Consider the following 55,973-nt stretch of genomic DNA (forward strand, 5'->3'; position numbering starts at 1 on the left):
TCCATCGCCGCCGTCGATGGTGTCATCCCCGAGGCCTCCCGTCAGCCTGTCATTATTGGAATTTCCAATAAGGCTATCGGCTCCGTCGCCGCCGTCGATTGTGCTGGCGCCGACCGAACTGAAGATGACGTCGTCGCCAGCGCCGCCTCCGAGCGAGTCGGCTCCACCTGCACCGCCAAAGATAGTGTCAGCGCCAGGACCCGCTAGCGGTCCGCCGGCGGTGTTGCGCGCTTCCGTGATGGTGTCGTTGCCCGGCGTGCCGTTAATCGTAGCCATCTATCAGCCCCCGACGTAGCCGGAAGCGGGAAGCATTGCGGCCCCCGCCGGCGCGCCCTCCGGATCACTCGCGACCGGCCAGACGACCATCCGTTAAGGGATCATTCACAAATCGGTTACGGTTGGCAATCAACCAGGCCGAGTATTTGGGTGGTGCGGTTGCCCTCTGGGTTAATTCGACCGCCTGCCCTCGGCTTCATGCCGCATCGCCGTTGACCAGCTCATTATATTTTCTTTCTCGGCGCGTAGTCGATACGAAGGTCCCAAGACGGCGTGCTTTGACGGGCTATGCAAGGACGAAGTCCGTCGCTGCGAGCGTCGGCTTGTTCGACAACGTGGCGATGGTCACCGCCGCGATGCCGCCCGTGCCGTCCGCGTCCCACTCCAGCACGCCCGTGGCCTTGGTGTAGATGAACTGCGCTGCGGCATCGGCCGCGGCGTTCTGCGATAGCGTGACCACCGCCAGCCCGCCGAACCCGCCGGCCAGGAAGGCCAGCTTGTCGTCGCCGGGTCGGAAATCCTCCACCGCGTCGCCACCCTCGGTCGGCGACATCCACAAGAAGTGGTCGAAGCCGCCACTGCCGGTCAGCGTATCAGCGCCGAGCCCGCCCTCCAGCGTATCGCCGGCCTGGCCGCCAGACAGCCGATCATCCCCGCCAAGGCCGCGCAGGACATTCGCGCCGCCATTACCGGTCAGCACGTTGTCCAGTGCATTGCCCGTCCCTGCGATGTCGCCGCTGCCGAGCAGCGTCAGGTTCTCGACTGCGCCGGGCAGCGTGTAGCTGATGTTGCTCAGCACCGTGTCGATTCCGGCATTGGCCAGCTCGATCACCACATCCGCATCCGCGAGCACATAGGTGTCGTCGCCGTTGCCGCCGTCGAGCCGGTCCGCGCCTTCGCCGCCGACCAGGCTGTCCGCACCCTCGCCACCCTGCAGCGTATCGTTGCCGAGCCCCCCATTCAGCGTGTCGTTGCCGTCGTAGCCGACCAGGCGGTTGTTCCCGACATTGCCGAGGATGAAGTTGTCCCCGGCATTGCCGTCGCCGCGGACGTTGGCGATGCCGTTGAAGCGCAGCACCTCGATGTGGTCGGGCAGAGCAAAGGTCGCGTTGGCGACGACCGTGTCGTTGCCGCCGCCCGCCTGCTCGATCAGAACGTCCGTGGCGTCGATCAGGTAGAGGTCGTTGCCGCCGCCGCCGATCAAGGTGTCGGCGCGGCCGCCTCCCAGCAGCGTGTTCGCCGCGACGTTGCCGGTGATGACGTTGGCGAGGTTGTTGCCGGTGCCGTCGATCGCGTCGGTGCCGGTCAGCACCAGGTCCTCCTGGTGCGCGCCGAGCGTCCAGGTGAGCGAGGCATGCACCGTGTCGGCGCCGCCGGTGCGCGTCTCCAGGATCCTGTCCGCTAGGCCATCGATGAAATATGCGTCGTCGCCCGGGCCGCCGAGCATCGTGTCAGCACCCTCGCCGCCGTCGAGCGTGTCGGCGTCGGCGTGGCCGTAGAGTACGTCATTTCCACCGATGGCGTGGAACAGGTCGGGGCCGACGGTCCCGGTCAGCGTTTCGGCGCTGTCCGTGCCACCACCGAGGAAGGTGATCCGCTGGTCGGCGAATTGCTGGACTTCGACGCCGATAAGGGTGTCGGCTCCATCGGGTGCGCCGGATCGCAAGTCCTGAACCACGAGCCCGCCGCCTGGAAGCGCCGTGATGCTGTAGTCAGCGCGATGCCCAGAGAAGACGGCGGTGTCCACACCGCCGCCGCCGTCGACGCTGTCGTTCCCGCCACCGCCATCGAGGCTGTCGGCGCCATCGCCGCCCTCGACGGTGTCGTTCCCGGAGCTGCCAGCGAGTCTGTTCGCGGCGATGTTCCCCTTGACGTGGTTGTCGAGGCCGTTGCCCGTGCCGTTGATTGAAGCGCTGCCGAGCAGGGCGAGCGCCTCAAGATGGTTGCTGAGGGTCCAGGAGACGTGCGCCAGAACGGTGTCGAAGCCGGCGCCGACGTTCTCGACAATGACGTCGCCGGGGCTGTCCACGACGTAGACATCGTTGCCGGCGCCGCCATCCAGCCTGTCATCTTCCGCGCCGCCATCGAGACTGTCGTTGCCGACGCCGCCGGTCAGCGTGTCGTTGCCGTCCAGCCCGATCAGCGTGTTGCCGGCGTTGCCGCCGCGGATCTCGTCGTCGCCTGCCGTGCCGGTGATCGCGAACCGCTCGAAGTCGTTGATGGCGAACTGCACCGCGGTCGTGCTGCCGCTGAGGTAGACCAACTCGTTGTTGCTGTGGGCCAGCGCCTGGAACAGCACCTGCGTCGCCGTCCGCCCGTCCGCCAGCGTCCCCGAATAGTCCAGCACGATCAGGTCGGTGCCACCGTGGCCGAGGATCGTCGCCAGCTGCATCCCGGCCATGACCGTGTCGTCGCCCTGGCCCATCGTGCCGGTGATGAACTCAACGCCGGTCCAGGAAGTGCCCGCCCCGGCGCCCTGGCCGGTCAGCAGGTCGATGGTCATCGCCGCGGTCACGTCGCTCAGGTTGACGTTGGCGGTGTCCTGGCCGGTGCCGCCCACCAGCACGTCGCCAACGCCGACGTTGCCGAAGAAATCGTTCCCCGCCCCGCCATCGAGGCTGTCGTTGCCGGCGCCGCCGGTCAGCGTGTCGTTGCCGCCCAGGCCGATCAGCGTGTTGCCGCTGTCGCGGCCACGGATCTCATCGTCGCCTGCCGTGCCGGTGATCGCGAACCGCTCGAAGTCGTTGATGCTGAACTTCACTGCGGTCGTGCTGCCGCTGAGGAAGACATCCTCTTCGCCGGTTGTGCCAGACATACTGTCTAGCTTGACCCGCGTCGCTGTGCGCCCGTCCGCCAGCGTGCCGGAGTAGTCCAGCACGATCAGGTCAACGCCGGTGTGGCCATTAATCGTCGCCAACTGCATCCCGGCCGTGACCGTGTCGTCGCCCTGGCCGAGCGTGCCGGTGATGAACTCAACGCCGGTCCACCAGCCATCCGCCGCCTCCCCTGTGCGGAGGTCTATCGTGATGGCTTGTGTCTGACTGCTCAGGTCGAAATGGACGGTGTCTTCACCGGAACCGCCGTCCACGATCTCCGCGAAGCCCACGCCCTGGAAGACGTCGTTGCCGTTCCCCCCGATCAGGACGTCGCTCCCCCCGCCACCATCCAGCGTGTCGTTCCCAGAGCCGCCGACAAGGCCGTCAACACCGCTCCCGCCAGTGAGCGCGTCGTTGCCGCTTCCCGCGATGACGAAGAAGGTCTCGACATTGGTGAAGTGCAGGCTGTTGCCGCTGCTGGCGAAGCTGCGCGTGGTGCTGGTCGAGGAACTGGTGATCCCGCCCGACCAACTGCGCAGATCGAGGATGGCGAGATCTGTCCCGGCCAGGCCATCGTAGCTCCGCGCCCCGACTACCGGCTCAATCCAGACCTCATCGTTGCCCGTGGCGAAGGAGCCGCTGCCGCCGGAGGCGTCATCGTCGAGGATCGTGAAGGAGGACGAGGCGAGATACTTACTGGCTGGCTGATCGGGCCACGACTGGATGATCAGTCCGAAGGTCTCGGGCGCTTCGCGGCTGGAATCGTCGTTGATGACGATGGTGACCGTCTCGTCGTCGTCGCCGGCTGTGAAGGTGACGGGGATGTTGAGCCAGCCGACGTAGTCGTCGTCGTTCAGCGAGCCGCGATTGAAGGTGGTGCTGACGTAGACCGTCTCGGCGAGCCGCGCGTCAGGGCGGCGGATCGTGAAGCTGATTGAGCCAGTATCTTCGTTCACCACGCGGGATGCTGGCGAGATGGAGTAGCTGCCGGTAGGGCTCAGCACCGAGCGCGGTACAGGTGGACTGGCTCCGCCTGTTGGGTCAACAATAACCTTGATCCCAGCGTCCCCGAATGGCACGCCTTCAAGGATTGCGACCGTGCGTAGAAGCGAATCATTTCCGGTGCCGTCGGCATCCACAAGAAGACGAACCTTCTTGTCCAATGATGAATACTCGACCGCCCAAAGCGCAGTCTCGGACTGGCCGCCGAGGAAGGCTGCTCCTACAATTGGAGAGATATCGATGACATCGCCTTCCGACGAGTCGTACCTCCCGAGATTGCCCTGATTGTAGTCGCCGACCACATCGACGAAGTCGATTGGCCCCTTAAAGACGAAACGGTCTGCGTCAGGGCCGCCATAATAGGTGTTGGCTCCATCAAGGCCGTAGAGAATGTCGTCGCCATCCTCGCCGAGCAACTGATCACCGCCGCCGCCAGACCCGACGCCGCCGCCGTCTAGGGTATCGTTTTCCTCGCCGCCGTAGAGCACGTCGCGCCCTTGGCCGCCAAAAAGGGAGTCGGCGTTCTCCTGACCTCGCAAGTCGTCGTCGTTGTCGCCCCCGTGCACCGTGTCATTCCCGGTGCCGCCAAGAACAGTATCGTTGCCCCCGCCACCGGAAAGAAGATCGTTGCCGGCGAGGCCAGATAGGTGATCGTTTCCAGTAAGGCCGAGGATATAGTCGCCCTGTGCCGAGCCCTCCAATGCGCCTGGGCCACTGTCGTTGTCGATGCCAACTGTCCGGGCGCCGTCCCAGTATTGGAAGCGCGCCCGATGCTCGCCGTCGAAGTCTGGCACGCGCGAATAGTCGGCCAGCCCGACGACAATCTCGCGCGTGCCCCGGAGCGCATAGAGCGGGTCGTGCAAGGCAGCTTGCAGGTTGGCCCAATACAACTCGATGTTGTGCTCGGCGCCAAAGCCATGCACAAATTCAAAAGGATTGCTGGGATAGGTGACATCCACGTTGTCGATCCTGGGAACTTCAATCTCCAGATCGAATCCAAAGTAATGGATGTTGTGTTGAAGGACGTTGTTTGGAGAAAGGTTCGTGTCGAAGTAATCCGAGATTGACGTGACCTCGACCGAATGGGAAACGCGATCATTGGTGTGCGCCACGCCGACGTAGCCGTCCGCCGCCCTTGCGATCGCATCAGCAACAAGGGATGAGCCAGCAACCAGTTCGCCGCCGACCTCCAGATCGGGCGGCAACCCTGCCGAGGCGATGGAGACAACCTTGAGGTTGACACCAGAGAATGCCGGTGCGTCCACGATGAAAAACAGATCCGCAACCGTTCCACCCAGGCTATGGCCGGCGACAATGACGTTTGTGATCTGGCGCGATGTATCTGCAACGTAATCGGCTACTGCTGCGATGAACGGTCTTAGACCGAGATAATACTGGACCAGCCCTGGGCCAAAGAATGTTTGGGCCTGCCCTGCGCCATCAATGCCGTCAGTTCCGCGGAACGACAGGATGAGCGTATGCTCTCCATTGATGACTGTACGGGCGGCTATGGCCTCGTTGAAGTTCCCCTCGAACACGCTGGTGGCAGCTGAAAGATACAGTCCGCCGGGCGTAATGCTTCCAAGCCGCTCACCATTGTCATCAAGGAAGCGCGCACTGTTGAGATCCACTTCCGTCAGGACGGTCCACGGCGTGTCGCGCGAGCCTAGATAAGCCGAGTAGAGGTCGTCGTAGTTTCGCTCATCGTCATTATCCTGCAGCGCACCGCGGTACGTCGACGGGAGAACAGAACCGCCATAAACAACCATGGACAAGAAGGTGCCGGCGAGGATCGCATCGGCTTCCGAGAGGCTCCCAGCTTCGCCATCGAGAAGCGCGTTTTGGCTGACGAGCGCCTGCCCTACGGTTGGTATGCCAGCGACGGCTTCTGCGAACGAAACCGGAGATATGCCGTTGGCGCCTGGATGCCCGTTCGCGACCAGCACGCTGTGGCCGGTAGATGCTCCCCAGGAGACCGTCTCCGCGCCTGCCGTGATGTGGATGTGGGGGCCGGTCAGAAGGCCTGTGTTCCCCACGACGCCGAGAAGCTGACCCTGCAACACGCGGGCCTCGCCGCCAGCATCCACGGCGGCTCGGATCCATTCGGGGATGGAGCCCTGTTCAAGGTGGAAGGCAGAGCTGTAGCCGCCCTCATGCCTTACGGTGATGATGTTACCTGCGTTGCCAGCACCCGCCTGGCCGCTTGCTGCACCGTCGAAGTAGTCGACCACCCAGCCATCAGCGATCGCCAGGATTGGCGTGCCGAAGGGTACGGCGAAGTCCCACGAATGGTACAGGACGCCTGTATGGCTTGTGGAGCCGCCGACGCCTTGTGTGACGACAGTCGGCCCGAGCGAAGCACTGAAGGGAAGGTGGGCGGCAATCATGTCAGATCAACTCCGCCGTTCGGGCCGGCCAGCGTGCGTTCTGCATTCCGGGTCGGCGACGCGGTCCGGCAGAGCGGACGGACATGCCTCCAGCCAGGTCGAAATCGCCTGCGCCCACTGCAGCAATGCCCACCCGGCGTGCTCCACCCGAAGGCGATCGAGCCTCTCCACGCTGCGGAAGCGGCGGCTTCCGGGCACGGCCAGGCGACGACCCGTTAAGGGATTGTTCACAAGTCGGTTACATTTGGCAATCAACCATGCCGGGTATTTTCGAAGCGCGACCTCGCGTTAGTCTATTCAGACAGACTGTCATCTTCGTGCTGCACCGACCTGGTTCAGATCAGTTTATTTTCTTTCTCGACTACGTGCTGGCGAGCGGAGCGACCATCATTCGGCAATCTACGCGCTCCACTCAAGCCGCAGGAACGTCCGGCTCGGATCGTTGCTGTAGGACACCAGCCCAAAGGTCCCGCTCGGCCCGCACAGCACGCGGAACTGATGGCCGGGCGAGACGGTGATGGTCGCTTCCGGCACGTCGATTGTCTGATCCGGCGTGCCGCCTGGGTGCGAGGCCAGCCCCTCCGAGATCGTGTCCCAACTCGAGCCGCCGTTCGTGCTGCGCTGGATGCGCGCGAAGACTGTGCCTGCCGCAGAGCCGCCCTGTCCGTCATGCCGCACGCGCGCCCAGACGCGCGCCGAGCCGACGCCGGCCGGCGCGGTGACGATGCTGCTGGTCGGGCTGAACGCGTTCAGCGTGTCGACGGCTTCGGCGTTCCAGACCACGCGCGAGGAGGACAGCGCCTGCGAGGAGGTATAGCTGCCGTAGAGCCAGAGCTCGCCCAGCTGGAACTGCTGCATGGCCGCGACCGCGCCGGGGCTGATCATCACGCGAGCTCCAAATTGCCGAACAGCACCCAGGTGTTCGCTGTGAGCTTCGTGGCCTGGACCACGGCGTGCTGGACGGCGGTGCTGGCGAGATGCGTCGGTGCGACGTTGACGGTCGCACCCGACCCGGCCGCGAAGATGAGCGCGCCGGTCGAAGCCTGCGAGAAGGTCAGCGACGTGCCGAGCGGGAACGCGGCGGTGGCGTCGGACGGCAGCGTGATGGTGCAGGCATTGGTGCAGCGGAACCAGTGGCCGGCCTGCGCCAGCACCGGCGCGAGGGTGCTGTCGGTGTGCGTCACGATGGGCGTTGCCGGGATCCCGAAGCCGAGCCCGGTGGCGCCTGCGTTCACCACCACCGCGCGGCCAGCCTGGCCAGCGTAGGTGCCGGGCGTGTCGGTGAGATCGAGAAAGGTCTCGGCGCCGCCGCCGGCGAACTCGAAGAACTCGAGCCCGTCCTCATCACCGTTGACGCGCAGCAGGCGCAGGGCCTGGCCGGCGAAGGTGTCCGGCGTGTCGGTGAGCGTCAGGAAGTTTTCGGCGCCGGCCGCGCCGTCCGCGCCCTGCAGGATCGCCGCCAGGCCATCCGCGGTGCCATCGGTGCGGACCAGCGCGGCGCCGCCGGCGGGGACGACGACCGTCGCCGTGCCGCGCTGGACGGTGACGTCTTCGGTCGATGTCGCGCCGTCCACGCTGATCAGCGCGTAGCGCTCAACCGGCGGGAGCGTGACGGCGCGGCCGGGCACCGTGGCGTTGATGACGCGCACGCCGAGCGCCTCCCGATACTGCGCCGCCGTCAGCGTCACGTTGCCAGCCGCGACATCGGCGACGAAGGTGGCTGTGATGGCGCGATCGAGCGCGGTGAAGGCGGCGTTGGCGGTGACCTCCTTCTGCGATTGGCTCGCGACGATGAGCGGGATGGCAAGGTTCGGTGTGGTCATAGGGTGGCCCTTGCTGCGATGCCGCGGCCGACGATGGCGCTGAGCTGATGGACGCGGACGGTGATGCTGGCCTGCGGCGCGCCGAAATCGGCGGTCTGTTCGGCAGCGGTGTAGGTGGCGGTGCTGGCAGAGAGACCAGCGATGGTGCGCACGACGGTGCTGCCGTCGAGGATCTCGACTTCGTAGGCTTCGGCCGCCTCGCTGAGCGGCACGTCGCCCGTGCCGTCGGCCCAGCCGCCGCCGACCCGCGCGCGGCGGACCCAGGTGATGGTGAGGTTGCCGTCCTCGTCGCGGCTGCCGGCGAGATGCGCCGGCGCGTAGGGCCGCTCTGCCCGGCCGCGGACGGCCTTCGTCACGGTCGCTGCCGCGGTCTCGACCGTCTCGTAGATCGACGGCGCGCGGTGGTGGCGCGTCGCGGCTATCTCCGAGCTCGCAGCCTGGAAGCGCAGCGCCTCGTCCAGCAGCACGAAGGCGTCGCCGATGCCGCGGGCGGCGACCTGGTCCTCGGTGCCGCGCCGGCCGCGCAGCAGCGCGGTGAGCCGGTAGCGCCCGCCACCGAGATCGGCGGCGTCACGGAACTGGACCACCTCCGCGCTGGCATTCGGGCCGATCAGCGCGGCGGTGTTCTCGCCGTTCAGCACCTCCAGCGCCGTGGCGCTGTCCAGCGCGCCGCTTTCCAGCTGCACCTCCAGCGCGCCGCTATCATCCCAGGTCCAGGGGCTGCGCGGCGCCGGCGGCATGGCGGTGACGACGCCCCAAGTCGCCGAGCGCGTGACGGCGCCGATCTCCTCCCAGGCCAGCAGGTCGGCGCTGCGGAACAGGGTGGCGCCGCGAAAGGCCTGGCCCCGGTAGCCACCGATCAGCGCGTATTCCCGCAGACCTGCGCCGCCGAGATCGTCGGCGTCCAGGAGCAGCGGCAGGTCCGGCAGCAGCAGGCGCACGGCGTAGGGCAGCGGCAGCGTCGGCGGCACCCAACCGGAGCCGCCGTCGGCCGGGGCGGTGAGCGCGTAGGCCGCGGCGTCCTCCGTCACCGCCTCGATGCGTGTCGTCCAGTTCGCGCCCAGCTGCGTCGAGAGCACACGGCAGCGGAGCGTGGCGCCATCGGCCAGCCCGAGAGTGATCGGGTCGGTCGGCACCAGTCGGGCGTGGCGCGGGCCGACAGCGAAGCTCAGCCGGGTGCGCTCGCGCCAGGTGGCGGTGATCAGCCGACGTGCGATCGCCTTGGCCTCGGCGCCGGTGAGCGGGATGGGCAGGTCGAGCGTGCTGCTGGCCGTCGCTGCGACGGTCGGTGTCGGGCTGACCGGCCGGCGCCAGGACTGCGCGTTTGGTTCGCCCGCCCGATCGACGTCGAGGTAGCGGACCGTCAGCTCACGCGGCAGCTCGGCGTCCTGGGCCCGCTGCTCGCCCAGCGCGAATGCGTCTGCACGCTCCTGCACCAGCTCGGCGTACGGCACGCTGGCCACGACGCTGCCCGCGCGCTTGCGGAACACCAGCACGTCGTCCTGCTCGACGGCGTCGAACTGGAAGGCGCTGGCGAGGGGCGTGATGGCATCGCGGGCCGACATGGGCCGCGCTAGGACGTAGCCGCGCAGGCTGTCGGTCAGGCCCGCCACGTTGATGGCGCCCGGGTCGAGGCTGGCCCGGACGCAGAGCTGCTGGACGACATCGCCGAGCGTCAGGTCGGTGGCGGTGGCGCGGGTGAGAAAGCGCTTGGTCGGCAGGTCCGACGTCCCGGAAAAGCCGATCACCGCGCCCTGCTCGTCGATCCAGAAGCGGTTGGAGAAGTCCGCGCCGTCCTGGTTCCATGTGGCGAGGCCGGTGCCGGTCTGCAGCACCAGGTCGCCGCCGAGGCCCCAGAGGCTGCCGAGCACCCGCTCCATGCGGCCCGGCCCGCCGGCGAAGCGCCCGACTGGCGCGTGGTCCACCAGCTTCCAGACCACCCCGGTGCCCGGCGCATATTTGAAGGTGGAGTAGCGGCTGTAGGGCCCGGCGCTGCTGCCGGCGTTGCTGATGGTGATGACCAGCGTGCTGTCCGAAAAATCCCACCAGGCGTGGTGGATCAGCGGCCGGTCGCCGCCTGCGTCGATCTCGGCGGGGACATCAATCGGCGGGAAGTCGGTGCGGGTGATGACGAGGGCGGGGCTGTAGCGCAGCCGGATCATCTCGATCCGCGGCTCGGTGTTCCAGCCCGTGCCGCGCAGATACCACAGGTCCGCACCAGCGGTGCCGGTGGCGCCGGGCACGAGCTGGACGTCGAGGATGTCGGTCTGGATGATGCCGTGCCGGCCGGGGATGGCCAGCGGCGCGGTGGCGTCACGCCCGCCCCAGACGTAGCTCATCGTCGCGGCGTCGATCGTGACCGCGCCGGCCTGGCCGCCCTGGACGATGACCAGCGGCCGCGTGCTGCCGTCCGGCTGCGGCACGGCGACGCTGGCGATCTGCATCGGCACGAAGAGCGCGATGGTGTCGTCGCCGTCGAAGACCGGGTTCGACCCCTGCAGCGGCCCGAAATAGGCGACACCGCGCATCGTGTCCGGATCGATCTTCCAGAGCGGCACGCGCATGGACTGGCCGCCGGTCATGTACAGAAAACCGTCGACGCCGACGTGGAGGATGCCGGCGGTGGTGCTGCTGGCGTTCGGCGTGCTGCCTTCGGGGAAGAAGTGGCCGAGCACCTGGTCGATGCGGTGCTCGCCGATGGTCTGCATGGTGACGAGGTCGTAGACCCGGATCATCTCGTCGGCGCCGCCGCCCGCGGAGCCGGCGCGCTGGCGGCCCTCGTAGAGCCGGCCGCGGCGGTAATCGATGGCGACGCGGTTGCTCCAGCCCGCGCCCATGAAGAAGTCGCTCGGGCTGCTCTCGAACAGCGGCACCGCCGGCGGCTGCCCCGGCTGTTCGGGAAAGCTTCTGGTCGCGCTGCCGGCCAGCTCCACCGTGACGTTCGGCATGCGGTTGCCGAAGCGGTCCAGCGGCACCCGCTCGAAGACGATGGTGGCGAGGCCGCGATGCGCGGGGGCATTCTCGCCCTCGATGCTGGCGATCAGCGGATCAGGCAGCTGCGCCTCGTCACCGGGATAGAAGCGCCAGGTGAGGCCCGGCACCTGGACGACGCCGGTGGCGGCCTCGGCGTCGAAGACCAGCTTGTCGTCCAGCCAAATCTTGAGCAGCTGGGCGTTGGGCGAGGGCGAGAGCCATTCGCACAGGCCGACTGCCCAGGACAGGTAGTAGGCGTAGGTGGTCTGGGACGGGCCGCGGCCGCCGCCCTTGCCGCGCTGACGCTGGGTGGAGGAGACCTCCTCGATCGCGGTTTTCCAGATGACGTTGCCGGCGATCTTGGCGCGGCCGGTGGCGACCGGGATGGGCACGCCGTAGCTGGAGGTCTGGACGGTGAGGTCGGTGAGGCGCGGGCCCTGGGCGTCCTGGCCGCGTTGCGGAAAGAGCAGCGCACCGGCCACGCCACCGAGCGCCCAGCCGACCTGGGCGCCGAGCAGGGTGCCGACGCCGGGGACGACGGAGCCGAGGGCTGCGCCGAGCGCGGCGCCGCCTCCAGCCACGGCAAGCTGGGCCATGCGCTACTCCGTCAGGCGAAAGGCGCCGATCAGGGCGGCGGCGAGTTCACCCTCCACGGGCTGCTCGACGACGCGGCGGTGCGGCGCGTAGGCGTGGATGCAGGCGGGCACGCCCCAGGCGGGGTGCAGCGAGGCGATGCCGACATGGCCGCCATAGAGGCCCATGCGGAACAGCAGCACGTCGCCAGGCTCCGCGGACGACAGGCGAACCGCATGCTCCAGGATGCCGTCCAGGAGTCGCGTGCCCTGCGGCTCGCGGGCGTACGGCGCCGGGTCGGGCAGCGCGCGGCCGGCGTCGCGCGCCGCCAGCAGCACGAGGCCGATGCAGTCGAGGCCCGTCGTGCTGCGGCCGAGATGCCGCCAGGGCGTGCCCAGATAGGCCCGGGCCGCTTCGTCAAGATTCATGCCGGTGTCGCCACCGTGGCCAGCACGCCCGGCACGAAGGGCTCGCCGCGGAAATTGAGGTAGTTGTCGAACACGGCCTGGCAGGTCGCCTTGCGCTTGTCGCAGCCGGGCTGGAGGTGCAGCACGTCGCCCACAGTCGGCGCGACCGGCGGCGGCGCAAAGAGCGATAGCGTGCGGCTGCCCTGGTCCCAGGCGAGCACCTCGCGCGCGACGCCGGCGTTCGGGCCGGACTGCCAGATGGCGACGCCGCCTTCGAAGTAGGTGCTGGCGAAGCCGCCGATGCCGTCATCGGCGAGGACCAGCGTCGTGCTGTCCACTACCGCCTCCACGCTGGCCTGCTGCGTCCAGCCGGCGCCAAAGGCGAGGTTCAGCTTGCAACGTGCATCGCCGAGGTCGGCGCGGCATTCGGGCTGGTAGACCGCGCCGATCACCGCCTGCAGCGGCTGCGCGAGGCCGCGAAGCTCGGCCGAGAACGACCCGTCGTCGCGCGCGATGACCTCGCCCAGCCGGCCGCGCCGAAGCTTCATCCCACCATCCGCCAGGTTCGCGTAGTTCACCGCGAAGATTCGCACCTCGGCGTGATCCCACAGCCCGGCGCGGAGTTCGGCTGGATCCAGCGCGGCGCTGTCCAGCAGGCCGAGCAGTTCCGTCTCGTCGACGGCGAGGCTGGCACCGGTGGCGATGGCCGCGCGCTGGTAGCCGAGCGCGGCCAGGTACGTCTCTCCGCCATACGCGATGTCGCGGTCGTGGTCGGTGAAGGTGAAGACCGCACCGTCGCGGCGCTGCACGCGCCAGAGCGTGGCCAGCGTGGTGGCCTGTCCGGCGAGGTGCGCGGCGAGACCGGCGGAGATAGCTTTCATTTCCGAGAGCCTGCCCCTGAATGAGAGCGGAATGCCCGCAATCGGTCGGTCTTCCCCGTAGCCGTGCGGCCGGCTCGCTACCGTGGCGTTGGGCGGGAAGCGGTCATTCGCAAGCAAGCCTCGTGACCGCTCGGGCGAGCGGGCAAAGTCGTCAGGCCAGCCGGCGCAGAACCAACAGCCCGACCAGCACGACGGGCGCGAGGTGCCCAAAGGCGAGCGCCCAGCCCATGACGGTGTCCCGCCCCGCGACGTCGAGCGCGAGGCCGACTCCGAGCGGCCCGATGAAGCCGCCGGCGTAGCCACACATGCTGTGCAGTCCCATGGTCGCGCCGCGTCGTGCCTTGTCGGCCGCGGCAACGGTTCCCGCGGTCAGCGCGGCGCTGTCGAGGTAGATCGCCGCATTCCAGGCCAGCACGCAGCAGATGGCGATGGGAGGCCAGAGCCCGAAGGAGAGGCCGGTCGCAACGCTCAGCACCGCGCCCGCGAGCATCGCGCCGGCGACGATCCGCGCGCGCCCGAACCGCTGGGCGAGCTCGTTCCCGCTTACCGAGATGGCGATGCCTAGGAGGCCGGCGGCCGAGAACAGGGCATTGGGACCGGGCAGCCAGTCCGGCGCATCGCTCCGGGTCATGATGAGCGCGAGGAAGGTGACGCCCCATGCGCGCAGCGCGGCCATCTCCCAGGTGTGCACGCTGTAGCCCGCGATCCATGCCAAGGCCGGGCGGTTCCGGAAGACCGGACGGAAATCCAGCAGCTCGGCAACCGGCACCTTCGGACCGGACCTGGCGCCACCTGGCCTGATGACCAGCGCGACGGTGCCAAAGGCGGCCGCCGCTGTGACTGCGCCGAACATGAAGACGAGGGCCGGGCCCGCGATGGCGTCCAGGAGCCCGGCGACCGCGAAGGAGGCGGCTCCGGCGATGCCCACGCCAAGCGCATGCCAGCTCACTGCGCGCGACTGCGCGGCGCCTTCCAGCCGGTCGGCGATCATCTTGAGCCCGGGCATGTAGCAGGCCGCCCATCCGACCCCTGCGACGGCGCGCAGCAGAAGCGCGCCCCAGAAGCCATCGGCGGCGACAGCCATGCCCAGATGCGAGAGCGCCGTCAGACCAGCGCCGGCGAGATAGACCCGCCGCGCCGGCACGCGGTCGGTCAGGGCGACAAGAACGGGGACTGTCGGCACATAGGCGGCGAAGAAGGCACCGACGAGCCAGCCGGCCTCCGTGGCCGACAACGACCAGCGCGCGATGAACGCCGGCAGCAGGGCGGGCAGGAAGAAGGCGCCGACCTGTACGAGGACCTGCGCGGCGACGATGGCCGCGAGAGGGTGGGCGGCGCTCACCTGCGGATCCGAAGCTGCAGGAGCGCGGGACAGGCCGCGACGCACGGCGCCGTCGTGACGTGACGGCGAACTCCGAGGTGCTCGCGCAGCATGTTCCGCATCCGGCTTCCCTCCATCGCCCGCCGACCCGCCGCGCGCTCTCCTCGCCTCGCAGGCAGCTCCGAAATGTTCTCCCGGGCCGCACGGCGACGCAATCGAAGGCGGCGGGAATGCCCGCAAGCCTCGGCCTCCCCTGTCGGCGAGGACCTGTCACTTACCGGCGCATCACGCACGTCGCGCCGCCAGGAGAGCGCCCGCGGCGACGCAGGGCGGACATCCGCACGCCAATGTCCGCTCGGGTTCGATTCCGTTGAAAAAGGGGCGCTCGCGGTCGTCTCCGGCGGCGTCCGTTCGTGGAGGGTGAGCTCAGTCCCGGCTGTCCCGCAGCTGCTGGGTCAGCCGGTGGGCGCTGGCGCCCGCACCGGGATCAGCTTCGCGAGCTTGCGGAGGTTCTGCGCGGCAGCGGCGAGGTGGAACTCATCACGGGCACCATTCGGGCCTCGTAGTCGCAGCCTACTCAGGCCGAGGATGCGCTTGAGGTGGGCGAACAGCATCTCGACCTTCTTCCGCTGCCGCCGCGAGACCGCGTACTCCTCCGTCTTCGCGATGTCCCGCGCCATGTCCCGTGCGCCCTCGTGGATCGAGCGCAGCAGTTTGCGGGCTGGGTGTTTCGGGCAGCAGCGGGGCTTCAGCGCGCAGCCGCCGCAGTCATGCTTGGTGGCGCGATAGCGCATGAGGCCTTCGGCATCGACGCCGAGCCGGGGCTGCGCGAACTGGCGCCGGTAGTGCAGCAGTTCCTTCCAGCCCGGGCAGATGTAGAGGTCGCGCTCGTTGTCGTAGGTGAAGTCGATGCGGCTGAAGGTGCCGTCAGTCCGCTGCGACTTGTCGAAGACCGGGATGTGCGGCTCGATGCCCTGCTCATCGACCAGCCAGCCCAGCATCGCGGCCGAGCCGTAGCCGGTGTCGGCGATCAGGCGCTCGGGCCAGAGGCCGAAGGTCTCGGCGGTGCGGGTCAGCATGGTCTGCGCGGCGCCGACCTCCGCCTGGCGCACCGCCGTGGTGGCCTCGACATCGACGATCACCGCGTGCTCGACGTCGATCAGGTAGTTGTCGCAGTAGGCATAGTAGGCCAACCCACCGGCCGCCGCCGTCCAGCGCGCGGCGGGGTCGGTCGGCGAGACGAACTTCGGCGGCACCTCGGTCGCCGCCCCGAAGGCGGCATCATCCAGCACCGCCAGATACTCGTCCACTGCCCGGCTCGCGCCCTCCGGGTTCAGGTCGGCGGCGCTGGCGGCGCCCTTCTGCCGGCTCGCGTCCGCTCGGATCATGCTGGCGTCCACCACGAAGCCCTCGCCGCCGACGATGCCCTCGGCCATGCAGCAGCGCACCGTCGCCTCGAACAGCCGGCGCAGCAGATCGCTGTCGCGGAAGCGGCCATGCCGGTTCTTGGAGAAAGTGGAGTGGTCCGGCACGCGGCCATCCAGGCCAAGACGGCAGAACCAGCGATAGGCAAGGTTCAGGTGGACCTCTTCGCACAAACGCCGCTCGGAGCGGATGCCGCAGCAGTAGCCGATCAGCAGCATCCGGATCATGAGCTCGGGATCGACCGACGGCCGGCCGATGGCACTGTAGAAGGGCTCAAGCTGCCGACGGATGTCGCTCAGCTCGACGAAGCGGTCGATGGCGCGCAGCAGGTGATCGGCGGGGACGTGCTCCTCGAGGCTGAAGCCGTAGAACAGTGCCTCTTGCCGGACCTGCCGCTCGCCCATCATGGCTGCGCCCTCCTCTACCAGGAGGACTGAATCAGCGTCGGCGCCGTGGCTCAACGGTCCTTTTTCAACAGAATCGTTCGGAGGGAGCCATTCCGGGCTCATTCAGCGAAATCTCTCAGCTCCACGACGGGGATGCTGGACCATTCGCCAACATCATGGGTGCGCAGCGTCAGCGACAGCGCGTCGGTGTCGAACCGCGCCGGCACGTCGAACTCGCAGCTGGCCTCGACCACCTGGTCCTCCGGCGCGCGCAGCGCCGTGCCGAGGGTGATCACGCCGGTCGCGACATTCACCTGGAACTGCGCCGAACCGGGGCCCAGACTGCGCTCTATGCCGGCCACCCAGCAGCGCACCGTGCCGGCCACTGGCCGCGTGATGCGCCGCGCCACCTGCTCACCGCCGCTGCTGTAGACCTTCGTGATCTGGAACGTAGCCTGCGAGCCGTCCGTCATCCCGATCGGCTGCCGCGGCAGCAGGTAGTCGGACCAGTCCTTGAACCGGAAGCCACGCAGCTGGCCGCGGCGGGCGATGTAGAAGGCCAGCAGCGTCTCGACGTCGGCACGCTGCTTGATGCCGGTCGCCACGTTGTAGCGCCGCCGTGCCTCAGCCCAATTCGCCTGGCGCTGCTCGTGGCCGCCGGTCGAGGTGGTGATGACGGTCGCGAAGGTCGGGCCGCCCTCCGCACCGAGCGCGATGCGGTCGGGAAAGCGCACGTCGTCGAATGCCATCAGATGCTCCGCTGGCTCCGGCGCAGCGCGCGGTTGAGCTCGCCCAGGATCGCGCCCTGGCTTGCGCGGAAGGATCCCGCGTCGGGCGTCGTGACGTTGAACACCACGTTGATCGGTGTGGCCGTCGCCTCGACGCCGAGCCGGCCGTTGTGGCCGCGCCGGAGCGGCAGGATCGCCTCCGGCCCCGCCTCACCCATCAGCCCGACGCCGCGGGCAAAGGGGAACAGCGTCGGCCGGTCGACGATGCCGCCCGTCGCGAAGGGGATCAGGCCGCCGGGGCCGAAGGCATTCCCCCGCGCGCTGGCGACCGCCGGGCCGCCAAGCAGGCTGCCGATCCCGGCCAGCGCCGAGTTGAGCAGGCCGGTGGCGGCATTCGCCAGCGGCTCGGTGACCAGCTTGCGGGTGCCGATGTGGAGGAGATCGCGCTCCAGGCCCTTGAGCAGTTCGCCAAAGCCGCGGCCCTCGACCACGGCGTCCTCGAACGCCGACGAAAAGGCGAGGCCGAGTTCGCGGGCGGCGTCCCCCGTCCGCTCGGTGTTTTCGCGCAGCCGGCCCTCCGCCGTCTCCAGTTCCGCGATGGCGGCATTGGCCTCTCGGCCGATCGTCTCCTCCGGCAGCGGCCGGCCGGCGCGCTCGCTGCGCTGGACGAGATCCCCGAGCCGTTCCAGGCGGCGGGCATAGCGTTCATACGCCGTCTCGTTGTCCTGGATGAGCCGCTCGCGCTCACGCAGGACGTCGTTGACCTCGCGCTCGGCGTCGCGGTTGTCCCGCTGCGCGGCGACGACGCGGCGGGTGGTGCCCTCCAGCCGGCGCAGCGCCTCGTCGCGCTCCCCCGTTGCGAGCGCCTCCAGGCGGGTGCGCTCGGCGGCGTCGATGGCACCGGCGGCCTCGGCCTCGCGCAGCCGGCGAACGCGCTCGTCGTATTCGCGGGTGATCCGGAAGCGGTCATCGAGATCGCGCCGGAGGTCGAGCACGTCCTGCGTGGCACGGCGGCGGCGGGCCTCGGTGGCGGCCTGGCCGGCCCGCTCCTGCTCCTCCAGCCGGCGGGTCAGCGCGCCGCGTTCGGCGGTGTCGATCTCCGCCAGGACGGCGAAGTAGTTTTGGCGCAGCTCCTCCAGGCGCTGGCTGCGATCGACGCCGGCCTGGCTCTCGGCGGTGCCGACGAGGCCGGGACGGATGCTGCCGCGGCGGACCGGGGCGCGCAGGCTGGGGCGGCCGTCGCCCTCCGCCTCCAGCCGGCCGATCTCGGCCGAGAGCGTTGCGGCCTGGCGCTGTAGGTCGGCCAGCCGCTCGCCCTCGTCGAGCAGGCCGATGCCGCGGCGTGTGCCGTCCATCCCCCGTGCCGCCGCCGACAGGCCACGCGCCAGCGCGTTCGACAGGCCGACGGCGCGATCGAGCTGGCCGAGGAAGTTCTCGGTCGCCGCTGTCAGCTGCCCGAAGGCACGGCCGAGGGAGAGCGGCGCCTTATCGAGTTCGGCGCCGAGCCGCTCCGTCGCGCGCAGCAGGGCCGGAAAGACCCGCTCGGCGGTGAGCCGGCCCTCCGAACCGAGCCGGCGCAGCTCGCCGATCGAGACGCCGAGTTCCTTGGCCAGCCCCTCGGCCAGCAGCGGCATGGCTTCGAGGATGGAGCGCAGTTCGTCGCCCTGCAGCACGCCGGAGGCCAGCGCCTGGGCGAGCTGCAGCGTGGCCGAGGAGATCTCGGTGGTCGACGCGCCGGAGACGATGGCGACGCGCTGCAGGCCGCCAACGAGGCGCACCACCTGGTCGGAGGTGGCGCCGATCTCGCGCGCGGCGATCGAGAAGCGCTGGAAGGCGTCGACGCTCTCGCCGACCGCGACGCCGGTCTGCAGCGCGTTGCGGTAGAGCGCCTCATAGACCTGCCCCGCGCGCTCGACCGAGCCGGTGGCGGTCTGCAGGCGCGAGAGGCCCTGGGTGAGCGCATCGCCGGCCTGGACCAGGGCGCGTGCAGCAACGGCCACGCCGGCGAGCTGGATGCCGCGGGTGGCGACATCCATCAGCGACAGCGCCCGCGAGGCGGTGTCGGCGCCGTCGCGGATGCGCTCCAGGCTGCGCTGGCCGGTCTCCCCGACCTCGCGCAACCCGGCCTTCACGCGGGCGGCATCGTCCAGCGACAGGCGCACCGAGACGCGCCGGGTGCTATCCGCCATGGGCGACACCTCCTGCGTCTGGGGTGGGGGAGGTCCGCGCTGCGAGGCCTTCGGCAAGGCCAAGGCGCAGCGCGGTCAGCAGTTCAGCGGCAGCCCAGCCCGTGGCGCCAAGCTCGCGTGCCATCGCCAGTGCGCCGGCAAGATCGAGATCAGCGCCGACGCTGCTCGCGGTCACGCAGGCGGTGCCGGCGCACCACACGGCGGCGGCTTCCACGGTGCAGGGCGCGTGGGCGGTGTAGGGACATGCCTCGGCGCAGCTGCGGCCGAGCGCATCGCAGCCGCGGCAGTAGTCAGGCCCGCGCCCGAAGTGCCAGGTGGCGCGGGCCTTCAGCCGTTTCCCTCCGCGGCCACCGCGGCGACAGGTGCGGTGGCGCGGTCCCAGAACGCGGCAGCGATGTCGTCGAGGTCCATCAGCCGCTCGACGGCCTCAGGCGAGAGCGGCAGCGGCTGGCCCGCAGCGTCGCCGACGCCCTCCCAGGCGGTGACGGCATGACGGGCGAGCGCCTTGACCAGGAAGGCGAAGGAGAGGCCGCGCGCCATGTCGGCGTCGAGGTCCGGGTCGGTGAGGCGGATCGCAGCGAGGCGGCGTGAAGCGGCAGCCTGCGCTGCGGCCATGACGGCGGTCGTGACTGGCCGCATCTCGACGCGGACGCCGCGCGGCAGGTCGAGCCAATACGGCTCGGCCGGGAGGTCGAGGATGAGCATACGGTTCTCCAGGGATCATGAAGAGGTGGCGGCGAGCCCGATCACAGCGATGTGTGACGGCAGCCTGACGGCTCGTATTTCCTTACTTGTGCATGCACGGCAATGCTCGAGCCATGAGCGATAGCGTGGCCGCCTTGCGTGGGAAGCACCGGGGTGCGTATCGCCCCACCACTGCCAGCTGGTCGCGGATGCGCGGGCTGCGGGCCGCACTCCTCGTGGCGGTGCTCGTCCCGGCCCTGTTGCTCGCACTCTCCGCTTGGCGGTCGTGGGACGCGGCTTGGCGCAGCGCCGAAACCGAGGTGATGCGGACCGCCGACGCCGCCGCCGAGTTTGCCCGCCGCCTGCTTGAGGCTCAGCTTCTCCGCATCGAGCGGGCGAACGACATCCTCGCTGGCCTGTCAGACGCCGAGGTCCGCATCCGCGAGGACGAGCTTCAGTCCGCGTTGCGCGCCGCCGCCGCCGAGCGTGAGTCTGCCGAACGGGAGACCTTCTATCTGTTTGTCTACGACCGCGACGCCTACCCGCTAGTGACCAGCGCAGCTGTTCCAGCCGCGCGCTCACGGCGAATGATGGACCGGGAATTCAACCGCGTACTCCGGCCCGCGGACGCTCCACCCTTCTATGTGAGCCCTGTCTATGTCGGGCGCGACACTGGCCGGGCCTTTTTCGCCGTCACAGCGCGCCGCGAGCGCACCGGCAACGGCCTGCCGGCAGGGACCTACGACGGTGTGGTCAACGCTTCCGCCTATCTCGACCACGTCAATCCGGCTCTAGCAGCGCTTGCCGCCACGCCGGACGACGTCGTCGCGCTAATCAGGATGGACGGCGCGCTGCTGGCCCGCTCAGCTGGCTTCAAGATCGATCCCGCGGCGGCGGAGCCACGGCTTCTACCCGGCGGCCCGATGCTGGAGGTGATGGCGCGCGGTGACGCGCGCGCCATCGTGCGCGCCCGCTCTCCGATGGACGACGTCGAGCGGATCGCCGCTTTGCGCCGCGTCGGCGGTAGCTGGCCGGTCTATGTGTCCGCCGCGCGCGATCGCGGGGCGGTGATCGCGGCTTGGCGCCGCGAAATCGCGCCGCAAGCGGTGATCACGGCTGTCTCGGCGATGCTGCTCGCGCTGCTCGCTGGCGCGGTGCTGCGCAGGCAGCATAGCCTTGAGGATGCCAACGAGACGCTGGAGGCCCGGGTCGCGGAGCGCGCAGCGGCGCTGGCCGAGAGTGAGATACGCTTCCGCGCGCTGGTCGATGTCGGGCCGAACTTCGTCTGGTTCGCGACACCGGACGGCGCGCTCCACTACCTGAACGATCGCTGGTTCGAGTTCACTGGCCAGCGGCAAGAGGACGCGCTGCCGGACGGCTGGGCGACAACACTGCACCCCGACGACGCCGCGCGCACGGCGGCGACCTGGGCCCAGGCGCGCGCGCGGGGCGTGACATACGAGATCGAGGTCCGCTACCGCCGTCACGACGGCGAGTACCGCTGGTACCTCGCTCGCGCCGAGCCGCTGCGCGACGCAACGGGTCGCATCGAGGCCTGGTTCGGGAGTTCGACCGACATCCACGACCTGAAGGCCGCACAGGCCGCGCTGGCCGAGAGCGAGGCGCGTCTGCGGCTGGCGCAAGAGGCGGGCGGCGTGGGCTCCTGGGAGTGGGACCTCGGAACGGGTGCGCTGTTCTGGTCGGAGAGCTGCCACCGCCTGCACGGCACCGATCCGGCTGTACCAGTCTCTTACGAGACCTGGCGCGATGGCATCCACCCCGAGGACCTACCTGGCGTCGAGCGGGCGGTGCGCGAAGCGCTCGAAGGGCGCGCGACCGGCTGGGCGGTTGAGTTCCGATTCCGGCGCCGCGACAACGGTACGCTGCGCTGGATCGCCGGGCGCGCCGAGGTCGTACACGACCCAGAGACCGGACGCGCGCTGAGAGTTCATGGCGTCGGGCTCGACGTCACCGAGCGCCGCGACGCGGAGGAGCGGCAGGCGCTGATGACGCGCGAACTTGACCACCGTGCCAAGAACGCGCTCGCCGCCGTGCAGGCGGCGGTACGCCTCACTCCGAAGCACGACCCGGAGGCCTATGCGCGAGCTATTGAGGGTCGCGTCTCCGCGCTGGCGCGGGCGCATACGATCCTCGCCGCTGGCAAGTGGGAGGGCGCCGCGCTGCGCGCGCTAGTCGAGGCCGAGCTGGCTCCCTTCGAGACGCCGGTGGGGGAGGCTGCGCCCGACGTGCGGCGCGTCGCCGTGGACGGGCCGGACGTCGCGCTGGCGCCGGACGCGGTGCAGGCGCTCTCAATGGCGCTGCACGAGCTGGCAACCAACGCGGCAAAGCACGGCGCCCTTTCTGTGCCGGGCGGTCGCGTCTCACTGTCCTGGCGGGTCGAGGAGGGCGCTGGCCTGCTGGTGCTGAACTGGCGGGAACGCGGCGGGCCGCCGATCATCGAGGCTCCAGTACGGCGCGGCTTTGGCTCCCGCGTACTCGAAGCGACCCTCGGCACCCAGCTCGGCGGCAGGGTCGAGCGTCGCTGGGAGGCGGGCGGCCTAGATTGCGAGATCGCGGTCCCAATCGCGCGCGTTCTTGCCGGCAGCGCGACACAGTGCGAATGGCACGTCGAGGCATCCGGACGGGCCCGCACCTCTGCGATGTGATGGCGGCCCGCTACGTCGGCCCGCAGACTCTCGCATCGACAGATATGGGGGAGTTGCAAAGATCGATCCATGTGGGACGACGGCTCGCCTCCATCGTTCATGAGTGGCCTCGGTCGACTTCGTGCCGACGTCAGGCGACTGAGATGATGAGATAGGGCTTATGCGTACTCCATCCCGGCCTGCTGGTTCTTCAGCGCGACAATCATCATCCGCGTCGCCGTGGCGTTGTAGGCGGCGCGGAATTCGAAGCTTGCCTCGACTCCCGCAGGCCCTTCGATCGGCGTCTTGGCCAGCGCGAGATAGACCTCGTGCAGCGTGAAGATGAGGCTGCGGTTCGCATCGATCGTGTAGCTGAACTCGAACTCCGCGGGTGCGCCGTTCTGCGCCTGCGTCAGCAGCGTGGTGTCCGCGAAGCGCGCGGTGATCTGGCCCGTGGCGCGCGCGATGCCCGCGTCCACGCCTTCCACCTTCCTGTCGGCGCGGATGGTCCGCACCATCTCCATGCTGTTCGCGTAGCTGAGCCGAGCGCCCGTCACCTGCGCTAGTGGGCTGCCGTCGCGGCTGATCGCGCCCTGCGCCTTGTTGAAGGCGGTGTAGGCGGCGGTGATCGGCGTGCCGCCTGAGGTCGACGCGCCGCGCGTGGAGCCCTGACCCATCAGGCCGAAGGTCGCCGTCGCTGGCCCGCTCGGGGAGAAGTCGATCTCCAGCGTGTCGGCGCGCACGCCCGTGCAGAGATCGTAGCTCGGCACGTCGGGATAGCCGATTTCGATGCTGTTCGACGGCAGGGTTGGTTCGCCCGAGCCGAAGCTGTGCGTGAAGTTCGGGCTGGTGCCGGTGGTGATGGGCGGCCCGAGCAGCAGCCTCAGCCAGTGGCCGATGTTGATGAGGTCCATCGGCACGACGACCTGCCCCTGGACCGTCACCGTGTCGAGGAAGGGCGCCGCGGGATCGCGGCCGTTTCCGACGCCGAGGACATCGGCATCGAGCAGCGGCTGCTCGGCGCCGAGATCGCAGGAGAGGAAGGGCATGCGCCGGAAGTCGTCCGTCGGCGCGTTGCCGTAGGTCTCCTCCGGCAGCATGAGCAGGCGGCAGTTGGCGCCGATGGCACGCGGCATTTCTTTCGTCCTTCCGCCAGAGTGTCAGGCCAGCGCGGAGCCGGCGGTGGTGAACCAGAGGGTGACGGGCACGAGCGCGGAGCGCGCTGCGGCGGCGCCCTCGAACTCGGTGTCCTGGAACTCGGCCGCGCCCGGCTGTGCCCAGTCGACGGCACCGCCCAGGGTGCGGTCGGCGGTGATGGCGTCGCCGATGGCGACGAGCAGGGCGTCGAGCAGGGCGGTGCGCGCCGCGGGCGTGGCGCCCGCGACGGTGACCTCGACTTCTGCGCGATGTTCGATGGCCCAGGACAGCGGCGAGAGGATCGCCGTCTCGTCCACCGTGTCGCCATCGCGGAGCACAACGAGGCCGCCCAGCGGGATGCGCTGCGGGATCGTCTCGGCGCGCAGCACGAGCGGCGCCGGGCTGCGTGCCGCGAGGCCGGTCGTCAGCACGTCGCGCAGCGCGGCAATCGCCGTCTCGCGCTTGCTCATGCCCAGCCCAGCAGCGTCGCGAAGAACCGGCCTGCCACCCAGGTGAGCGCCAGTCCGAAAGCGACGCCGATCCAGCCGAGGACGGACAGCGTCACCACGAGCGTGAGACTCGCACGCCTGCTCATGCTACCCTTCCGCTCTCGCGTTCCCACGCCGCGACGAACCGGCCGGGGAGCCGGCGCAGGCCGCGCTCGGCGGCGCCCTTCACGTCGAGGCGCTTGGTGAGCGTCACCTGCGGCAGCAGCAGGAACATCGGCACCATGCCGCGCTCCAGCATGCCGCGCGCCCAGGCCTCGCGACCCTGCCGGTTGCCCGTGCCGATTTCGGCCACGCCGCCGGCGATCAGCTGCGTGCGTCGCCCGCGGCGGCGTCCCCGACCGATCCCCTGCGCCTCGTAGAGCGGCAGGCACCAGACGAAGCCGCGGCGGGACTTGAACGGCCGCAGGAACGCTTGGCCCGACGCGACCATCTGCGCAGGCGTCACCCGCATGCCCTTCTCGCCGCGTCCGCGCCGGCCGCGTGCCGCGTTGAAGCCGGTGGGGATGGCGAGGAACTTCCGGCCGCCCTTGGCGCGAATGACCGCGCCACGCTCGAAGGCGTCGATGATGGCGGGCACCTTCGTCCACACCAGCCCGGCCGGCCGCAGCGACTGGCCTGTGCGGGGGAAGATCTGTGACCGCCAGGCATTGGCGATGCCGCGGGCGTTCCCGCCGAGCGAGCCGGTGACCTGCTGGCGCAGCTCTCCCTTCACCTGATCGGTTTCTACCCGGATCGCCGACATGGCCGCGCGCTCGCCGGCACGCACCTCGGCCGCGAGCAGCTGCCGCAGGTCGCCGACCGCAGCGCGCAGCCTCACGTTGGCGGATCCCGCGGCGGCAGGCCGGCGCGATGGCGCAGCAGGGCGACGGCGAGATCGTTCAGCGCGGCCTGGCCGAGGTAGCCGAACACGAAGGCGAACAGGAAGCGGCCATATTCGTTGAACTCGAGCAGGCCGCCGAGCGCATAGCCCGCGCTGCCGACCAGCGCGGCGGAGGGCACCTCCCAGACCAGGCACCAGCCGAGGCGGCGCCGCTCCGGGTTGTTCCAGCGCACGAAGCCGCCGGCGAGGCCGGCCGCGCCACCGAGCAGCAGGTCGAGCAGGATCGCCCAGCCGGTCGGGCTGCTGTGTGGCATGGCCCAAAAAACTCCTATCGCTGGCAGAGGACGCGCCAGGCCACGCCGGCGGCGTCGCGCTCGGCGTGCTGGACCGTGAAGATGTCGCTGCCGAGGACGAACACGTCGCCGGCCTGGACGTCAGGCAGCACGGCGATCGGCACCGTCAGCACGTCCGTGGCCTGCACCAGCGTGGTGCCGAAGGCGTCGCGCAGCTGGTCCGGCGACGACCGCAGTACCCGCAGCGCGATGGCCGGCCCTGTGCCGCGCTGCCAGGTGGCGTCGCTGCCGAGGTTCGGGTCCGCCGCCAGCACCGCCAGTGCGGCGTCAAAGGCCGTCACGCCCCCGCGGCCGGGACGCGCGCGAGCATGACGTGCACGGTGGTGTCGGCGGCGAGCGCGGCCTCGGTGACGATGCCGACCTGGAAGTTGCCCGTCGCGGTGGTCGTGAGGCGGCGGTTGGTGTTGTCCCAGAAGACGCGGGCGCCGGCCGTCATCGCCTGCGTGGGATCCTTGGCGAGCTCGAACTCGCCGCGGGTTTCGCATTCCACCGTGGCGTTCTGCGCGGCATCGGAGGCGGCGACGCCGAAGAAGGCGCCAACCAGCATGCCCTGGCCGGAAAGGATGCCCCCGGCATAGGGCACGACCATCGGGATGGAGCGTGCCTCGGGACGGATCATGTTGCGCATGGCTATGGAATCTCCAGAAACGCAGAAGCCGCCCCGAAGGGCGGCCTCTGCATCGGTTCACGAGGGAAGGTCGAGCGATCAGGTGCCCGGGTTGAACCAGGCGCCGCGCCAGTCGATGGCGCCGACACCGAAGTCGAAGATCACGCTGACCTCGATGCCATCGACGCCGGAGACGGGGCCGGTGGTGACCTGCGGGCCCTCGACGCCGTTCAGGTAGCCGTAGACGTAGACCGGCGTGGTCGGCGGCTCCGCGAAGAGATACCAGCGGTTCGCCGAGATCAGCGGCTCCACCACCGGCTGCAGCAGCCCGACATAGGGGTTCACCGCACCGGACGTCCCGGGCGTGATGGCGGCGGTGAGCTTCAGCGCGGAGAGCTCGAGCGCCGGACCGACCAGGACACGCATGCTGCGGCCGAGCGAGATCGGCAGGCCGTCCAGCGTGCGCTGCTTCATGATGGCGGTTCGGCCGACCGCGATGTTGTCCTCGTTCAGGATCGTCCCTGCCGCGGCCTTGTTCGCCCGCGCCGCCGCCGTCGCAAAGACCGGGGCGTTGCCGGTGGTGAGCGTCGGGCCATCGCCGTTCGCCAGGTTGATCAGGGCATAGGCCGTCGCGTTCTCGAAGTCGGCGACGCGGCGGCCGATCATCGCGGCGAAGTCGGTGAAGGCGCCGAGGTCGTCGTTGACCAGCATCTGCCGCGTGACCCGGATCCGCCGGGCGAAGGTCTGCAGCAGGACGATCTCCTGGCTTTCGGACATGGTGCCGGCCTGGATCTCGCCGTTCTCGGCCAGCGGCTGCAGGATGGGGAAGTCGCCGATGCGGAGATGCCGGTGCGGCTTGAAGTCCCGGAAATCGCGGCGGAGGAAGATCTGGCGGTAGGTGGGGGCAGCCGGCTGGTAGGCGGCCAGCAGCATCTTGTTGGCGGCGGCGGAGAGCAGCGCCGGGAAGTCGCTCGTCGTGTGGAAGGCGCGCTCGGCCAGGCGCACCGGATCGCGCGGCACCTGGGTCTGTCCGTCCAGCGACAGGAGCTCGCGGACCATGTCGGAGGGGCGCCAGCCCATGAACTCGACGTGGCGGCCACCGCCAGCGGGCTGGTAGCCGGGCATGGCACGGGCGGCGATCGCCTCGGCCATGGCGTCGAGGACCTCCGCGCGAGGCGGGCCACCATGGGCGGCGGGGTTGGCCGGCACCGAGGGACGGGGCGCGTGGCGGACCAGGGCGTCGAACAGGGCGCGGCGGGTGTCGTCGGGGGACCAGCCACGCTCGACGGCCTCGGCGCGCAGGGCGGCCACCCTGTCGCCTGGCAGGAGGGCCCGGGCGGCCTCGACGGCGGTGTCGATGCCGGCGATGCGGCCGCGCTCGGCGCGGACGGCATCCGCGGCATGGTCGGCAGGCGGCGGGGACGGCGGCGCGGTGCGCTCCGCCTCGGGCGCGGGCGGAGCCGGCTGCTCCGGCGCAGCGGGCGCGTCGGTGGTGTCGGGCATCGTCGAAGAATCCTCGTGCGGCAGGGCGGGTTCGATGGCGGGCATGGGGGAGCCCTGGTCCCCCTGCGCGCGAACGGCGGCGTCGCGGTCGATCGGGATCGGCACGACGGAGATTTCGAAGGGCTCCCAATCCACCGCGCGGTGGACGGTGGTGCCGGTCGCCGCGTCCGGACGCGGCTCGTAGCGGTGCACGCGATAGCCGACGCTCACCGCGCGCAGCGTGCCGTCGGCGATGCGCTGCCAGACCGGCTCGACATCAGCGGCGCTGCTGAACTGCAGCGTGGCGTAGCCGCGGCCACGATCGAGGCGGGCGGCAGTGACGCGGCCGAGCACGTCGCGGGCGTCCATGCTGCGATGGGTGTTCAGCACCGGGGCGTTGCCCGAGCGCAGTGCGTCCATGCGCACCGCGTTCGGCGACATCTCCAACTCCTCGGTGATCGGACCGAGGGCGGGCACGAAGTTCCTGGCCCGCGCGCCGGTGGACCACACCACCTCGACGGTGCGCGCGGCGCGATCGACGGTGGCCGGCGCGGTGATGGCGCGATGCGCCACGATCGACTGCCCAGCGGTGGGCATTCGATCGGGCACAGCCGCAGGCTCCGGCGCGGCATGGCTGCCGCCCGGTTCGGTCGTCTCGGTCATGATCAGCCTTGTTCTGCTGTCTCGCGCGGCGGCGCCGCGGCGCCGGTGGCTGCGATCGCCGCGGCCTTCATCGACGTCGCTTCCCGACTCACCGCAAACGCGCTGTGTGCCGGCACAGGATGCCAGCAGCCCCGCTCCATCCGCCTCGCAACCTGCATGCGGAAAACTTCGGGCGAGGGTGGGCTCTTGCGCTTGTGCCGCGTCGAATTGCAGTGCGCACAAGCTGCCACGATGTTGTCGGGCGTGTCCGTACCGCCCGTCGATCGAGCTTGCAGATGTTCCGCTGTGCAGCGGAAGCGCCGCGCAAGACGCACGGAAAGGCTGTGCCGCTGAGCGAAGGTGGCGGGATCATCATCCCACATCGGGAAGGTGCAGTACCAGCAGCGATAGTCTTGGCGTCGAGCGGCCCGATGGCGGTGTCGTCGAAGCGATTTCGAGCACATGCGTGTCTCCAACAAAGCCGGAGTCCGGCTCAGAGATTCACGTCGCGCTCTTCAAGACCGCCCTCCTACCGAGAGCTGATCCATCGCGTTCTCACCGATGGCGACAACATGGTTCCGAGTTTCGCCGAGCAGGACGATTATTTCAAGGGCCGCACTGCCCAGGGCCGACGGGCAGTGATGTTGCCCTTTGGCGTCCCGCTAAGGTCCTCGCTTCTACTCAGTGCGTGCCGGCGCCGCGGCACCCGTCGCGGCGATCTCGACCGCGGCCATCTGCGCCGCGTCCTGGGCGCTGCCTGACTTCGCGACGCGGCGTGGATCGGTATCGAGCGAGATGCCGGCCTCGTCGAGCAGCGCGTTGGCCTCGCGGATCATCTCCACCGCAGCACGGAAGTCGTAGCCGAAGGCGCCGGCCGCCTCGGGCTGCGGCACGAAACCGGCCCGGACCTGCGCGATGAGCGCCGTCGTGTCCTTCAGCGGGTCGATCATTTCGTGGGCCGGCGGGACGTGGCTGACGCCGTCCGGCATATCTGTGCTCCACAGGCCGAGCAGCGCACCCTGCGCGTGGAAGCGGTCCGCGATGGGACGGACGAGCATCGGGATGAGCATGCCGTACTGCACCTGCTCGCAGAGGCGGCGGAACTCGATCTTGCCGGCGCGGAGCGAGGAGTAGTTCGCCTGGGTCAGATCGCCAGAGACCTGGTCGTAGGTGAGGCCGGCGCCGACGGCCGCGGCCTCGAGTGCGCGGCGGGCGAAGGCGGCGTGCGATCCGCCGCCGCTCGGATTCACGACCTCCACGGATCCCATGCCGCGGCGGTAGAGGATCATCCCCGGCTCGAAGCTCTCGACCGTCCGGCCCTGGGCGTCACGGAGCAGGCCGGCGGCGGCACCGGTCAGGGCCTCGTCGCCTTCCTCGGTGACGACCGCCGCCAGGCAGGCCTCGATCTTGGCCTTCATCAGCAGCGCCGCCTCGTAGTCGCCGAGATCGCGCAGCCGAAGCAGCACCGGCGCCAGCCAAGACACGTCGCGCAGCTGGCCTGGCCGGCGCTTGCGATAGACGTGCAGCACGTCGCTGGCGGGGATCCGCTCACTGCCGAGCCAGGTGGCGCCCGGCAGGATCCAGGCCGCGCCGGGATGCACGCGATGTAGCCAGTAGCCGATCGGTTCGCCCGCCTCACCGAGGGCGATGCCCTGGACGGTGGCGGCACCCGCCAGCATGCCGTTGCGCGCGACGTCGAGGTGATCCGCCTCCAGCACCTGCAGGCGCAGGCCGATCGGGTTGGCGGGCGAGGGCGGCACCATCAGGAAGCGCACAAAGCACTCGCCGCTTTCGACGACGGCGCGCATGACCAGCGCCTGCAGGCCGTAGAGATCCAGCCGCCCCTCGGCGTCGCAGCCGGTGCTCTCTGCCCAGCGCTGCCAGGCGCGGCTGTGTGCCGCATCCGGCCAGCGCGTCGTGATGCCTGCGCCGACGGCATTGCCAGTCCACAGATCGACGATGCGGCTGGCATACGGATCGTTGCGGACGGCATCGCGGGCGCGGCGCGCCACCGTCGCCGCAGCCATGCCGACCTCGGCCGTGGCGCTGCCGCCGGAGGGCGCCCAGGCCGAGGCGCGCTGGTCCTGCGCCGCGGCATAGCCGCGAAGGACGTTCCAGGCATCCCGAAGCCGGCCCATCACCTGCTTCCCCCGCGCGAGAAGCTGGCCAACGTGACGGAGGGCCGGCGCGCAGCGGTGCTCTCCGCGCCGCGCAGCACGGCCAGCGCGCGGCCAAGCTCATCGAGGCTGCGGTACTCCACCGTGCGCCCGTCGAAGGTCACCCGAGTAGTGCCGCCGGTGTACGCCGCGGCCAGGGCACCGGCGCGGCTGCCGGCCGGCTGCGCAAGCGCCCAGGCGAGGACGGTCGGGTCCATCATCGTCCTCCCTGTTCAGCGCAGCCAGCCGCTGCGCGGAGAGAGCCAACCACGCGGGCGGTGGGTGTCCGGCGTGACCGGCGGCGGTGGCGGAGCGACATTCCCGCCGGTGGGAAGCTCGGCTGCCGGCAACGACAGCGCATCCGCCATCCGCGCCCAGCGCCCGTCGCCCCAGCCATCCATGCCGATCGCGGCCGCAGCCGAGCGCGCATAGACCCGACAGTCCAGCGCCTCGTTGCGCTCCCTGGTCTTCACCCATTCCAGTCGGCGAAAGCCGTTCCGGCCGGCGCGCGCCACCAGTTGCTCGGCGGTGAGCTGGCGGCAGAATTCCTCGCCCGCGGCATGCGCCGGCAGGTGCACATAGCCTGGCGGGAACGGATCGCCGCTCTCGTCCGTCGGCCGCTCCAGCTTCAGCCAGCCATAGGTCTCGCCCTTCAGGAAGGACGAACCCACCGGCCAGACCTTCAGCCCGCCGAGCTTCCGGCCGTTGCGCCTGACTTCCGTCGCCGCGGGTTGGCCAATGGCGGCGCGCAGCCCATCCTGGCCCTTCACCGCGATGGCGCGGCCCGCACCGGCCCGCCGGACGAACGAATAAACCTCCGCGGTGGTCATGCCGTCGCCGCTGTCGATCGCCGCCATGGCGACCGGCAGCCGATGTCCGCTGGCATGCCGCCAGGTCTCGCCGAGCAGCAGCCGCAACTCCTCCCACACCGCCGGCTCGAACGGATTGCCCGCCAGCACGCGGTGCTCGACCAGCCAGGACTGCCGATCCTGCCCCCAGGCCCAGAGGCTCGCCTCGAGGCGATCGCGTTGCACGTCGACGCCGGCTGTCAGCAGCAACCCGCCCATCGGCACCGTGCCCGCAGGCCAGTGTTCCCGGCGGTCGTAGAGCCGCTGCCAGTCCGGCGCCTCGCCCGCCTCCTGCCAGGTCTCGCCGAGCACCGTATTCCGAAAGGTCTTGATCGCCCGGTCGTCGCCCTGCGCGGCAAGCCAGAGCCGGGCGATCTCCGACCAGGGCATCCAGCCCGGAGGCGAATACAGCGCCGAGATGTGGAAGCCGATGGCATGCGGGTCCGTCGCCGTGGCGGTGGCCCGCCATTCGCCGCCGGCCAGCATCGCCGCCTTGTGCTGTTCCCCAATCGCCCCGTCGCAATCCTCGCAGAGATACCGCGCCGTCTCCGGCTGGCCCTCGTCCCAGAGCAGCCGCTCGAAACGGAGATGCTGGTGGTGGCCGCAATGCGGACAGGGCACAAAGTAGCGTCGCTGATCGGTGGCGAGATACTCTCGCTCGATCCGCGACAGCCCGGCGATGGTCGGCGTGCTGACGAGCAACATCTTGCGCCGCCAACCGAAGGTGCGGGCGCGCGCCTCTGCCAGCGCGATCGGGTCGCCCTCGCCCTCGACGTCGCCCGGATAGGCGTCGATCTCGTCGAGGAACAGGAACCGGGCCGACATGGACCGCAGCCCGACTGCGCTGTTCGCGCCGGTCATGACCAGCTGGCCGCCCGGGAACTCCTTGCTGAGCTGGCGATTGCCGCTGTCCCGCGACCGCGCCGGCGCGACCCGCTCGCGGATCGCCGGCGTCTCCTCGACCAGCGGGTCGATGCGCTGGTCGGAGAAGCGCTTCGCCAGTTCCGTCGTGGGCTGCACGGCAAGCATCGGCCCGGGCGCATGGTGGATGACGTAGCCGATCCAGTTGTTGCCGCATTCCGTACCGCCGACCTGCGCGCCCTTCATGAACACCACGCGCCGCGCGGCCTGCGCCGGCGACAGCGCATCCATGATCTCGCGCAGATAGGGTGTGCGGACCGTGCGCCACGGCCCGGGCTCTGCCGAGCCCCGACTGCCGAGCACGCGGTGCTTGTCCGCCCACTCTGAGACCAGCAGCGCCGGCTCGGGTGCCATGCCGTCGCGCCAGGCCTGCAGGATCTCGGCGTCGCCGTCGAAGCGGCCGAGCTCCTCCAGCAGATGTTCGCCCGTCATCACCCGACGCTCACCCGCACATCGTGCCGCGTCGCGAGGTGCTCGCGCAGGCGCGTGTCCATCATGGTCTGCAGCCGGTGCGCGTCGACGCCGAGCTCTGCCGCCATCTCGGCGGCGACGCGAGCCGGCCAGGCGAGGATGGCGTCGCGTTCCTCCTTTGCGAGGCGGTGCACCAGCAGCAGCGCGCGGGCCTTGTCGACCAGCTTGCCCTTGCGCTCTTCGAGCCGCAGCCGGCGCTCCTGCGCCTTCAGCACCTCGTTCGCCGTCCTCGCGTCGTGGAACGTGCTGCCCGCGGCCCGCGGCAGCGGATCGGGCGCGGGCGCTGCGATCGGCGGCGAGACCGGCCGCGGTGCTGCCGGCGTCGGCTGCGCGAGCGTCGCCGTCCTGCGGACGGGATCGCTGCTGTCGGCGAGCCGCGCGCGAACCTTCTCGACGTCCCAGACGCCGTCGGCCTCGGGCGCGATGCGGCCGGCGCGCTGCGCCTTCTGCAGCGCCGTGTGGGAGACGCCGAGGCGTCGCGCCACCTCGCGCTGCGAGGCCACGCGGCCCGGCTGCGCGACGGCGATCATGATGTGATCAGAACTCCCGATTCATAGCAGCAACGCGACGCTCGATCCCGCTTGGCTCAACCCCCGGCGCAGCGCGAATGGTCCGTCACGCGCGAAGCATCGCGCAGCAGACGGAGAGCACCATGACCGACCGAGACGCCCGCGCGGCGCGAAACCAGGAGCGCAGCCTCGCCGCCTTCCTCAAGCACAAGGCGGAGTTCGACGCCCTGCTCGCCGAGTTGCGGCAGGCCAGCGCGGAAAACTTCGGCGCGGATCCCGAGACGGTGCTCTGGGGCGAGGCCGCCTGGTTGGCCGACGCCACCGCGAAGCTGAAGGACATCGCCGACCAGCATTTCCGGCGCGGCGAATACAGCGCCTGACGCGGCGCGCCTCCCGCACCGCCCCGACCGGCGCGCGCCGGCGGGGCTCCCGGCAGTAGGGGGCCGAGGGTCGGCTCCCGCAACCGGAGACCAAGACGATGAAGCTTTCCGACACGCAGCGCGCCATCCTCACCGCCGCCGCGCAGCACCCCGAGCACCTGGCCTACCCGCCCGAGCGGCTGCCCGCCGGCGCGCGGCAGAAGGTGGCGCAGGCGCTGCTGAAGAACGACCTGGTGATCGGCGTGCACCGGCCCGCCTACGACGCGGTCGCGAAGTGGACGGTGGACGGCGACGAGATGCTGCTGAAGATCACCGACGACGGGCTGCGCGCCATCGGCATCGACCCGAACGCGGGCGACGCACCAGAGCAGGACGAGCAGAGCGCCGACGCCATCGCGCGCCGCAACGCCGAGCGCCGCGCCGCGGAGGCCGCCGCGCCGGTGGCCGACACGGCGCCCACGGACGGGGAAGACGCCACGCCGCAGGGTGAGGACGCCCCGCCGCCGGACGCCGCCCAGGGCGCGCCCGCGGCGCCCGACGAGGGCGGCCGGGTTGAGGATCTCGCCCTGCTGGACGCCGCCCTCGCCACGCCTGCCCCGCGGGCCAACCTGCGCGACGCCGCCGCGGCGGTGCTGGCCGCCTGGGACGACGAGGCCAATCGCGAGACGGACATCATCGCCGCCCTCGACGGCCCGATGCAGGCGCTCCGCGCCGCCCTGGCCGGCAAGCCGCCCCGCGCCGCCCGCGAGCCCGGCGCGCCGCGGAAGCCGCGCGAGGGGACGAAGCAGGAGACGGTGCTGGCGATGCTCCGCCGGGAGGAGGGCGCCACCATCGCGCAGATCTGCGAGGCCACCGGCTGGCAGGGTCACACGGTCAGGGGCTTCTTCGCCGGCCTCAAGAAGCGCCAAGGGATCGAGGTGCAAGTGCTGGAGCGCGTCCGCCAGGTCGGCCCCAATAAGGAAGGCGCGAAGGGGTCCTACTCGATCTATCGGGTGGCAGGCTGATGGCCGCCGCGGGGTGACGCCAGCGCATGGCGCCGCCCCGCCTCGCACGGTAGCATCGCGCAGTGATCCAGGAGTCACGCCTTGCTGACGCTGCCCCGCGCGCTCCCTCTCCTCGCCGTCCTCATCGGTGCGGCTGGTGCTTCGGCACAGGAAGGACGCCCGCAAGCTGGCCGAACTTTCGCAGAGGCAAACTGCGCAAGGTGCCACGCCATCGGTGCGACAGGGACCAGTGCACTTCCCGCAGCGCCCGCCTTTCGTGACCTGCACCGGCGGTATCCCGTCGACCAGCTCGCCGAGGCGCTCGCGGAGGGAATTGGCACGGGTCATGCCGCAATGCCGGAGTTCCAGCTCGAACCGGCGCAGATTGCCGATCTTCTGGCGTACCTGAGGACGCTGCGGCGCTGACAGCCGGATTGCCCGGTGACGGGCGCCAGAAGCGCCGATCACGCCGCCGCCTGCGCACCGCGGGCGGCGGTTTCGCGTTGTCAGGCTCCGGCCAGCAGGTCGCGCGTCCTCTCGTCCGGCACGCCGTCGTAGTATTTGCGGATCACGTCATCGAACACAGGCGCGTCGGGCGCCGCGGCGGCGAACAGCGTCATCGACGAGTGCAGCTTGAGGGCATCGATGCTCCCGAAGATGTCCTGCGCCGTCCGACCCTGGACCGCCAACACCAGCCGGGCGCAGTCGACGAGCCGCGGACCCAAGACGGGATGCGCCATGTAGGCGCGCGCTTCATCGAGCGACGAGAGCCCATACCGCTTCGCGGTCTCGCTCTGACCCAGCGCGCGAAGCTGGGGAAAGACGAACCACATCCAGTGTGTCTGCTTCCGGCCGTAGCATAGTTCCCACAGCACGGTGGGCATCACCGGCGCCTGCGCCTGGACGAAGCGCTCAAGGTCGAAGGGGTCTGCCATGCTGCCAGCCTACCGGGTCGGCTCGCCTTCTTCGAGATCAGGCAGCCACCTGCATCCCGCGGGCTGCGGCTTTGCTGCTTGACGCCTCAATTTCCAATGCGACGCGCAACGCACGTTCAAAGGTAGATCCCTCGAACTCGCGCTCGGTCTTGGCACCATGGCCGTAGTATCCGCCAGGAACACGGACCACGACCGACTGACACGGCAATTCCGCCATCGCGAAGTACGCGATCAGGCGGCGATCGAGGGCGACCAGCGCGTAGATGTCGAACTCGCCGCCGCCATAGACGCGTGCGCCACCGCGGCCCGCACGACGGATCTGATAGAAGTAGGCGGGGTTCGCGCGCGAGGTCGGCTGAGGGTTCTTCGCGAAGAAGCTCGACTTCACCTGCACGCGAACGATGCGATGACCGAGATCGACCGCCAGATCGTACGGCAGACCTTGTGCCGTCGGATAGCTCGACCAGCCCGACAGCAGAAGGTCTGCGCAGACAAGATGCTCCGCCGCGCGTCCGAGCTCCAGTTCCCGGCTCACGCGGAGGATGCCTCGCCCCTGCACACGCGGACGAACCGACTGCCGTGCATCTGTGCGCGGCAGGCTGTCCGCCTCGAAGAGGAGCGATCCGTCGCGCGTCACGCGGCCCTCGCCTTTCTGCGGGCCGCCCCGACCTCCGCGAAGATGCGGTCCTCGCCCGCCAGCACGGCAGCCCGGTTCGTCAATCGCTGCCACCGTTCGATCGCCACGTCGCAGTACGCGGCGCTGATCTCCATCGCCAGGCATGACCGTGAAGTCGTCTCCGCCGCGATGAGCGTGGTCCCGCTGCCGCTGAAGGGCTCGTAGACTAGATCGCCAACTTCGCTGTTGTTGACGAGCGGACGCCGCATACACTCGACCGGCTTCTGCGTGCCGTGCACGGTGGCTGCGTCCTCATCGCCCGCCGTGCTGATCGGCCAGAGCGTGGTCTGGTCGCGTGCTCCTTGCCAGTGGCCCGTCCGCCCTTTGCGCACGGCGTATAGGCACGGCTCGTGCTGGTAATGGTAGTCGCCGCGGCTGAGCACCAGCCTCGGCTTGGCCCAGATGATCTGCGCGCGCACCTGAAAGCCACAGGCCTCCAGGCTTTCGATGACGGTCCGGGCGCGGGAGCCGGCGTGCCAGATGTAGATCACATCACCCGGAAACAGCGCCCATGCCTCCCGCCAGTCGGCGCGGTCGTCGTTCGCCACCTTGCCGGTTCGCGTCGTCGCCGAGACGCCGGCCTCGTTGCGCCACTCGGGATCGTAGTTCACGCCGAAAGGCGGATCGCTGACAAGAAGATGCGGCGTCGTACCGTTCAACAGCCGGGAGACGTCCGCCGCGCTGGTGGCGTCGCCGCAGAGCAGCCGATGCGGCCCGAGCAGCCACAGATCGCCGGGCCTGGTGACGGGAGCCTCCGGCGGCTCCGGCGCTGGGGCGTCGGGATCACCGCCGCCCGGCGCAGGCGCGTCCGCGGCGACGTCGCCCAGCAGGCGATCAAGCGTCGCGCAGTCGAAGCCGATCAGCCCGAGATCGAACTCGTCCGTGCGCAGCGCGCGCAGCTCGGCGGCGAGCAGGCTCTCGTCCCAGGTGGAGTTCAGCGCCAGCTGGTTGTCCGCCAGCCGGAAGGCCCGCGCCTGCGCCTCGGTCAGATGCCCGAGCCGGATGGCGGGCACCTCCTCGAGGCCGAGCGCCTTCGCGGCGAGGACGCGGCCGTGGCCTGCGATCAGCACGCCAGCATCGTCCACCAGCACGGGCACGTTGAAGCCGAACTCGCCGATCGAGGCGGCCAGCTGCGCCACCTGCTCGGTCGGGTGCAGGCGGGCGTTCGCGGCATAGGGCGCGAGCGATTCCACCGGCATCATCTCGACCTGGAGGTCAGGCTGCATCGGCCATGGCCTCCCCGCGCGCGGCAGCGATGGTATCGTAATCGCGACCGTCCTCGGCCAGCGTCACCGCCAGGTCAGGATGCAGCATCCGCCAGCGGGCGATCGCCAGGTCGACATACGCCGGCGCGAGCTCGATGGCGCGGACGCGCCGCCCCGTGCGCTGGCCCGCCAGAATGGTCGTGCCGGAGCCGCCGAACGGCTCGAACACCACGTCGTCCTCTTCCGTGTAGGCGCGCATCAGGAACTCCGGCAGCGCGACGGGGAACACCGCGGGGTGCTCGGTCTCGATGCCGCGGCCCTTGTGGCGGGTGATGCGCAGCACGCTGTCGGGGATCCGCATCTCCTGCACGGGCAAACCGATATGCGTGTAGGCCTTCACCTCGCCGTCGGCGGCGCGGAGCCCGCTGCCCTTGTTCGGCGTGCCGGCCCATTTGCACGGCACGATCTTATTCGCCTGCCGCGCCTCGCGGTTGAAATGGAAGACCAGCTCGAAGGCCGGCGCGAGCCGGCCGTTCCAATCGCCAGGTAGGCCGGGGCCCTGATCCCACGCATACAGCCCGAAGCGGCGCCAGCCTTGCGCGCGCATCCAGTCCAGCCAGCCCTGCCAATAGGGCTGCCATTCCCTCTCGCGATGGATCAGGCCGAGGTTCACCAGCACCTGCGCGTCGCGGCGCAGCGCGCCGTCGAGATGCGCGAACACGCCCTGCATCAGCGCATCCCAATCCGACACGCCGCCGGTGGTGTAGTCGCGCTGGTTCCCGTAGGGCGGGCTGGTGAACAGCAGCGCCGCCCGATCGGTGGCCATCACGCGCGCGACGGTCGAGCGATTGGTGCTGTCGCCGCAGGCGAGCCGGTGCTCGCCCAGCAGCCAGATGTCGCCGACCCGCGCGACGGCCTGGCGCGGCGGCTCCGGCTCCGCATCCGCGGGATCCTCCACCGGCTCCGCGCCCTCCCCGTCCGGCTGGTTGCCAGGAGTCGGCTCGGCGCCGCTGGCAACTGCCGGCGTCGGCAGGTTGCCGGGCTCGGTTTCCAGCCCGGCCAGCAGCCGCTCGATCTCCGCGCCGTCGAAACCAGCCAGCGCCAGGTCGATGCCGCCCATTTCCTGCAGCTTCGCGACCTCGGCCGCGAGCAGCGCTTCGTCCCAGCCTGCGTTCAGCGCGATCCGATTGTCCGCGAGGCGATATGCGGCCTTCTGCGCGTGGCTGAGGCCAGCGCGGACGATGGTCGGCACGGTGTCGAGGCCGAGGGACTTCGCGGCCAGCAGCCGGCCGTGACCGGCGATGAGCTCGCCGCGTTCGTCCACCAGCACCGGCGCGACGAAGCCGAACTCGAGGATGCTGGCCGCGATCTGCGCCACCTGCTCGTCGGAATGCGTGCGCGCGTTGCCGGCATAGGGCAGCAGCGCGGCGACCGCGCGCGCCTCGACGGCGCTCGCAGACCAGGGGGCCTGGGGCATCTGCACCTGCGTGATCGTGGAATGATGGCCGCCGCGGCTGGCAACAGCGCCGTTGCCGGCAACTTCGATAAATAACCTGGCGCTAGGAACCTTGCGCGCGCTTGCTCCCCGCATACGCCGGGCCCAGGAAGGACCCTGCGGCTCGCGAGCGACTGTCTCGATCGAGCGACGCTGTGGCTGATCAGCCGCGGCGCTCTCGCACCTTCTCTACGTGTCGTGAGTCTAGCCTCATCGATTTCGGCGCCGCCATAGGGTGAATTGTAACAGCGGGGCCGGGGCGACGTAGAGCGCCCCGGCCATCGCGCTCACGCCGCCTGCGCGCGCGGCGTCAGGCCGAAGTGCATGGCGAGCGTGCCGAGCGTCCCGACCAGGATGCCCTGCCCGACAGGGCCATGCACCGTCCGTCCTGCCCAGCCCTGGCGCATCGCCCATTCGCGGACCGAGAATTCCAGGCCGACGACAAACCATGCGCAGGAGCCGCAGGGGCTTTCATGCCCACCGAGCGCATCCAGCGCCGCCGCGACACGGCGCCGGGCCTCAACCTGCATCGTCGACAGCGTGTCGACGCGAGTGCCCGGGATGCGAAGGAGCTGCGACGTCGACATACCGTCGAAGCAGGAAGCGCGAAACAGCCCGCGGAAGATCTCGCCCGCTTCGTGCATCTGCGGCGTGATGGTGCCGTTGGCCAGCATCTGCCCAAGCGTGTCCACCGCGCGGCGATGCTGCGTCGGGGTTCCGGTCTCGGGATCGGCCGTGCGGATCGGCCCCTCGAAGCTGCCGTGCTGCAGCCGCCATTTCGACGGCTTCGCGAGGTCTGCGTGCTTCGCCGTCGCCCGTTTTGCCTTGCGCTTACCGGCCATGCTGGTCCCCTCCATGACGGCGCCCCCAGCGCCGGCTCGCTTCGTTGATGACGGCCTGGCGGAGCCAGGGATCGGTGATGTCCTCCACGGCCAGGGCGGCGACGCCGTGTCGGTGCCATGCCGCGGCGCGCATGGCGTCGAGATCCACCGTGGTGGTCGGGCTGCGTGCCAGGTCCAGACACGACCGGGGCGGCTGCGGCGCATCGGGCAGCCTCATGCCCGTCCACCCTTTGCGTCCGTCGCCCACAGCAGCAGGGCGATGGCGTCGGCCTCGTTGTCGTCCGCGGGCGCGAAGCCGCGGGCCTGGATGGCGGCGATCATGGCCGCCTTGTCGGCGTTGCCCTTGCCGGTGGCGAAGCGCTTGATCGTGCCGACGGGCACGCCCTCGTACGGGATCTCGTGCTCCTCGCACCACGCGGTCAGCGTGGCGATGAATCCGCCGTACACGTGACTCGCGTCGGTGCCGGCGTGGCGGCGCACCTCCTCGAACACGACACGACGGATGCCGTGGGCGTGCCTGGCGATTTCGACCAGCCAGTCGACGAAGCGGACATAGCGCATGCCGCCGCCCTCGAAGCGGCGGGGCTTGAAGGTCTCGACGCCCGAGGTGATCCGACCGGTGTCGAAGCGCAGGGCCCAGCCGGTGGTGGTGCCCAGATCCAGGGCCAGGATGCCCGGCTTGCGCGGCCGAAAGAGAGCCGGGTTGGGCAGGGCGCCGCTTGCGTCGGCCGACGGCTTGGGGAGAGTCGCGAGATCCATGGTGGTCTCCGAGAGGGGATGATCGTGGTGAGGGCGGCGACGGCGCGGTTCTTGGCGGAGCTCGTCGTCGCTGCCCGGCTTGGGGTGGAGCCGTGGTGGCCGGGGCGGACCACGCGCGGCCCCCCACTCCCCGAGGTGTGGTGTGCGCGCGCCGATGAGGCGCGCACGCACACCCCCGTAGGGGGTGGATGAAACACCTAACTCCTCCTCTGGCCGCAAACCCTTGATCGGATTGCCGAAAAGAGGAGTTAGGTGCGAAATTCGAGGAGTTCGGGACCTAACTCCTCTGTCCTCCCAAGCCATTGACTTCATGGGGAAGTTTTCCGGGAGGAGTGAGGAGTTAGGCCTAACTCCTCAGGAGTGAGGTCGTCCAAGACCCCCTCCGGATAGACCCAGACCTCAGGGTTCTCGACGTCGAGCGCGTTGCCGGTCTGGGCGCATTTGAAGTGGCTGGGCAGCACCGGCTTCGCCGCGCTGGTGATCTCTCCGGTGGTCGGGTCGATGGTCTCTACCGCGCTGCCGAACACCATCCCTTCGACGCAGAGATAGCCGAAGCGCGAGCGCACGACGGGGAAGCCGAAATCGCTCCCGTCGCGTCGGAACTTCACGAAGCCCTTCGTGGCGAGAACGCTCAACCTCTCCCGGATGGTGTGCTTGCTGCCCAGCCCGGCCTTATTCTCGAACACCTCCGCAAACTGCATCATCGGATACAGCCGCCCTTCGGCGGCTTCATCGAGCAGGATGCCCAGGATGACGTCGTGCTTGCGCAGGCGCTCAGCATCGAGCTTGCGGCCGATGTCCTTCCGCACCAGGCGCTCGCCGCGGCGATCCATCTCGACCCACCGGCCTGCGACCTTGTCGATGAGCAGCGGCGAGAGCGCGGGCCCGTTGCGGAGTTCGAGATGCAGCTCGCGCGGCGTCTGCTCCTCGTCCGGCCGAAAGAGGATCATGCCGGAGGTGTAGAAGCCCCGCAGCGCGCTGGCGCCGGAGAGCGACAGGAAGGGATCGTCCTTGACCTGCTGCTTGCTGAGCTTCTTCGTGTGATGCGCGAGAATGATGCCCGCCTCGGGCGCGACCTCGTCGCGCAGCGCCTCGACACGGCTCTGCAGAAAGAACAGCATCGCCCCGTTGTCGTTCTCACCCTCGCCGCCTGGCCCGCCGTCGAAGAGGTTGCGGATCGGGTCGATGCAGATGACGTCGGGCGGCGCGTCGGGGAAGGCCTGGCTGATGGCCGCAGCGACGAGCGGCACGCCCTGCTCGTCGAGCAGCATGCGCAGCTTCGGCGTCACCACGAGGGTGTCGCGCGCGCGAGCGACAACGTCGCGATCGAGGTGGAGCTGCTGCAGCCGCTCGCGCAGGTAGTGATACTGGATCTCGGCTTGCAGATAGAACACGCGCAGCGGGCGCGGTGCGGTGAAGCGCAGGAAGGGCGCGCCGGCGGCGGCGTGCACCAGCAGGCTGATCAGGAAGTCGGATTTGCCCACCTTCGGCGCGCCGCCGAGCACCAGCATCCCACCCGGGGTAAGCAGGCGCGGCCCGATCAGGTCGTCCGGCATCGGCGAGGTGTCGTCGAGCAGCGCGCCGAGCGTGTGGGTGGGGACAGCGGCCGGGGGTGCGCTGTCGGCGCGCAGCAGCGGCGGGCCGTTGCGGTCGACGTGCAGCGCCCAGATCGCGTCGGTCTCGGCCTTCAGGCGCTCCAACGGCCAGGGCGGACGCAGGCAGGCGGCGTTGTAGCCGCAGATCGCCTCCCATCCCTGGTCGGGGGTGAGGCGGCCTTCATGGACCTGGCGGACGAAGTGGCCGATGGCCGCGCTGGCGCCCTGGAAGCGCGTCCAGCCGTCCTGGGCGCCCTCACGGACGGGGGTGGTGAGCACCCCGTCCAGGCCTGGCCGGTCGGACTGTGCGGCCGCTGGGGCGCGTTCCTGCGCCGGCAGGAAGGGCATGGCGGCGACCGCCTCGGCGAATTCCCCGAGGTCGACCTCGCGCCGCGGATCGTGGTGGCGGATGGTGACGACGCGCTCCACGCCACCCTTGCGGTAGATCGTGCCTGGCACGCGGATCGGCTGGTGGGCGGAGCGGAAGTGCGGGTCACCGCCGACCTTCTCCGCCATCTCGCCGCGCAGCGCGCAGAGGCGGGCGACGTCTGCGCCCTCCGCCGGTTCGGTCAGCCGCCACCAGGCGTGGAGCTTGGCCGCGCCCTCGGCCGTGCGGCCGCCGCTCTCCACCAGCAGGGTGGGAGCGCCGAGGTGCTGGAGCAGGTGGGCGAGCTTCGCTTCCACATCGCCGGTATCGAGATCCACAACCGCGGCCTGCATCTGCAGGACGTGCTCGGCGCGGGCCTGGCCGTGCTCGGCGACGGTGCCGGGAATGACATAGACCGCGCTGCCGTCGCGCGCGGCCCAGGCGGCGAAGGTGCCGAGCGATTCCGCCGCATGCTGATCGGCGAGGATCCATATGTTATGCGGGCGGCTGTCGATCCCCTGGCCCTGATCGACGAAGCCGCGGACGGGGATCAGGCCGTCGCAATAGCCGAACACCACCTCGAGGAAGGCCGCGATCTGCTCGCGGTCCAATGCGATAGCGGCGCCTGGGTGCGGCATCGACTGCCCAGCGCTGGGAAGCCGATCGAGGGCGATCTGCCCACCGGCGGGAAGATCGCGCTCGCCGTCATCCGGCAGCGATACCGCGTCGTTGAAGTCGCCCCAGGAGTTCACGCCGGCAGCGCCCAGCAGCGCTTCGCCCAGGGGCAGAAGCGGCACTCGAAGAAGTCCGCGCTGCTCGCCACGCGCGGCAGCAGGTCACCTGCGTCGCAGGCGCGCAGGACACGGACCGCACGGTCCGACATGCGCTGCGCCAGGTCCGCGTAGAATGGGACAAGCTCGTGATGAAGCTCGGCAGTATCCTTATTGATGGCGGTGAACAGCGCCGGGTTGTCGGCGACGCCCGGCACCGCCGCGTCCATATACGCCTGGTAGACGGCGACCTGCGCCGCGTAAATCGGCTTGGCGGCGGCAACGCCCTTGCTGGACGTCTCGCGCCAGGCCTTGGCGTTCATGGTCTTGCATTCCCAGAGCGCGGGGAACGCCATACCGGGGATCGCGGGCCCGCCGGCGAAGATGCCGTCGACATGGCCGCGGATGCGCCCGCCTGCCACCGCGAAGCCGAACTGCTCGCCGTCCGGCCGATTGCCCTTGCGGGTATACAGATCGAAGCCGGCGGCGCGGAGCCAGGCCACCGCCACGTCCTCCAAGGCGTGGCCGATCCCGAAGATCCGAAGGATGCGCCCGTCGAAGTCGGCCCCCTCGTCCTTCGGCGCCTGCAGGAACTCGAATTGGAGGGCGCGCTCGCAGGCATGGCCCAGGCGCGAACCGCCGAGATAGTTTCGGGGTGGGGTGGCCACGTGCCGCGCCACCAGCGCCGCGTCGATCGCGGCGTTCACGTGCAGGGCGGTCCGGCCGCGGCTGTTGAAGTCCAGCATCAGAAGGGCAGCTCCTCCACCGGCTGGCCGCGGGCGATCGCCTGCATGGCGTCCTGGAACCCGCCGACGGCGACCTCGATCAGCGTCAGCACCTGCGGCTCGGTCAGGTCCTGCAACCGGGTGGCCCAGCCGATATCGTCCATGGCCTCGGCGATGCGGCGCATGGCGGCGCGGATCGCCGCCCGCTCCTGCTCGGTCAGATCAACCATGGCGGGCGCCGCCCGCGCCGCGAGGCGCGTCCAGAAGGCCTGGCAGTCCAGGCCGCAGAAGGCCGCGGACGGTCGCGGCTGCACCTTGCGGGTGGGGTCGAACCAGCCGAAGCCGCGCGACGGGCGCGTGCAGACGGCGCAGGGCGGGACGGGCGCGCGCATCGCGGATCACGCTGCCTGCTCCCGGGGCTCCGGATGCGCGGTCATCACCAGCCGCCGGATGTCGTGGCGATTGAACTTGAAGGTCAGCAGCGCGGAGGCCTGGTAGCGGGTCATGCCGAGATCGAGCCGCGCCGCGGGCGGGAGGTGCGCGAGCTGGCGCTCGGTCGGCGGCTCACGCAGCCAGCGCCGGCTCTTGTGGGCGGTTTCGTCCGTCTCGTGGGTGTTGAGCCAGTCATCGGCGGCGGCCAGCGTCACCAGCCGCTCGCCGATCGCCAGCAACCTGGTCTGCTCGCCCTTGGCGCCGCCGACGGCGTGCCAGGCGCCGTTCAGGAAGAAGGTACCCGCCCAGCCGTGCAAGCCGTTGGCGAGCAGTGCCGCGTTGTCGCCGAACAGGTCGCACCACTGGAAGGCCGAGCGCCGGAGAAGGTCGAGCTCCGTCATGACGAAGTCGGTGAGCGGCGCCGTGTCGCGCTCCCGCGGCGTGAAGGCGTGCCCGCAGATCGGGCACTCCATCACGGAGATCGGGATCTCGGCCTCGCAGGAGGGACAGGTCTTGGTCGGTGCCTCGCCCTGGCCGGGTTCACTGTCGAGATCGACGTCCTGCTCCAGGCAGCCATGAATCTGCGAGGAGGTGCCGAAGTCGAGCACTATGCAGTCGCGCTTGACGATGCCGGGGAACTCGGCCGGGTCGACGGTGCGGAGGCCGCGCCCCACCATCTGGATCATGGTGGACTTGAAGGAGGATGGACGAAGGAGGACGACGCAGGAGGTGGGCGGATGGTCCCAGCCTTCCGTGAGCACCGCGACGTTCACGACAACCTGCGCCTCGCCCCGCGCGTAGGCGGCCAGCACCGAGCGGCGCTCGCCGTCTGGCATGTCCCCGCGGACAACGACGGTGGGGATGCCGGCCGCGTTGAAGGCGCCGGCGACGTGTTCGGCATGCGCCACGGTGGAGCAGAAGACCACCGTCTGCCGGCCGCCGGCCTTCTCGCGCCAGTGGCGGACCACGGCATCGGTGACCGGCACGGTGTCCATGATGCGGGCAACCTCGCCCATGTCGAAGTCGTCGCCGCTGCGCCGCACCCCGCGGAGCTCCTCCGCGACACCGACATCGATCACGAAGGTGCGGGGTGCGGCGAGATGGCCGGAGCCGATCAGCTCGCCGAGGCGGATCTGGTCCGCCACGTTCGAGAAGACGGCGCGCAGCCCCCGCTTGTCGCCGCGGTTCGGCGTCGCCGTGACCCCATAGATGTGGCAGGCCGGGTTGCGCTGCAGCGCCCGATCGACAATCCGCCGATAGCTGTCGGCGACGGCGTGGTGCGCCTCGTCGATCACCAGCAGGTCGAGCGTCGGCATGGCATCCAGGTTGGCCGGCCGCGTCAGCGTCGGCACCATGGCGAAGGTCACCTGGCCGGCCCAGGACTTTTCCGCCGCATCCACCACGGAGGTGGTGATGCCTGGCGCTACGCGATGAAACTTGCTGCGGTTCTGGGCGGTCAGCTCGTCCCGGTGGGCGAGCACGGCCGCCTTGCCGCCGCCACCGAGCCGCTGCGCGACGGTGGCGGACAGCATGACCGTCTTACCGGCCCCGGTCGGGGCGACGGCGAGGGTGTCGCCGCGGGTGTCGAGCGCCTGCAGGCTGCGCTCGACGAACAGCTTCTGGCGGGGACGGAGGATCATCCGATGCGTGATCCTCAGCGGGCCCAGCTGGGGCGTTCACCCTGTGTAGCGGCGGGCGCCGGCGGAGCGGCCGGGAAGGCGCCCGGCGGAATAGCGGCCGGCGCCGGCGGCGTGGCCGTGGGCGGCGCGTAGCTTTGCGGCGCCGCATAGCCCGCCGGGGCGACGTGACGGCCCATCACCTGGGCGTAGTCCCGATGGTCCGGCGTGACCGCGCCGCGGATCTCGTTCTTCTCCTCACCGCCGGCGTCGGTACCGACATCGATCCTGCCGATGAACTCGAGGCCGTCGAGATCGGCGAAGCCGGAGATGCGTCGCGCCGCCTGCGCCTGGGGCGAGAGGTCCTTGTCGGAAATACCGCGAGCGGAGTTCAGGATGCCGCGGATCAGGCCGCGGCCCATGTTCGCCCAGTCCGGCCCCTTCGGACTGTAGAGGCCGATCAGCGTGAAGATCTTGCGCTTGGCGTAGGGCCCCTCCAGCACGGTGAACTCGCCATTGAGATACACCGCGCCGGAATTGCCGCGCGTCGCGTAGCCGCCAGTCCAGCCCTGGCTCGGATCGTCGAAGCCGCCGGGGCGGATGGTCAGGCGCACCTTCGCGAGCGTGCCCTTCGGGATCAGGTTCGGGTTCGACTTCGCGTCGTTGTAGTCGTTCCACGCAGGCATGCTGGTTCTCCTCGAATCAGGTTTTGGGGGTAGCGGACGGGGCGGGCAGCGCGAGCGGCGGCGCTGGAAGGGCAAGCCGCTCGGGAATGGGACGAGCAGGGCCGCGGATCTTCGCGAATAGGCGCCCGAGATGCGGTTCCTCGACCATGTCGAGCCGGCCGCTACGGTCCTTGGCGGGATAGCCCCAGGGGTTCAGCGTCTGGCAGATCAGCGCGCGATACGGCTTGCCGTCTGCGTCCTTGAGGGCAGCAAGGGTGAGGACTTCATCCACGATGCCCGGCAGTTCGAGGCCAGTCTTGCTGCCCTCGATCTGCGGCACGAAGATCTTACGATTGAAGTCGTCGACCTTCTCATCGAGGATCCCGACGAAGATCACGTTCTTGCGGCGCGTGTGCTGCAGCTGCGTCAGCCAGGCGATCATCTCCCGCCCGTGCAGCCCGTAGGCGCCACGGGTATCAGGCTTCCCCGTGCGGTCGGAGAAGGCTTCCTGCTGTCCGCGGCACCACTGCAGGCAGAGGCGACCGGCAACCGTGATGCTGTCGATGAACAGCGTGTCGTAGCGGTCGAGCGAGGCGGGATCGCCGTATGTGGCGCAGACGGTTTCGTAGTGCGCGCGCGAGTAGGTCTGCTCGTCGCGCAGCGCGGGATTTGGCCCGCCGACGAACGCCGCGAGGTCGCGGCATTCCTCCCAAGTGCGTGGCCGCACCGCGTCGCCCGGCCAGCCTTCGACGGCGAGATCACCCGCCTCGAGGTCCCAGAACAGCGTCGTCGCCGCGTTCAGCGTCCACAGTAGGCTGGTCTTGCCTTCGCCGCTTCGCCCGAAGATCGCAGCCTTGATCATGCGCTCGACAGCCATGCGCTCATCGGCGGTGATGATGCGCAGCGGCATCAGCCGATCCCCCTGGACGGAGGCGGAGCGCCGGCGTGCGGGCTGTCACGCAGCTCGCGCTCGCTGCACATCGTCAGCCTGTAGACTGGCTTGCCGGTGCGCACCGTGCGCGCCGGCTCGAAGGCCTTGCGGATACGATCGGGCCAGGCGGTGTAGGCGCGCTCCGAGACCTTGAAGCTGACCTCCAGGTATTCGGCCGGATCCTCCCCGCCAGCGCGGATATGATCGGCGAGCGCGGCGAGCCGGCGCTGGTCCCATTCGACGCGCTTCGGCAGTTCGGCTGAGACCTCGACGCTGCCATCCTGGAAGCGGATAGCGCCGGTGTCCTTACCGGCTGCAGCCCGGGCGCCGATTGCGCGCTGCTCGTAGCGGAGCGCGATTGCGCCCTCGATCCAGTCGAGGGTGCGCTTGGCGGCGTCCAGCGCCTCGCGGGCATCGGACTGGAGCAGCGCGAGATGCTCGGCAGGCAGCGCGATGACGTCGCCGACCGGCATGGTGCGCACGGTGCCGAGAGACGGACGGTTGCTGCGCGTCTCCATCACGCCGCCTCCGCCAGCAGGGACAGCGAAGGCAGGACCGGTCGCCGCGGCGGCTTCGGGACAACACGCTGCTGGTGCGGACGCGGTCGCAGCACCAGCAGATAGAGGAAGCAGTTCGGCGCCTCGCGGCGCTGCAGGAGGTGACACCAGCCCGCATCGGCCAACCGCCAGGCGTAGTTCGCCACGACGTCGAGCTCGATGCGCTGCTGCTCCGGCAGCTCACTGGCATACCGATCGCGATCGCGCGCGAGCTCGCCGCGGTGGTAGATGATCACCTGACCGGGCGACGCCTCCATGACACGCTCGCAGAGCGCGTTGGCATCGCTGGGAATGGAGACGTCCGATGCATGGAGACGATCGGCAGGGATGGCGTTCCCGAGCGGTCGAATGAAGCTCACTGGCGCAGCGCCCTTCTGTCTGGTTGCGTCTGCTCCTTATCTACCGATCGACCTCCCGAATTTTCCCACGGCCCCGCGGCAGCGCGACGACGCCCGATGCGCGCAGCCAGAAGCGCAACTCCTTCACGTCGCGATAGAAGGCGGAGCTCGACCGCCCGCTGCGACGCTGTGCCGCCGCGACGTCACCTTCGGTCTGCAGCAGGATCACGAGCGTCTCGCGCTGCTCCTTGGGCAGGTCGCCGATCAACCTCTGCAGATCGAGGCGAGCGTCGACCGCCTGCGCCATGTCGATCGCAGGCGGCTGCGTCACGGATCGCGCATCGGCCAGCGCGTCGATCGAGCCGACATCCAGTGCCACCTGCATCTGTGCATGGCGGCGCGATGCGGCCTGGCAGTGATCGGCCACCACGTGCCGCGCCAGGAGCCCGACGAAGGTCGCCCACCCCGCATGGGCGGGATCGAAGCGCCCCGCGCGCTCGATGATGGCGAGCAGGATGTCCTGCTGCAGGTCGTCGCGATCGGCGGCCGGCATGCCCGCGCGGCAGGCCCGGCGTGCGGCGATGTGGCGTGCCGCCGCGAGGGCGATGGCCGTATGATCATTGTCCCATTCAGGGGCCTCGCGCTCCCGAACGCCGTAAACCACACACATGACGACGAACCCTCTCCGTTCTCGTGGCAGAGTGCCGGAGAGAGCCACCCGCGCCGGGGGTGCGGCCAGGGCGGAAAGGTGCCGAATGGTGCCGAATAGGCCGCGGCGACAGCGAGGAAAGGACATAAAATCAACGAAATGACTGACCCCATCCTGCGCTGTGGGCGTGGTCTCCCTGCAGCGGCACCATTCGGCACCCCGGCAGGTCGAAGGGACTAGACAAGGGCTGAGCGGAAGGAACATAAAGCGAACATCACATACGCCGACCGCCACGCACCATAGGAACACGGTCCATGCCGCTCGCCGTCCACTACCCCTCGGGCTCCCCGCCCGCTGGCCGACGGAGCCTGTCCACCGCCGAGATCCGCGCGGTCGCGGCGCAGGCCCGCCGCCAGTTGCTCGCCGATCCGGCCGAGTTCGCGCTGCAACTCCCGGGCCTCGTCGCCGCCGCCGCGATGATCAGCGTGAACACGAAGAACTTCGCCGTGCAGTGGGATCTGACGCAGCCGCTGCGGGACCAGTCGGGGCGTGCCGTGCTCGGGATCTGCGACGTCGATCCGGCCGAGCCAGGCTGGGCCTATGTTTCCATCGACGGGCCCACGGTGTCGCGCCGTCCGGACCTGGCGCTCAGCACGGCGGCACATGAGCTCGGCCATCTGCTGTTCGACGTGCCCGATGAGATGGACGTCGGATCGCGGCGCTATCGCGCCGTCGCACGCTCCGCATCGGCGCTGGAGAGCGTGAGCCGAGGTGCGGAGGGGCGGGCCAATGAATTCATGGGCGCGCTGCTGGTTCCGCCGGTTCCGCTGCACACCCGCCTGCTGGCGCTCGCGCGCGGCGAGGGACTGCGCCTTGCGCGGGCGCCGCATGAAGGGCGGCCCGCGAGCCCAGTGTTGGCGGCCGGCAATCCTGCCGACGTGGTGGCCGGCGTGTTTGCCGCGCTGGCGATCGAGTTCGGCGTCACGGAGCGATTCATCGCCGTTCGCGCGGCGCGCTACGGCCTTGTGCAGGGAGGTATCTGATGGCGTTCGGGGACGTGATCCGCGCCCGCCGTACCGAGATGGGCATCGGGCTGAACGACATGGCGGAGCGGCTGGGGATATCGGCCGCCTATTGGTCGCGGATCGAACGCGATCTGGACAGCCCGCCGCGTGACGAACTCATCGAGAAGGCTGCGGCCATCCTGGCGCTGCGGCTCGATGACCTCTTTGTGGAGGCACGGCGCCTGCCGCCGGACATGCAGCGCGACATTGGTCGCGTCGTGTTCGCCTATCGCCGCATGCGCTCCATCCACCGCTGATGAAGGAGGATGTCATGGTGCACCGGCCCATGCGGAAGCTGTTCTATGATCTGTCCGACGCCGGCAGAAGGCTGGACCTCAGCCTCGTCGACATCGGTGCATTCGTCGTGGAGCGCAAGATGCGCGTCTGCACGCCGGCGGCAGGCCTGCTCGTGGAGTTCGGCCTCTGGGAGAACGAGGGCAGCGTCGACCAGTACGCCGTCGCCGAGGAGGTGCGCGAGGTCAGCGGCCTTGTCGACCTTCGTCCGCAGGACGCGCTTGCGATCATCCAGTCCGGAAGCGCGGCCATTGAGTTTCTGGATGCGGCGTCCGGCTCATACCGGCGGATTATCCGGACCGAGGGCGATCCGCCCGGGTTTGCTGTTCGTCGAGAAAATCTCGGTGTCCGGCACGAGGTGCTGCAAAAGCTTGCCGATGAGTTCGGCGTTGATCTTGCGGAACCAACGGCGCTGCCGCGCCTCGGCGCGCTGCGCACGCATGATTGGGACGCCTGCATGCTGGAGGTATCCCGGCTGTTCTACTTCGAGGGCGTGCCGGAATCGAAGGCGGCCTTGATCCGGCATGTGCAGGCTTGGTTCGCGAGCCAGGGGCCGAAGGTGCCGGACGAAAGCACCTTGCAGAAGAAGCTCAAGGATACCTGGGCGATGTTCGCGCCGGAGGCCCGGAAGAGGAGGGCATAGGACGAGGCGGCCGCAGCGGCGTGGGAAAGATCGAGGAGGCGATCGGTAGATAAGGGGTAGGACGCTAGTGCAGAGCGATGCCCCAGCCGATCAATCCCCATCTCCCGCCCAACCTTCGCGAGGCGTGTGACCTGCTTGCCAGGGGGCTCCTGCGGCTGCGCAGCCGCGCTGCCGAGGAAGCCGCGCGCGCGGCCGGCAGCGAGAGGGTGGTTCGACTACACACCGTCCCCGGCCAGCGCCTTCGTGCGAACCCCAGGAGAAAGGGAGACGCATGACCCGCGCGAAGCCGACCACCACCACGATGACGATCAGCGCCATCCCGAAGCAGGACGTGCCTGCGCGCCTCGCCGCGCTGGCCGGCATGCCGATCGGCGAGCTGAAGGCCGAGTGGCGCCGCCTCTTCGGCACCGAGCCGCCGCCCTACAACAGGAGGTTCCTCGAAAGCAGGCTTTCGTACCGAACTCAGGAATTGGCGTATGGCGGCCTCAGGCCCGAGACCATCGCGCGCCTCGAGGCGCTCGGCGAGCAGATTGAAGGCAGGAACCTGACCCTGCGCCGGATCCGTCGCGAGCAGCGCCCGATCGCCGGGACGCGGCTGCTGCGGGAGTGGAAGGGCGTCGAGCACGTCGTCACCGTCACGCGCGACGGCTACGAATGGCAGGGGCGGCCGTATCAGTCGCTCTCCGCCATTGCGCGTGCCATCACCGGCACGCGCTGGAACGGCTGGACCTTCTTCGGCATGCGGAAGGCCGGCGCATGACCCGCCGCGACGCCGCCATGCCGGCGAAGGCGCGCAAGCTGCGCTGCGCCGTCTACACCCGCAAATCCACGGACGAGGGGCTGGAGAAGGAGTTCAACTCGCTCGAGGCGCAGCGCGCCGCATGCGAGGCCTACATCGCCTCGCAGCGGTCCGAAGGCTGGGTGCTGGTGCACGACCGCTATGACGATGGCGGCGTCAGTGGCGGCACGCTCGATCGTCCCGCGCTGAAGCGGCTGCTGGCCGACATCGAGGCCGGCCTCGTCGATGTTGTCCTGGTTTATAAGGTGGACCGGCTGTCGCGGTCGCTGATGGACTTCGCCAAGCTGGTCGAGACCTTCGAGGCGCACGAGGTCACCTTTGTTGCGATTACACAGTCGCTGAACACGACCACGAGCATGGGGCGGCTGACGCTGAACATGCTGCTCAGCTTTGCGCAGTATGAGCGCGAATTGATTGGTGAGCGCGTGCGCGACAAGATAGCCGCATCGCGTGCGCGCGGCATGTGGATGGGCGGGCCAGTGCCGCTCGGCTATCGGGTCGAGAACCGCAAGCTGCTCGTCGACGAGGCTGGCGCTGCGACAGTGCGGCGCGTGTTCGAGGGGTTCGCGGAGATCGGCTCCGGATCCCGCCTGCTGCCGATCCTGGCGGCGGAGGGTCACGTCACGAAGACGGGTCGGCCGTTCGACAAGGGCGCGCTCTACAAGCTGCTGGTGAACCGGGTCTATATCGGCGAGGCCGTGCACAAGGGGACGGCCTATCCCGGCGAGCACGCGGCCATCGTCCCACGGGAACTGTGGGATCGCGTCCACAGCATCCTGGCCGAGAGCCCGCGCGCGCGTGCGGCGCAGAACCGCGCCACCGCCACGGCGCTGCTTCGCGGCCTGCTGTTCGGGCCGGACGGGCGGGCCATGTCGCCGAGCCACACCCGGAAGAAGGGCCGGCTCTACCGCTACTACGTCAGCCAGGCCGTGCTGCAGGGCGGGGCGAACGACGCGCCGCACCGGCGGCTGCCAGCGGGCGAGATCGAGGGCTTGGTGATGGCGCAGGTGCGCGCCCTGCTGCGCCAGCCGGAGGTCGTAGTCGGCACCTGGCGCGCCGCGCGGGCGGAGGCGCCCGACGTCACCGAGGCCGAGGTCTGCGACGCGCTCGGGCGGCTGGATCCGCTCTGGGATGAGCTGTTCCCCGGCGAGCAGGAGCGGATCGTGCGGCTGCTGGTCGAGCGCGTGGACCTCACCTGCGCCGGCGCGCAGATCCGGCTGAACCTCGAAGGGCTGGCCGGGCTGGCGCGGGACATGGCGGCGAAGGAGGCGGTTGCGGCATGACCAGCGTGACGGTGGTGGTGCCGATGACCATCCGGCGCCGCGGTGGGCGGAAGCAGATTATCGGGCCGGATGGGTCGCCAATGCAGGCCGGCGGCGACGCCGCGGGCCTGACGGAGACGCGTGGCGACCCAGCGCTGGTGAAGGCGTTGGCGCGGGCGTTCCGGTGGCGGCGGATGCTGGAGGAAGGGCGGTATGCGTCTATCCGGGATCTGGCGAGGGCCGAGGGCGTGAACCGGACCTACGTCGGGCGGCTCCTCAATCTGACCCTGCTGGCGCCCGATCTCGTGGACGCGATCCTGGATGGTCGAAGGACAGCGGCCGCGCCGGGCCTGCAGGCAGATGGCTCGATTCCCTCTGCGTGGTCGGCACAGCGGGGAGCGTGGGGCTGATTGGCGGCCACAAACTTGCTGTCGCCCGCCGCTGCGCCACGGTCAGTCTCGCCGAGCAGTTGAATCCGTTCCGCCCATGTCGGATCATCCACCGTCAAATTCCGAATCAACGCGCCAGCGCGCCAGAATTGCCCCGGGAAGACATGGTCCGCGAAGTCCTGCGTGAGCGTTTCGTCGAAACACTGAAGGAGCTCGGCGGCAGCGCCGGCAATGGGCGCCTGCGCGATACCCTCGGCTGGCAGGACGAAACCTATTGGGCCGTCCACACAGCACTGATTGAAGACGGCACGGTCATCGCCGGCCGCGGGCGCGGCGGGTCGGTTGCGCTCGCCGGCCGTGCCGCCCCGCCGGCCGCCCCGACCGCGAAGGCGCCTCGCCAGCCGGACCTGCTGGCTGCGGAAGAGGCGCCTGTGCCGGCAGCCGCGCCGAAGGCCGCCGCGAAGCGTGGCAACGGCAACGGCGCCACGCTCGGCTTCGAGGCGCAGCTCTTCCTCGCTGCGGACAAGCTACGGAAGAACCTGGAACCCTCCGACTACAAGCACGTCGCCCTCGGCCTGATCTTCCTGAAGCACATCTCGCTGGCCTTCGAGGCGAAGCGCGAGGCGTTGCTCGCCGAGGAGCCCACCGCCGCCGAAGACCCTGACGAATACCTGGCCGAGAACGTCTTCTGGGTGCCGAAGGAAGCCCGCTGGTCGCACCTGCAGGCCAGCGCGCGCCAGCCCACCATCGGCAAGATCATCGACGACGCCATGGGGGCGATCGAGGCGCACAACCCCGGCCTCAAGGGCGTGCTGCCGAAAGACTACAACCGGCCTGCCCTCGACAAGGTCATGCTGGGCGAGCTGATCGACCTTATCTCCGGCATCGCCACCGGGGAGCCGGGCGACACCGCGAAGGACCTGCTCGGCCGGGTGTACGAGTACTTCCTCGGCGGCTTCGCCGGGTCGGAAGGCAAGCGCGGCGGCGAGTTCTACACCCCGCGCTCCGTCGTTCGCGTGCTGGTCGAGATGCTGGAGCCCTATAAGGGCCGCGTCTACGACCCCTGCTGCGGCTCGGGCGGGATGTTCGTGCAGTCCGAGAAATTCGTCGCCGAGCATGGCGGCCGCATCGGCGACATCGCCATCTACGGGCAGGAGAGCAACTACACCACCTGGCGCCTGGCGAAGATGAACTTGGCGGTGCGCGGCATCGACGCCGATATCCGCTGGAACAACGAAGGCAGCTTCCACAAGGACGAGCTGAAGGATCTGCGCTTCGACTTCATTCTGGCGAACCCACCCTTCAACATCTCGGACTGGGGCGGGGACCGGCTGCGGGAGGATGCGCGCTGGGTGTTCGGCGTGCCGCCCGCGGGCAATGCCAACTATGGCTGGCTGCAGCACATCTGGTGGCACCTGGCGCCGAACGGCACGGCAGGCGTGGTGCTGGCCAATGGCTCCATGTCCTCGGGCCAGAGCGGGGAGGATGTGATCCGCCGCGCGATGGTCGAGGCGGACGCGGTGGACTGCATGGTGGCGCTGCCGGGGCAGCTCTTCTACTCGACGCAGATCCCGGCCTGCCTGTGGTTCCTGGCGAGGAACAAGAACCCCGGTGGCGGGTGGCGCGACCGGCGCGGCGAGGTGCTGTTCATTGATGCGCGGAAGATGGGCGCGCTGGTGGACCGGACGCGGCGCGAGCTGTCCGAGGACGACATCGCGCGCATCGCCGACACCTACCATGCTTGGCGCGGCGAGAAGGACGCGGGCGCCTATGCGGATGTGCCGGGGTTCTGCAAGGCGGCGACGTTGGATGAAGTGCGCCGTCAGGCTCATGTGCTGACGCCTGGGCGGTATGTCGGCAGCGCGGACAACGACGATGACGAAACGCCTTTCGCAGAGAGATTCGCACTCCTGCATGGCCAACTCCGAGACCAGTTCAAGCAATCCGAACAACTCGCGTCCCGCATAACCGCGGCGCTTGAAAAGGTGGCCTCCTAGTTGCCGCGCGCCATGACAGTTACCGGCGGTCGCAATGCGACGCTCGCCGTGATTCCGGGCCGGTTCGCTCTCTCTGTCGGGCGGCCTGATCTCGCGGCCCCGAGCGGATGGAATTGGACCCGCCTAGCCGACGTTGCTCGGCTGGAATCTGGCCACACGCCGTCTCGCTCTAGGCCCGAGTATTGGGGCGGCGACGTGCCGTGGATCGGGATCCGGGACGCAACCGCCAACCACGGGCGCACGCTTCACGACACGAACGAGCACACGAACGCGCTCGGCATAGCCAACTCGTCTGCGCGCATATTGCCAGCGGGCACCGTCTGCCTGTCGCGCACCGCATCGGTCGGATACGTCGTCATGATGGGCCGGCCCATGGCAACCAGCCAGGACTTTGTGAACTGGGTCTGCGGCGACAGCCTGAACCCGCATTTCCTTAAGTACGTTCTGTTGGCAGAACGCGAAGCGCTGCACGTTTTCGCCACTGGCAGCGTCCATCAGACCATCTACTTCCCCGAGGCGAAGGCGTTCCACATCTGCCTGCCACCGCGGCCAGAACAAGACGCCATCGTCGATGTTCTCGGCGCGCTCGACGACAAGATCGAGTTGAACCGGCGGATGAACGAGACGCTGGAGG

At 69.7% G+C, this 55,973-nt stretch carries 53 protein-coding genes (2 of these 53 only partly in view); 12 read left to right on the forward strand and 41 right to left on the reverse strand.

Going from position 1 to position 55,973, the window contains the following annotated elements:
- The 12 genes from DFH01_RS23665 to DFH01_RS23725 all read right to left on the reverse strand — a co-directional run.
- Nucleotides 1-276 carry the 5' portion of a beta strand repeat-containing protein gene (locus DFH01_RS23665; protein WP_109872995.1) on the reverse strand. The gene continues 4,815 nt to the left of window position 1, outside the view, so 276 of the gene's 5,091 nt are visible here — the first part of the coding sequence; the start codon lies at nt 274-276; the stop codon falls past the left edge of the window.
- 286 nt (nt 277-562) lie between these two features.
- Nucleotides 563-6,481: a peptidoglycan DD-metalloendopeptidase family protein gene (locus tag DFH01_RS23670; protein ID WP_109872996.1), complete on the reverse strand. Its 5,919-nt coding sequence runs from the start codon at nt 6,479-6,481 to the stop codon at nt 563-565.
- Nucleotides 6,482-6,880: 399 nt separating this feature from the next.
- Nucleotides 6,881-7,366, reverse strand: a complete 486-nt coding sequence (locus tag DFH01_RS23675) for a hypothetical protein (protein ID WP_109872997.1) — start codon at nt 7,364-7,366, stop codon at nt 6,881-6,883.
- The gene (locus tag DFH01_RS23680; RefSeq protein WP_109872998.1) at nt 7,366-8,304 is read right to left on the reverse strand and encodes a hypothetical protein; all 939 of its coding nucleotides are present in this window, start codon (nt 8,302-8,304) and stop codon (nt 7,366-7,368) included. The genes DFH01_RS23675 and DFH01_RS23680 overlap by 1 nt, the downstream gene beginning before the upstream one ends.
- Nucleotides 8,301-11,873 (reverse strand): phage tail protein, encoded by a 3,573-nt coding sequence (locus DFH01_RS23685; RefSeq protein WP_109872999.1) that lies wholly within the window; start codon nt 11,871-11,873, stop codon nt 8,301-8,303. Before DFH01_RS23685 ends, DFH01_RS23680 begins: the two co-directional genes overlap by 4 nt.
- A 3-nt stretch (nt 11,874-11,876) precedes the next feature.
- A complete protein-coding gene (locus DFH01_RS23690; RefSeq protein WP_109873000.1) occupies nt 11,877-12,278 on the reverse strand; it encodes a C40 family peptidase in 402 nt (133 codons plus the stop codon).
- On the reverse strand, nt 12,275-13,138 hold the full coding sequence (locus DFH01_RS23695) for a phage/gene transfer agent baseplate hub protein (protein ID WP_109873001.1): 864 nt from the start codon (nt 13,136-13,138) through the stop codon (nt 12,275-12,277). The genes DFH01_RS23690 and DFH01_RS23695 overlap by 4 nt, the downstream gene beginning before the upstream one ends.
- A gap of 151 nt (nt 13,139-13,289) precedes the next feature.
- Entirely contained in the window at nt 13,290-14,480 is a 1,191-nt protein-coding gene (locus DFH01_RS23700) for an MFS transporter (RefSeq protein WP_158287882.1), read from the reverse strand.
- Nucleotides 14,481-14,914: 434 nt separating this feature from the next.
- Nucleotides 14,915-16,291 (reverse strand): transposase, encoded by a 1,377-nt coding sequence (locus DFH01_RS23705; protein ID WP_109873003.1) that lies wholly within the window; start codon nt 16,289-16,291, stop codon nt 14,915-14,917.
- Nucleotides 16,292-16,389: 98 nt separating this feature from the next.
- Nucleotides 16,390-17,019 (reverse strand): DUF2460 domain-containing protein, encoded by a 630-nt coding sequence (locus DFH01_RS23710; protein WP_109873004.1) that lies wholly within the window; start codon nt 17,017-17,019, stop codon nt 16,390-16,392.
- Nucleotides 17,019-19,187 (reverse strand): tape measure protein, encoded by a 2,169-nt coding sequence (locus tag DFH01_RS23715; RefSeq protein WP_109873005.1) that lies wholly within the window; start codon nt 19,185-19,187, stop codon nt 17,019-17,021. Before DFH01_RS23715 ends, DFH01_RS23710 begins: the two co-directional genes overlap by 1 nt.
- Nucleotides 19,188-19,514: 327 nt before the next feature.
- Nucleotides 19,515-19,892, reverse strand: coding sequence for a phage-derived protein YdaY family protein (locus DFH01_RS23725; protein WP_109873007.1), 378 nt, complete (start codon nt 19,890-19,892; stop codon nt 19,515-19,517).
- A 113-nt stretch (nt 19,893-20,005) separates the two neighbouring features.
- On the opposite strand from DFH01_RS23725, the gene DFH01_RS23730 reads away from it, so the two are divergent.
- Nucleotides 20,006-22,537 (forward strand): PAS domain-containing protein, encoded by a 2,532-nt coding sequence (locus DFH01_RS23730; protein ID WP_158287883.1) that lies wholly within the window; start codon nt 20,006-20,008, stop codon nt 22,535-22,537.
- Between the two features lie 158 nt (nt 22,538-22,695).
- Here DFH01_RS23730 and DFH01_RS23735 read toward each other — a convergent pair whose 3' ends face one another.
- From DFH01_RS23735 to DFH01_RS28905, 13 genes are all read right to left on the reverse strand, one after another.
- Nucleotides 22,696-23,652, reverse strand: coding sequence for a phage tail tube protein (locus DFH01_RS23735; RefSeq protein ID WP_109873009.1), 957 nt, complete (start codon nt 23,650-23,652; stop codon nt 22,696-22,698).
- 24 nt (nt 23,653-23,676) lie between these two features.
- Entirely contained in the window at nt 23,677-24,123 is a 447-nt protein-coding gene (locus tag DFH01_RS23740; protein ID WP_109873010.1) for a hypothetical protein, read from the reverse strand.
- Nucleotides 24,120-24,248 carry a hypothetical protein gene (locus DFH01_RS29080; RefSeq protein ID WP_269846291.1) on the reverse strand — a complete coding sequence of 43 codons (129 nt, stop codon included), beginning with the start codon at nt 24,246-24,248 and terminating at the stop codon, nt 24,120-24,122. Before DFH01_RS29080 ends, DFH01_RS23740 begins: the two co-directional genes overlap by 4 nt.
- On the reverse strand, nt 24,245-24,979 hold the full coding sequence (locus DFH01_RS23745) for a DUF6441 family protein (protein ID WP_109873011.1): 735 nt from the start codon (nt 24,977-24,979) through the stop codon (nt 24,245-24,247). Before DFH01_RS23745 ends, DFH01_RS29080 begins: the two co-directional genes overlap by 4 nt.
- Nucleotides 24,976-25,296 carry a phage holin family protein gene (locus DFH01_RS23750; RefSeq protein ID WP_109873012.1) on the reverse strand — a complete coding sequence of 107 codons (321 nt, stop codon included), beginning with the start codon at nt 25,294-25,296 and terminating at the stop codon, nt 24,976-24,978. Before DFH01_RS23750 ends, DFH01_RS23745 begins: the two co-directional genes overlap by 4 nt.
- A 14-nt stretch (nt 25,297-25,310) precedes the next feature.
- Nucleotides 25,311-25,616 (reverse strand): head-tail joining protein, encoded by a 306-nt coding sequence (locus DFH01_RS23755; protein WP_109873013.1) that lies wholly within the window; start codon nt 25,614-25,616, stop codon nt 25,311-25,313.
- Nucleotides 25,613-25,963, reverse strand: coding sequence for a DUF2190 family protein (locus tag DFH01_RS23760; RefSeq protein ID WP_109873014.1), 351 nt, complete (start codon nt 25,961-25,963; stop codon nt 25,613-25,615). The genes DFH01_RS23755 and DFH01_RS23760 overlap by 4 nt, the downstream gene beginning before the upstream one ends.
- Before the next feature lie 78 nt (nt 25,964-26,041).
- Nucleotides 26,042-28,087, reverse strand: coding sequence for a prohead protease/major capsid protein fusion protein (locus tag DFH01_RS23765; RefSeq protein WP_109873015.1), 2,046 nt, complete (start codon nt 28,085-28,087; stop codon nt 26,042-26,044).
- Nucleotides 28,088-28,089: 2 nt separating this feature from the next.
- The gene (locus tag DFH01_RS23770) at nt 28,090-28,449 is read right to left on the reverse strand and encodes an HNH endonuclease signature motif containing protein (RefSeq protein ID WP_199231379.1); all 360 of its coding nucleotides are present in this window, start codon (nt 28,447-28,449) and stop codon (nt 28,090-28,092) included.
- A 294-nt stretch (nt 28,450-28,743) separates the two neighbouring features.
- Complete coding sequence (locus DFH01_RS23775; RefSeq protein WP_109873017.1) at nt 28,744-30,204, reverse strand: phage portal protein; 1,461 nt, start codon at nt 30,202-30,204, stop codon at nt 28,744-28,746.
- Complete coding sequence (locus tag DFH01_RS23780) at nt 30,204-30,440, reverse strand: phage head-tail joining protein (RefSeq protein WP_109873208.1); 237 nt, start codon at nt 30,438-30,440, stop codon at nt 30,204-30,206. Before DFH01_RS23780 ends, DFH01_RS23775 begins: the two co-directional genes overlap by 1 nt.
- Nucleotides 30,441-30,455: 15 nt before the next feature.
- Complete coding sequence (locus tag DFH01_RS23785) at nt 30,456-32,423, reverse strand: phage terminase large subunit family protein (RefSeq protein ID WP_109873018.1); 1,968 nt, start codon at nt 32,421-32,423, stop codon at nt 30,456-30,458.
- On the reverse strand, nt 32,423-32,992 hold the full coding sequence (locus DFH01_RS28905) for an elements of external origin (protein WP_109873019.1): 570 nt from the start codon (nt 32,990-32,992) through the stop codon (nt 32,423-32,425). The genes DFH01_RS23785 and DFH01_RS28905 overlap by 1 nt, the downstream gene beginning before the upstream one ends.
- A gap of 122 nt (nt 32,993-33,114) precedes the next feature.
- Here DFH01_RS28905 and DFH01_RS23795 point away from each other — a divergent pair, with 122 nt between their 5' ends.
- From DFH01_RS23795 to DFH01_RS23805, 3 genes are all read left to right on the forward strand, one after another.
- On the forward strand, nt 33,115-33,351 hold the full coding sequence (locus DFH01_RS23795; protein ID WP_233256254.1) for a hypothetical protein: 237 nt from the start codon (nt 33,115-33,117) through the stop codon (nt 33,349-33,351).
- A 98-nt stretch (nt 33,352-33,449) separates the two neighbouring features.
- Nucleotides 33,450-34,355: a DUF3489 domain-containing protein gene (locus DFH01_RS28910; RefSeq protein ID WP_233256255.1), complete on the forward strand. Its 906-nt coding sequence runs from the start codon at nt 33,450-33,452 to the stop codon at nt 34,353-34,355.
- Nucleotides 34,356-34,436: 81 nt separating this feature from the next.
- Nucleotides 34,437-34,760, forward strand: coding sequence for a c-type cytochrome (locus DFH01_RS23805; protein WP_199231380.1), 324 nt, complete (start codon nt 34,437-34,439; stop codon nt 34,758-34,760).
- Between the two features lie 80 nt (nt 34,761-34,840).
- On the opposite strand, the gene DFH01_RS23810 is transcribed toward DFH01_RS23805, so the two are convergent.
- From DFH01_RS23810 to DFH01_RS23885, 16 genes are all read right to left on the reverse strand, one after another.
- Entirely contained in the window at nt 34,841-35,269 is a 429-nt protein-coding gene (locus DFH01_RS23810) for a DUF1810 domain-containing protein (RefSeq protein ID WP_109873021.1), read from the reverse strand.
- 37 nt (nt 35,270-35,306) lie between these two features.
- On the reverse strand, nt 35,307-35,906 hold the full coding sequence (locus DFH01_RS23815; protein WP_109873022.1) for a group I intron-associated PD-(D/E)XK endonuclease: 600 nt from the start codon (nt 35,904-35,906) through the stop codon (nt 35,307-35,309).
- Nucleotides 35,903-37,171, reverse strand: a complete 1,269-nt coding sequence (locus DFH01_RS23820) for a site-specific DNA-methyltransferase (RefSeq protein ID WP_109873023.1) — start codon at nt 37,169-37,171, stop codon at nt 35,903-35,905. The genes DFH01_RS23815 and DFH01_RS23820 overlap by 4 nt, the downstream gene beginning before the upstream one ends.
- Entirely contained in the window at nt 37,161-38,627 is a 1,467-nt protein-coding gene (locus tag DFH01_RS23825; RefSeq protein ID WP_109873024.1) for a site-specific DNA-methyltransferase, read from the reverse strand. Before DFH01_RS23825 ends, DFH01_RS23820 begins: the two co-directional genes overlap by 11 nt.
- A 305-nt stretch (nt 38,628-38,932) precedes the next feature.
- Nucleotides 38,933-39,487 carry a hypothetical protein gene (locus DFH01_RS23830; RefSeq protein WP_109873025.1) on the reverse strand — a complete coding sequence of 185 codons (555 nt, stop codon included), beginning with the start codon at nt 39,485-39,487 and terminating at the stop codon, nt 38,933-38,935.
- On the reverse strand, nt 39,477-39,704 hold the full coding sequence (locus DFH01_RS23835; protein WP_109873026.1) for a hypothetical protein: 228 nt from the start codon (nt 39,702-39,704) through the stop codon (nt 39,477-39,479). The genes DFH01_RS23830 and DFH01_RS23835 overlap by 11 nt, the downstream gene beginning before the upstream one ends.
- Nucleotides 39,701-40,246 carry a crossover junction endodeoxyribonuclease RuvC gene (locus DFH01_RS23840; protein ID WP_109873027.1) on the reverse strand — a complete coding sequence of 182 codons (546 nt, stop codon included), beginning with the start codon at nt 40,244-40,246 and terminating at the stop codon, nt 39,701-39,703. The genes DFH01_RS23835 and DFH01_RS23840 overlap by 4 nt, the downstream gene beginning before the upstream one ends.
- Nucleotides 40,247-40,554: 308 nt before the next feature.
- The gene (locus DFH01_RS23845; protein WP_233256256.1) at nt 40,555-43,005 is read right to left on the reverse strand and encodes an AAA family ATPase; all 2,451 of its coding nucleotides are present in this window, start codon (nt 43,003-43,005) and stop codon (nt 40,555-40,557) included.
- Nucleotides 42,957-43,724 carry a hypothetical protein gene (locus tag DFH01_RS23850; RefSeq protein WP_109873028.1) on the reverse strand — a complete coding sequence of 256 codons (768 nt, stop codon included), beginning with the start codon at nt 43,722-43,724 and terminating at the stop codon, nt 42,957-42,959. The genes DFH01_RS23845 and DFH01_RS23850 overlap by 49 nt, the downstream gene beginning before the upstream one ends.
- A complete protein-coding gene (locus DFH01_RS28535) occupies nt 43,724-44,095 on the reverse strand; it encodes a DUF6511 domain-containing protein (protein WP_199231381.1) in 372 nt (123 codons plus the stop codon). Before DFH01_RS28535 ends, DFH01_RS23850 begins: the two co-directional genes overlap by 1 nt.
- A 6-nt stretch (nt 44,096-44,101) precedes the next feature.
- Nucleotides 44,102-45,775, reverse strand: a complete 1,674-nt coding sequence (locus tag DFH01_RS23860; RefSeq protein WP_109873029.1) for a DEAD/DEAH box helicase — start codon at nt 45,773-45,775, stop codon at nt 44,102-44,104.
- Between the two features lie 14 nt (nt 45,776-45,789).
- Complete coding sequence (locus tag DFH01_RS23865; protein ID WP_109873030.1) at nt 45,790-46,437, reverse strand: hypothetical protein; 648 nt, start codon at nt 46,435-46,437, stop codon at nt 45,790-45,792.
- Nucleotides 46,438-46,453: 16 nt separating this feature from the next.
- Nucleotides 46,454-47,326, reverse strand: a complete 873-nt coding sequence (locus DFH01_RS23870; protein WP_109873031.1) for an ATP-binding protein — start codon at nt 47,324-47,326, stop codon at nt 46,454-46,456.
- Nucleotides 47,326-47,865 carry a hypothetical protein gene (locus DFH01_RS23875; RefSeq protein WP_109873032.1) on the reverse strand — a complete coding sequence of 180 codons (540 nt, stop codon included), beginning with the start codon at nt 47,863-47,865 and terminating at the stop codon, nt 47,326-47,328. The genes DFH01_RS23870 and DFH01_RS23875 overlap by 1 nt, the downstream gene beginning before the upstream one ends.
- The gene (locus DFH01_RS23880) at nt 47,865-48,161 is read right to left on the reverse strand and encodes a hypothetical protein (RefSeq protein WP_146217134.1); all 297 of its coding nucleotides are present in this window, start codon (nt 48,159-48,161) and stop codon (nt 47,865-47,867) included. Before DFH01_RS23880 ends, DFH01_RS23875 begins: the two co-directional genes overlap by 1 nt.
- 142 nt (nt 48,162-48,303) lie before the next feature.
- Nucleotides 48,304-48,960, reverse strand: a complete 657-nt coding sequence (locus DFH01_RS23885) for a hypothetical protein (RefSeq protein WP_146217135.1) — start codon at nt 48,958-48,960, stop codon at nt 48,304-48,306.
- 245 nt (nt 48,961-49,205) lie between these two features.
- Between DFH01_RS23885 and DFH01_RS23890 the strand changes: the two genes are divergently transcribed.
- The 8 genes from DFH01_RS23890 to DFH01_RS23925 all read left to right on the forward strand — a co-directional run.
- A complete protein-coding gene (locus DFH01_RS23890) occupies nt 49,206-49,934 on the forward strand; it encodes an ImmA/IrrE family metallo-endopeptidase (protein ID WP_109873035.1) in 729 nt (242 codons plus the stop codon).
- Nucleotides 49,934-50,212, forward strand: a complete 279-nt coding sequence (locus DFH01_RS23895) for a helix-turn-helix domain-containing protein (RefSeq protein WP_109873036.1) — start codon at nt 49,934-49,936, stop codon at nt 50,210-50,212. The genes DFH01_RS23890 and DFH01_RS23895 overlap by 1 nt, the downstream gene beginning before the upstream one ends.
- Entirely contained in the window at nt 50,212-50,892 is a 681-nt protein-coding gene (locus tag DFH01_RS23900) for a hypothetical protein (RefSeq protein WP_109873037.1), read from the forward strand. Before DFH01_RS23895 ends, DFH01_RS23900 begins: the two co-directional genes overlap by 1 nt.
- Nucleotides 50,893-51,163: 271 nt before the next feature.
- Nucleotides 51,164-51,652 (forward strand): DUF2924 domain-containing protein, encoded by a 489-nt coding sequence (locus DFH01_RS23905; protein WP_269846292.1) that lies wholly within the window; start codon nt 51,164-51,166, stop codon nt 51,650-51,652.
- The gene (locus DFH01_RS23910; protein ID WP_109873038.1) at nt 51,649-52,974 is read left to right on the forward strand and encodes a recombinase family protein; all 1,326 of its coding nucleotides are present in this window, start codon (nt 51,649-51,651) and stop codon (nt 52,972-52,974) included. The genes DFH01_RS23905 and DFH01_RS23910 overlap by 4 nt, the downstream gene beginning before the upstream one ends.
- Complete coding sequence (locus DFH01_RS23915) at nt 52,971-53,363, forward strand: hypothetical protein (RefSeq protein WP_109873039.1); 393 nt, start codon at nt 52,971-52,973, stop codon at nt 53,361-53,363. The genes DFH01_RS23910 and DFH01_RS23915 overlap by 4 nt, the downstream gene beginning before the upstream one ends.
- Nucleotides 53,354-55,339: a class I SAM-dependent DNA methyltransferase gene (locus DFH01_RS23920; protein WP_442899726.1), complete on the forward strand. Its 1,986-nt coding sequence runs from the start codon at nt 53,354-53,356 to the stop codon at nt 55,337-55,339. Before DFH01_RS23915 ends, DFH01_RS23920 begins: the two co-directional genes overlap by 10 nt.
- Nucleotides 55,340-55,351: 12 nt before the next feature.
- Nucleotides 55,352-55,973, forward strand: partial view of a restriction endonuclease subunit S gene (locus DFH01_RS23925; RefSeq protein WP_109873215.1) — the 5' end (the start) only. Its footprint extends 728 nt past the window's final position; the window shows 622 of its 1,350 coding nt (coding positions 1-622); its start codon is at nt 55,352-55,354; the stop codon falls past the right edge of the window.

It is taken from the genome of Falsiroseomonas bella (assembly GCF_003173615.1).
Taxonomy (GTDB): domain Bacteria; phylum Pseudomonadota; class Alphaproteobacteria; order Acetobacterales; family Acetobacteraceae; genus Falsiroseomonas; species Falsiroseomonas bella.

Excerpts from the sequence above, each read along its gene's own strand:
- DFH01_RS23670 (WP_109872996.1), bottom strand. The coding sequence starts at position 6,481 with ATGATTGCCGCCCACCTTCCCTTCAGTGCTTCGCTCGGGCCGACTGTC.
- DFH01_RS23675 (WP_109872997.1), bottom strand. The coding sequence starts at position 7,366 with ATGATCAGCCCCGGCGCGGTCGCGGCCATGCAGCAGTTCCAGCTGGGC.
- DFH01_RS23680 (WP_109872998.1), bottom strand. The coding sequence starts at position 8,304 with ATGACCACACCGAACCTTGCCATCCCGCTCATCGTCGCGAGCCAATCG.
- DFH01_RS23685 (WP_109872999.1), bottom strand. The coding sequence starts at position 11,873 with ATGGCCCAGCTTGCCGTGGCTGGAGGCGGCGCCGCGCTCGGCGCAGCC.
- DFH01_RS23690 (WP_109873000.1), bottom strand. The coding sequence starts at position 12,278 with ATGAATCTTGACGAAGCGGCCCGGGCCTATCTGGGCACGCCCTGGCGG.
- DFH01_RS23695 (WP_109873001.1), bottom strand. The coding sequence starts at position 13,138 with ATGAAAGCTATCTCCGCCGGTCTCGCCGCGCACCTCGCCGGACAGGCC.
- DFH01_RS23705 (WP_109873003.1), bottom strand. The coding sequence starts at position 16,291 with ATGATGGGCGAGCGGCAGGTCCGGCAAGAGGCACTGTTCTACGGCTTC.
- DFH01_RS23710 (WP_109873004.1), bottom strand. The coding sequence starts at position 17,019 with ATGGCATTCGACGACGTGCGCTTTCCCGACCGCATCGCGCTCGGTGCG.
- DFH01_RS23715 (WP_109873005.1), bottom strand. The coding sequence starts at position 19,187 with ATGGCGGATAGCACCCGGCGCGTCTCGGTGCGCCTGTCGCTGGACGAT.
- DFH01_RS23725 (WP_109873007.1), bottom strand. The coding sequence starts at position 19,892 with ATGCTCATCCTCGACCTCCCGGCCGAGCCGTATTGGCTCGACCTGCCG.
- DFH01_RS23730 (WP_158287883.1), top strand. The coding sequence starts at position 20,006 with ATGAGCGATAGCGTGGCCGCCTTGCGTGGGAAGCACCGGGGTGCGTAT.
- DFH01_RS23735 (WP_109873009.1), bottom strand. The coding sequence starts at position 23,652 with ATGCCGCGTGCCATCGGCGCCAACTGCCGCCTGCTCATGCTGCCGGAG.
- DFH01_RS23740 (WP_109873010.1), bottom strand. The coding sequence starts at position 24,123 with ATGAGCAAGCGCGAGACGGCGATTGCCGCGCTGCGCGACGTGCTGACG.
- DFH01_RS29080 (WP_269846291.1), bottom strand. The coding sequence starts at position 24,248 with ATGAGCAGGCGTGCGAGTCTCACGCTCGTGGTGACGCTGTCCGTCCTC.
- DFH01_RS23750 (WP_109873012.1), bottom strand. The coding sequence starts at position 25,296 with ATGCCACACAGCAGCCCGACCGGCTGGGCGATCCTGCTCGACCTGCTG.
- DFH01_RS23760 (WP_109873014.1), bottom strand. The coding sequence starts at position 25,963 with ATGCGCAACATGATCCGTCCCGAGGCACGCTCCATCCCGATGGTCGTG.
- DFH01_RS23765 (WP_109873015.1), bottom strand. The coding sequence starts at position 28,087 with ATGACCGAGACGACCGAACCGGGCGGCAGCCATGCCGCGCCGGAGCCT.
- DFH01_RS23770 (WP_199231379.1), bottom strand. The coding sequence starts at position 28,449 with ATGTGGGATGATGATCCCGCCACCTTCGCTCAGCGGCACAGCCTTTCC.
- DFH01_RS23775 (WP_109873017.1), bottom strand. The coding sequence starts at position 30,204 with ATGGGCCGGCTTCGGGATGCCTGGAACGTCCTTCGCGGCTATGCCGCG.
- DFH01_RS23780 (WP_109873208.1), bottom strand. The coding sequence starts at position 30,440 with ATGGACCCGACCGTCCTCGCCTGGGCGCTTGCGCAGCCGGCCGGCAGC.
- DFH01_RS23785 (WP_109873018.1), bottom strand. The coding sequence starts at position 32,423 with ATGACGGGCGAACATCTGCTGGAGGAGCTCGGCCGCTTCGACGGCGAC.
- DFH01_RS28905 (WP_109873019.1), bottom strand. The coding sequence starts at position 32,992 with ATGATCGCCGTCGCGCAGCCGGGCCGCGTGGCCTCGCAGCGCGAGGTG.
- DFH01_RS23795 (WP_233256254.1), top strand. The coding sequence starts at position 33,115 with ATGACCGACCGAGACGCCCGCGCGGCGCGAAACCAGGAGCGCAGCCTC.
- DFH01_RS28910 (WP_233256255.1), top strand. The coding sequence starts at position 33,450 with ATGAAGCTTTCCGACACGCAGCGCGCCATCCTCACCGCCGCCGCGCAG.
- DFH01_RS23810 (WP_109873021.1), bottom strand. The coding sequence starts at position 35,269 with ATGGCAGACCCCTTCGACCTTGAGCGCTTCGTCCAGGCGCAGGCGCCG.
- DFH01_RS23820 (WP_109873023.1), bottom strand. The coding sequence starts at position 37,171 with ATGCAGCCTGACCTCCAGGTCGAGATGATGCCGGTGGAATCGCTCGCG.
- DFH01_RS23825 (WP_109873024.1), bottom strand. The coding sequence starts at position 38,627 with ATGCCCCAGGCCCCCTGGTCTGCGAGCGCCGTCGAGGCGCGCGCGGTC.
- DFH01_RS23830 (WP_109873025.1), bottom strand. The coding sequence starts at position 39,487 with ATGGCCGGTAAGCGCAAGGCAAAACGGGCGACGGCGAAGCACGCAGAC.
- DFH01_RS23835 (WP_109873026.1), bottom strand. The coding sequence starts at position 39,704 with ATGAGGCTGCCCGATGCGCCGCAGCCGCCCCGGTCGTGTCTGGACCTG.
- DFH01_RS23840 (WP_109873027.1), bottom strand. The coding sequence starts at position 40,246 with ATGGATCTCGCGACTCTCCCCAAGCCGTCGGCCGACGCAAGCGGCGCC.
- DFH01_RS23850 (WP_109873028.1), bottom strand. The coding sequence starts at position 43,724 with ATGCTGGACTTCAACAGCCGCGGCCGGACCGCCCTGCACGTGAACGCC.
- DFH01_RS28535 (WP_199231381.1), bottom strand. The coding sequence starts at position 44,095 with ATGCGCGCGCCCGTCCCGCCCTGCGCCGTCTGCACGCGCCCGTCGCGC.
- DFH01_RS23860 (WP_109873029.1), bottom strand. The coding sequence starts at position 45,775 with ATGATCCTCCGTCCCCGCCAGAAGCTGTTCGTCGAGCGCAGCCTGCAG.
- DFH01_RS23865 (WP_109873030.1), bottom strand. The coding sequence starts at position 46,437 with ATGCCTGCGTGGAACGACTACAACGACGCGAAGTCGAACCCGAACCTG.
- DFH01_RS23870 (WP_109873031.1), bottom strand. The coding sequence starts at position 47,326 with ATGCCGCTGCGCATCATCACCGCCGATGAGCGCATGGCTGTCGAGCGC.
- DFH01_RS23875 (WP_109873032.1), bottom strand. The coding sequence starts at position 47,865 with ATGGAGACGCGCAGCAACCGTCCGTCTCTCGGCACCGTGCGCACCATG.
- DFH01_RS23880 (WP_146217134.1), bottom strand. The coding sequence starts at position 48,161 with ATGGAGGCGTCGCCCGGTCAGGTGATCATCTACCACCGCGGCGAGCTC.
- DFH01_RS23890 (WP_109873035.1), top strand. The coding sequence starts at position 49,206 with ATGCCGCTCGCCGTCCACTACCCCTCGGGCTCCCCGCCCGCTGGCCGA.
- DFH01_RS23895 (WP_109873036.1), top strand. The coding sequence starts at position 49,934 with ATGGCGTTCGGGGACGTGATCCGCGCCCGCCGTACCGAGATGGGCATC.
- DFH01_RS23900 (WP_109873037.1), top strand. The coding sequence starts at position 50,212 with ATGAAGGAGGATGTCATGGTGCACCGGCCCATGCGGAAGCTGTTCTAT.
- DFH01_RS23905 (WP_269846292.1), top strand. The coding sequence starts at position 51,164 with ATGACCCGCGCGAAGCCGACCACCACCACGATGACGATCAGCGCCATC.
- DFH01_RS23910 (WP_109873038.1), top strand. The coding sequence starts at position 51,649 with ATGACCCGCCGCGACGCCGCCATGCCGGCGAAGGCGCGCAAGCTGCGC.
- DFH01_RS23915 (WP_109873039.1), top strand. The coding sequence starts at position 52,971 with ATGACCAGCGTGACGGTGGTGGTGCCGATGACCATCCGGCGCCGCGGT.